The organism is Rhodococcus sp. NPDC058532 (assembly GCF_042719255.1).
In the GTDB taxonomy this organism is placed as follows: Bacteria; Actinomycetota; Actinomycetes; order Mycobacteriales; family Mycobacteriaceae; genus Rhodococcus_G.
On record NZ_JBHXNU010000001.1, the window covers coordinates 410,635 to 468,305 of the forward strand.

Below are 57,671 nucleotides of genomic sequence, written 5' to 3' on the forward strand. Positions count from 1 at the left end.
GTGTCCTGGGGGGGGGGGGGGGGGGGGGGGCGGGGGGGGGGGGGGGGGGGGGGTGTTTTGGGGGGGGGGGGGGGGGGGGGGTTGGGGGGGGGGGGGGGGGGGGGGGGGGGGGGAACCCCCCGACGGCGGTCGCCGCGGTCACCGGTAGCCCCGCCGCCGCGGCATCGGACCCGGTGTACGTGCCCGCGGACAACGCGACCTGCCCCGGCGAGGGCCGCGATGCGGGCCGGTAGGCGCGAATCCGATCCGTGGCTCGTCGGGTCGGCGCTCGTCCTCGTCGTTCTCGGCCTACTCAACCTGCTGTCGATGGGGATGACCTCCGCTGCGGTGCGGCACGCGGTGCTCGCCGTGCTCGGGCTCGGTGCAATGTGGGTGACCTCGCGGATGCGGGTGGAACGGATCCATCGACTCGGCTGGCTGCTGTACGCCGCCACCGTCGTCCTGCTGTTGGCGGTCCCGCTCGTCGGGGTCGCGACCAAGGGCGCGCAGCGGTGGCTGAACCTGGGCGTGTTCACGCTGCAGCCGTCCGAACTGGCGAAGGCGGCGCTGGTGCTGGTGCCCGCCGCGATCCTGGCCGGGGGCTACACCCTCGGCAGGTTCGCCGGGGTGCTCCTCGCGGCGGCGGTGCCGATCGGCCTTGTCGCGCTGCAACCGGACCTGTCGACCGCCATCGTGCTCGTCGCGATCGTCCTGTTGATGCTGATCCTCGCCAGGGTGCCGCTGCTGCCGATGGCCCCGCTGTTCGCGCTCGGGGTCGCGTCGCTGCCCCTTGCCGTGCTGTTTCTGCGTCCCTACCAGCTCGAGCGGATCCACGTGTTCCTGTCGGACAGCGCCGACCCGCAGGGGTCCGGGTGGGCGGCGTGGCAGGCGGACATCGCGATCGGCAGTGGTGGACTGTGGGGCCTGTGGCGGCAGCCGCAGTACACCCTGCGCTCGGAGTTTCTTCCCGAGGCGGAGCACGACCTGGCCTTCGCGAGCCTCGTGTACGGCTGGGGGCTGGTGGCGGGCCTGGTGGTCGCGGTCGCGTCGTCGGTCATCGTCTGGCGCGCCACGGTCGCGGCGCGGGCGGCGCGGACGCGGGAGGGTGCGCTCGTCGCGGCCGGGGTCGGCGGGTTGTTCGGCGTGCACGCCGTCGTCTCGATCGCGCAGAGCCTGTCGCTGCTGCCCCACACCGGCATGCCCATTCCCCTGTTCAGCTACGGCGGCACCGCCGCGATTGTTGGTTTCGTGGAGATCGGCTTGGTGCTCGCGGTCCGCCGCGACGGTGTCGCACGGCCGCTGTGGGCCACCGAACCGCGACGGCGCAGGCTGCCCCGCGGCGTCTCGGCGGGGGCGGTTGCGGTGACGGTGTCACTGGTCGCGATGACGGGGATCGCGTGGAACATGCAGACCGACCGGGGCGCGGAGTTCCGTGCGGTGAGTGACGGACAGCTGATGCGGTGCATCCGGCTGCCCGCCGAGCGCGGCCGGATCCTTGACCGGGCCGGTGTCCCGTTGGCCGAGAACGTCCCCGAGTACACCGTCTCGGTCGTCGCCCGCATGTTCGCCGACAACCGGGCCGACATTCGGGACGAGCTCGCCGCCCTGCTCGCGATCACGCCGGATCGGCTCGCGGCGACGCTGCACGACGCCGGCACCGAGGTGGAGGCGGTGCTGGCGCGAGTCGGGCCGGACCAGGCCGCCGCGATCGTGAACGCCGACCTGCCGTGGGTGCTGGTTTACCCGACCGGCCGCAGGCATTACCCGCAGGGGGCGACGCTGGCGACCGTGCTCGGCTATGTCGGCGTTGCGGACGCCGCCGACATGCAGACCTGGCCGCAGCTCGCGCTCGGGTCCCGGGTCGGGAAGGCCGGTGTCGAGCGGCGATACGATGCGGCGCTCCGCGGCATCGACGGCAGCCAGTGTGTGTATGTCGACCCGTCCGGTAACCCGGTGGCCACCGCGGACCGGGTCGACCCGGTCCGCGGGCACGACCTGCGCCTGCACCTGGACGCCGGGCTGCAGCGGGTCGCGACGGATGCGCTGACCGCAGCGGTGCAGTCCAGCGGGGGCGACCTCGGTGCCGCGATCGTGATGGATGCGCGTACCGGCGCGGTGCTGACGATGGCCAGCGTGCCCGGCTACGACAACAACGTCTACGGTCCCCCGGTGGACGCGGCCGCGTTGGCGGCCAGTACCGGGGCCCCCGGCCCGGGGCGCATGCTCAACCACGTCTTCCAGTCGGCGGCGCCGCCGGGGTCGACGTTCAAGATCGTCGTCGCGTCCGCGAACGCCAAGTACGGCGTGGTGCCGCCGGACCAGAAGCTGGCGGGTGGTGCGTCGTACACGTACGGCGGGCACACCTTCGCCAACTGGCAGCCGATGGGCGCGAACAGTCTGGTCGGCGCGATCCAGTGGTCGGACAACGTGTACTTCTATCAGCTGGGTGAACGTCTCGGTCCGGAGCGGATGGCCGCGGCCGCCGACGAGTTGGGGGTGGGCAGGCCGTCGGGGATCGACCTCCCCGGCGAGATCGACGGGTTCCTCGGCACCCCGGAATCGGTCGCGGCCATCGGCGGGACCTGGTACCCGGGGTCGACGCTGCTGATGGGGATCGGGCAGGGCACCGTCACGGCGACCCCGGTGCAGGTGGCGCGCTGGACCTCGGGGATCGCCACCGGCTCGACCGTGACGCCGCAGCTGGCCGCGTCGTACGGCCCCGGCGAGGGATGGGTCGTTCCGACCGCGCCGCCGCACCCGCTGTCGTTCGCGGATCGGCTCGGGCCGGTGCGGGCGGGGATGCGGGCCTCCGCCGCGGCAGGCACGGCGGGGCAGTTGGCGAGCCTGCCGGTGACGGCGGGCGCGAAGACCGGGACCGCCGAGGACCCGTCGGCGCCCGGTGAGGGCCTCAACGCCTGGTTCTCCGCGGTCGTCCCCTTCGAGACACCGGAGGTGGTGGTGACGGTGCTGGTGCGTGGCGGCGGATTCGGTTCGGCGACAGCGGGTCCGGTGGTCAAGCGCCTTCTCGAGGAGTATCTCGCGCAGACCAGGGGCGCGGCGCCGGGCCGCTGACGACGCGGCGCCGGTTGCCGTTCACGAGCTGTATGCGGCGACCACTTCGGGATGGTCGAGGCAGGCGGTGGCGCCCTCGGCGACGCAGGTGAGCGGGTTCTCGGCCACCTTGACCCCGACCCCGAAATGCTCCTCGAGCAGCTGCGGCAGGCCACGCAGCATCGCCCCGCCGCCGGTCGCCAGCAGCCCCTCGGCCATCACATCGCCGACCGCCTGGGCGGGAAGATCCTCCAGGCAGGTGGCCAGGGTCTGCACGATCTCGGTGATCGCGGGCCGCAACACGTCCGCGATCTCCTCGCCGTCGAGGGTGACCAGCCGTGCGTGGCCCGTCACCGGGTCGATGCCCTCGACGACGAGCGAGTCGCCGTCGTCGGGGCCGCCAATCTTCGCGTGCTCGGCGGTGAGGTCGCCGACGACGATCTTGTGCTCGGTCCGCAGGTACTGCCGCAGCACGTCGGTCAGGTGGTCGCCTGCGAGTCGGCAGCTGCGGTTCGTCAGGATGCCGCCGAAGCAGAATGCGGTGACTTCCGAAGTGCCGCCACCGATATCGACGACGAGGTGGGCGCGCGGCTCCATCGGGTTGACGCCGCATCCGAGCGCCCCGGCGATCGGTTCCGGCACCAGCCCCACCTTCCGCAGCCCCGCCTCGTGGCCGACCTCCAGCAGCGCCCGGCGTTCGAGCGGGGTCGCGCCTGCGGGCACCGCCATCACGGCGTTGGCCCGGGGGCTGAACCTCCGGTGCGGGGCGGCCTGGTCGAGGACCGCGGCGACGAAGGTTCGCGCCGACTCGAGGTCCACGATCACCCCGTCGTGCACCGGGCGGACGGAGGAGACACCGACCGGCGTGCGGCCGAGCAGGTTCCGTGCGTCCGCGCCGATCGCCAGGGCATGGCGGGCATCCTTCGTCTTCACCAGCATGAAGGACGGCTCATTCAGGACGACACCGCTGTCGGGTGTGCCGACAACGGTGTTCGCGGTTCCGAGATCGATCCCTAGTCCGCGCACGTCGACCTCCGAGGGGGAGTGGAGTGAGACGCATCACATCGTACGCATCCGGTCGGGGTTCGGTCGACCGGGCGGCGCCCCGATCGGTCGCCTCGGGGTCATCTCAGGTCCCGCCGCCGGAATGCGATTACCCCCGCGACGGTCAGGGCGATGTCGATCAGCAGCAACCAGGCGGCCGGTGCCGCCGGGAAGGCGGTCCCCGGCACCTGCTGCGCATGGGTGAACGGCTGCAGGTCCAGCACCCACTGCGGGACACCGGAGACCGAGCCGAGCAGGAACAGCGCGACGAACCCGACCAGCACCCCCCACGCGGCGGGCGTGTAACGCGGCAGCAACCCGAACAGCGCGATCGTCGCCGCGGCGAGCATCCAGACCGCGGGTAGCTGGGCGACCGCCGCCGCAAGCACGCCGGGCAGTCGCCCCCCGACGTCGCCCGCGGCCGCGCCGTAGGCGAGGCCGGCCACCAGCCCCGCCGCGAGCATCGCGACCGCGGGTCCGGTGACCGCGAGGGCGAGATGGCTGGCGATCCAGCGGCCGCGGCCGACCGACCCGGCGAGAACGGCCTCGGCGCGACCAGAGCCCTCCTCGCCGTGCAGGCGCAGCGTCGACGAGACCGCGAGGGCGGCGGCACCGACCGCGAGCATCGTGAAGGCGATCGCGATGAACGAGCCCTCCAGGGCGTCGGTTCCGCCGAGCCGGGTGACGATCTCACGCACGCCGTCGTTGTCGCCGATCTCGTCACCGATTCCGTGCGCCACGCTGCCGATCAGCAACGCGTACAGGCAGATTCCGAGTGTCCACGCGGTGAGGCTGCCGCGCTGCAGCCGCCAGGCGAGGCCGAACGGTCCGGCCAGCGTCGGTGCGGCCGCCCGCCGGCCGGGGCGCTCCGCGATCAGTCCCGCGCCGACGTCGCGGCGCCGCAGCAGGGCATATGCCGCCGCGGTGAGCAGGGCCGCCGCCGTCAGGTGCAGCAGCAGCACCCACCACCGGTCGCCCGCGTACGGGCGCACCAGCAGCGACCATCCCAGCGGCGAGAACCACGACAGTGCTGCCGCGCCCGCGTCACCGACCGCGCGCAGGGCGAACGCGGCGCCGAGCACGCCGAACGCGATCCCGCGTGCCGTGCGGGCGCTGGCGCTGAGTTGGGCGGCCACGGCGGCCACCGCGGTGAACACGACGCCCGACGCCGCGAGCGCGGCACCGAACGCCAGCGACCCGGACCGCGGAACGTCGGCGCCGAACAGTCCCGCCGCGCCGATCGCGCCGGTCAGGACGGAGGCGCCGAACCCGACGATCAGCGCAGCCGTGAGCCCCGCGTACCGGCCGACCATCGTGGAGTCGAGGAGTTCGGTGCGACCCGTCTCCTCCTCGCCCCGGGTGTGCCGGATGACGGTGAGGATCACCGCGATCGCGATCAGCGCGTGAAAGACCCCGGCCTTCCAGATGCCGACGGCCCCGACCCCGTCGTCGAGGAGGGTGCCGTACATCGCGCGCTGCGCTGGGCTGCCCATGACCGAGGCCACGAACTCGGCGCGCTGCGCCTGGTCGGGGTAGATGCTCGCGATGGATCCGACATAGACCGTTGACAGGGGGAGCGAGAGCAGCAGCACCCACAGGGGCAGCACGATCCGGTCCCGCCGCAGGTACAGCCGGAGCAGCCCGACCGTTCCGGTGAGGTCCGTCGACGCGCGGGCGGCGCCTGCCTCGCGTCGCCGACCGGTCAGCGTTGCGGTGGTCATGCCCGCACCTTCTCCTGCTGCGGTCCGTCCGCCTCGTAGTGGCGGAGGAAGAGGTCCTCGAGGGTCGGGGGAGTGCTGACCAGGCTGCGCACCCCGGTGTCGCCGAGCAGTCGGACCAGGTCGCCGAGATGGTCGTTGTCGACCTGACAGTGCAGCACCCGATCGTCGATCGAGACATCCGCGAGACCGGCGATGCGACCCAGATCGCCGGGGTCGCCGAGGAGTTCGGCGCGGATCGTGGTCCGGCTCAGGTGCCGCATGCCGGCCACCGAACCGCACTCGACGGTGCGGCCTGCCCGGATGATGGTGACCTTCTCGCACAGGGCCTCGACCTCGGACAGGATGTGGCTCGACAGCAGGACGGTGACACCGCGGGCGGCCGCCTCGGCGACGCACTCGCGGAACACCTGCTCCATCAACGGGTCCAGGCCCGAGGTCGGCTCGTCGAGCAGCAGCAGTCGGGCGTTCGACGACAGCGCCGACACCAGTGACACCTTCTGCCGGTTGCCCTTCGAGTAGGTGCGGGCCTTCTTCCGCGGGTCGAGGTCGAAGCGGTCGATCAACTCGGTTCGCCGCGCCGCGTCGATGCCGCCGCGCATGCGGGCGAGCAGGTCGATGGTCTCGCCCCCGGACAGGGACGGCCACAGCGTCACGTCGCCGGGGACGTAGGCGATGTCACGGTGCAGGTCCACCGCGTCCGCGAGGGGGTCTCGTCCGAGGACCCGGGCCCGCCCGGACGTCGCACGCAGCAGGCCGAGCAGGATCCGGATAGTGGTGGACTTCCCGGCACCGTTCGGTCCGAGGAACCCGTGCACCTCGCCCTCCCCGACGCTGAGGTCGAGTCCGTCGAGCGCGTTGGTTCGTCCGAAGCTTTTGTGCAGGTTGGTGACGTCGATGATCTCGGTCATGGGTGCTCCTGGTCTGGGTGCGCAGGGTCTGGGTGTTCCGGGGTTGGGCTTCCCGGGTCGGTGCGCTGGCCAGCGACGGCGTCAAGAAAGGTGGAGTCGGTCAACAGGCCCTCGGTGTAGATCTCGAGGGCGGGGAACATGACCACGTCGGTGAGTTCGCGGATCGCGCGCGGCCAGTCGGCGGGCCCACCCTCCTCGGTCCGGATCTGCAGGAACAGGAGGGTGCTGCCCAGCGATTGCAGGGCGAGATAGGTGGCGCGGGCCGCCGGGTCGCGGCTCGGTCGAATGGTGCCTGCGGCAACGCCGTCCGCGAGGTACTGCTCGACATCGGCGACCAGGTGGGCGAACAGCGATCGTGCCATCGCCCCGCCGGTCTGCCAGCTGCGGACGAGGTAGGCGATCAGCGGCGCATACTCCTCGACGTCCGCCAGTTGATGGAGCAGGGTCGCGGCACTGGGGCGGGTCAGCGATTCGGTCTTGGCGGCCCGGATGGTGGCGAGGACCTGCTCGTCACAGGCCTCCCGCAGTCCGTCCTTTGAGCCGAAGTGGTGAATGACCAGTCCGGGGGAGACGCCTGCCGCGGCGGCGATGGTGCGCACCCCGGTCCGGAAGCCGTGCTCGCCGAACACCACGATCGCGGCATCCCGGATCCGGGCCCGGGTGGTCAGGTCAGGGGCGTTGGCGGGGTCGGGCGAGCTGGCGCCGGTGGGGGTTGAACGCATGTTCACTACGTTAAACGCGCGTTCAACCGGGTGGCAATGGGTGGGCGCGTCAAGACTCCGTCAAAAGCGTGCGCCGCGGGCGAGCCGGGATCAGGCGCGGGACGCGCAGAGCAGTCCGTCGCCCACCGGCAGCAGGACCTTCGTCAGCCGGTCGTCCTCCGCGATGGCCCGGGCCGCGGCCCGGACGGCGAGGGTCGGCGCATCCCGCGCTGCCGGGTCGGCGACGCGGCCGCCGAGCAGTGCGTTGTGGAACACGATCACCCCGCCCGGCCGCAGCAGCCGCACCCCCTGCTCGACGTAGTGCGGGTGGTCGGCGGGTTCGGTGTCGACGAACACCAGGTCGTAGGAGCTGTCCGCGAGCCGCGGAAGGACGTCCAGCCCCCAGCCGTTGATCAGCCGGGTGCGCCCCGGGGCGATGGTCGCGGCCCGGAAGGCCTCCTTCGCCGCCCGCTGATGTTCGGGCTCGGGATCGATCGTGGTGAGCACGCCGTCCGGTCGCATGCCGTCGAGCAGCCACAGTCCGCTGATCCCCGCGCCGGTGCCGATCTCGACGACGGTCCGGGCGCCGAGCATCTGAGCGAACAGGCTGAGCAGCGCGCCGACGGACGGCGGCACCGGGTCGGCCCCGAGGTCCTCGGCCCGCTCACGTGCGAAAACAAGGACATCGTCTTCCATGACGGAGTCCTCGGTGTGGGCCAGCATCTGGTCGCCGTTGGTGTGCACGCCCACGAGGCTATCGTTGTCGCGTCCCGGGCGTGTCGAGGCGCGCATGCCTGCCCGGGTCGGTCCGCTTCGCGGTGCCGACATTCTCAGGCGCCGCTCAGGTTGCTCACACGTCGCACACACGCGGATCCGCGACAGTGAGCTGGTCAGAGATCAGCAGACGATCCAACGGTCGTCCGACTGCACGGAATCGGACCGCCGGGAACAATCCGGACACCCCGGAAGTTGTTCCCTGTGACACCGCGCGGACCCGCGCACCGCTTCCAGCTGTCCCGAGCAGGAGGTTCCATCATCTCGATGGTCAACACCCCGTCCGATCACGACACCGAGGTCGCAGGCCAGGGCGTCGCCGCCAGCGGCACGGCGGCATTCGACGCCAGCGGCGACCAGTCAACGATGCCGTCCTGGGACGAACTTGTTCGCGAGCACGGCGACCGCGTCTATCGGCTGGCCTACCGGCTGTCCGGCAACGCGCAGGACGCCGAGGACCTCACCCAGGACACCTTCATCCGGGTGTTCCGTTCGCTGTCGAGCTACCAGGCGGGCACGTTCGAGGGCTGGCTGCACCGGATCACCACCAACCTGTTCCTGGACCTGGTGCGGCGCCGCAATCGGATCCGGATGGAGGCCCTGCCGGAGGACTACGAGCGGGTGCCGTCGTCGACCCCGAATCCCGAGCAGATCTATCACGATGCCCGGCTGGACCCCGACCTGCAGGCCGCGTTGGACTCCCTCGCGCCCGAGTTCCGCGCCGCGGTCGTACTGTGTGATGTCGAGGGCCTGTCCTACGAGGAGATCGGTGCCACACTGGGCGTCAAGCTCGGGACCGTGCGCAGCCGAATCCACCGTGGGCGGCAGGCGCTGCGCGACCACCTGTCCGCGGCGCAGGCCGCGCGGGACCTTGAGATCGGGAAGCTGACAGTCGCGTGAGCGTGCAGGAGGAGCGGATGACGCAGGGCCACCCTCGCTCTGGAGGACCCGGACCTCGCCGGTTCGGTTCGACGGAACATCTCGCCAGCGAGGCGGTGGCCGCGTTCGTCGACGGGGAGCTGCAGATGAACGCGTATCTGCGGGCGGCGGACCACGTCTCGCAGTGCCTGGAGTGCGCGGCAGCGGTGGACGCGCAGCAGCATGCCCGGATCGCATTGCGGCAGTCCGGGGAGATCAGCATGCCGAGTTCGCTGCTCGGTGCGCTCAGCCAGATCCCGACCTGTCAGCCCGCCGACGAGCCGGGCCAGGAGCATCCGTTGGGTCGACGGCGCACGCTGTTCTCGTCGAGGACCGCCTCCTACTCGCTGACCACGTGGCGTCGTCGTCGCTGACCGTCGCGCGGGAGCCGTCGGTGATACTGGTGCCGTGACTGACGCCAACGAGGGGGCCGGGTCCCCGCCGCGCCTGACCCCGCGACCGCTGTACCGGCCGGATGTCGACCCGGCGGCGGCCGCAGCGTTCGCCCGGCCCGACGGCGTCGACGACTCGGGCGACCCGGCCGGGACCGCGGCCCGGCCCGCGCTGGCCGTGCGCCCGCCGGACCCGGTGCTCGCCGAGGCCTTCGGGCGGCCGGAGGGCGAAACACAGACCATCCAGCGCGGACCCGACCGCCCCTCGGACGGGTCGACCGACACCGCCGTCCCGGCCGACCCGTGGCGGGACCCCGATGCGGCGGCGCGGCTCGGCGGCGCGGCCGTCGACACGCCGCAGGCGGCGGCGCTGCCACCGGGGGACCGGCTCGGGATCCGTGACGTCCTGCTCGGGGACCGGGTCGCGCCCCGCGCGCTCGCGGCGCTCGCCGGGGTCGCCCTGGCGATCGGGCTCGTCGGCGGCGTGGTCGGCCGGATGACCGCGGAGAGCGTCGGCGCGCTGACCAGTCAGAAGGTCGAGCTGACCCAGGACGGCCGCGGCGACCGGGAGGTCGGTCAGGCCGCGCAGGTCGCGGAGGCCGTGCTGCCGTCGGTGGTGTCGATCCAGGTGGCGCTCGGCGAACAGTCCGGCACCGGGTCCGGTGTCGTGATCGACGGCGCCGGGTACATCGTGACGAACAATCACGTGATCTCGATGGCCGCGACCGACCCCGACAACGCGACGCTGCGCGTGGTGTTCTCCGACGGCACCCGCGCCCCGGCCCGGATCGTCGGCCGCGACACGAAGACCGACCTCGCGGTGCTCAAGGTGGACGTCGGCAACCTGACCGTCGCGAGGCTGGGGAAGTCCGACGACGTGCAGGTCGGGGACGAGGTCGTGGCGGTGGGGTCGCCGCTCGGGTTGAGCAGGACCGTCACCAGCGGGATCGTCAGCGCGCTGCACCGGCCGGTGCGCCTCGGCGGTGAGGGCACCGACACCGACGCCGTGATCGACGCCGTCCAGACCGACGCGGCGATCAACCCGGGCAATTCGGGGGGGCCGCTCGTCGACGACGAGGGCCGGGTCATCGGCATCAACTCGGCGATCCGCAGCGAGAGCGGCGGGTCGGTGGGGCTCGGGTTCGCGATCGGGGTCGACGACGTGACCCGCGTCGCGCAGGAGCTGATCCGGACCGGGTCGATGCGGCACGCCGAGATCGGTGTCAACGCCCGGTCGGTCACCAACGAGCAGACGACCGGCGCGCAGGTCGCGAACGTGCAGGCGGGCAGCCCCGCGGAGGCGGCGGGGATCGTCGAGGGGGACGTGATCGTCAAGGTCGGGGACCGGGATGTCGGGAACGCCGACGAACTGGTGGTCGCCGTGCACGACACCGAACCGGGGCAGCAGGTGCCGGTGAAGCTGATCCGGTCCGGCCGCGAGGTCGAGGTCCAGGTCGTGCCGGTGTCCGACTGATGCCGGTCCGGCCGGAGTCCGCCGCGTGATGTTCCGATGAATTTCGCACCGCACGCCCCGCGACGCGAGGTCGGCACGTAGTCTGGTCGGGTGTTTGGCAACATCGGCTGGGGCGAGTTCATGATCCTGCTCGTCGCGGCGCTCGTGATCCTGGGACCCGAGCGCCTACCCAGTGCCGTCTCCTGGGTCGCGAAGAGCCTGCGGCAGGTCAAGGACTACGCGGGCGGCGCTACGCAGCAACTCAAGGATGACCTCGGGCCCGAGTTCGAGGATCTGCGCAAACCGCTGGCCGACCTGAACAGTCTGCGGGGGATGACCCCGCGCGCCGCGATCACCAAGCACCTCCTCGACGGCGACGACTCGATCCTCACCGGCAACTTCGACGAGAAGCGGCCGTCCGGGCCAGCGGCAGGCACCGCACCGAGATCGGCGCCGCTCGCCGACGGCGAGAAGCCGCCCATCGACGTCGACGCCACCTGACGGCTGCCCCACCATGTGATCGAGCCCCGCCCCGGAATCACCGGGGCGGGGCTCGATCCGTTGGTACGCGGTGGTGCGGGGCTACGAACCGAATAGGTTCTCGATCAGCCCGGGCTCGCCGACCCAGCCGCTGCCGGTGCCGAGCGAACCGAAGATGGGACGGATCGGGTTCGGGGCGACGAGGTCGCTGTGGGTGACCGTGTAGACGACCGCGTCGTCCACCGTGCACACGTGGCGCACCTGGTAGACGCCGTCGGCGACGCCGCCCCACGAGTAGCCCTGCCAGCCGTCCTCACCCGGCGAGGCGGGGGCGACGTCCTCGACCACGGTTCCGGTGGCCTGATCGATCAGCGTCGCCCCACACAGCGTGCCGACCGGGACGCCGTCCACCGAGGCGGTGACATCGCTTTCGGTGACGTCCGCGGTGGACACGATCGACGCGGCGGAGGCCGCCGTCGCGGAGAGCAGGAGCAGCGGCGCCGTCGCCGCTGCCGCGATCGCCGAGCGGAGGAGCATTGTCGTCATACCCGATTCCCGTCGTCGGATGCCGCGGTCGCCGCGGCATCGTGGGTGGTTCGGCTGCGAAGGTAACAACGCCGTGCCCACCCCGACGGTGAATCGGGCGAAATGTCGGGTGCCGCGGGCTACAGGTGGCGGGTGGTGTCGATGCCGAGGGACATGCCGGCGAGGCCGCGGGCCCGCACCGACAGCTTGTCGGCGATCTCCCGCAGCGCGACACCGGCGGGGGAGTCGGGGGCGCCGAGGACGATCGGGACGCCCGCGTCGCCGCCCTCACGGACCGCCTGCTCGAGCGGAATCTGGCCAAGGAGGGGGACCTTCGCGCCGACGGCTCGGGTCAGCCGGTCGGCAACGACCTGCCCGCCGCCGGAGCCGAACACGTCCATGCGGGTGCCGTCCGGCAGTTCCATCCACGACATGTTCTCCACGACGCCGACGATCCGCTGCCGGGTCTGCAGTGCGATCGACCCGGCCCGCTCGGCGACCTCGGCCGCCGCCTGCTGCGGCGTGGTCACAACGAGGATCTCCGCGCCGGGGATCAGCTGGGCAACGGAGATCGCGACGTCCCCGGTGCCGGGCGGCAGGTCGAGCAGCAGCACGTCGAGGTCGCCCCAGAACACGTCGGCCAGGAACTGCTGCAGCGCGCGGTGCAGCATCGGCCCGCGCCACACCACCGGGGTGTTCCCCTGGGTGAACTGGGCGATGGAGATCATCCGCACGTCGTGCGCGATCGGCGGCATGATCATCCGCTCGACCTGGGTCGGCTTGGCGTCGGTGCCGAGCATGCGCGGAATGGAGTGCCCGTAGATGTCGGCGTCGAGGACACCGACCGATAGGCCCTTCGCCGCCATCGCCGCAGCGAGGTTCACCGTGACGGACGACTTGCCGACCCCGCCCTTGCCGGAGGCGACCGCGTAGACCCGGGTCAGGGACCCCGGCTGGGCAAACGGGATCACCGGCTCGGCGGAGTCGCCGCGCAGCGACTTGCGCAGTTCGGTGCGCTGCTCGTCGCTCATCACATCCAGTTCGACGCGGATCGCGCCGATTCCGGGGACGTCGGCGACGGCCTTGGTGACCCGGTCGGTGATCTCGGTCCGCATCGGGCAGCCCGCGGTGGTCAGGAGGACCACGATGTCGACGCCGCCGTCGTCGGTGAGGGTGACGCTGTCGACCATCCCCAGATCGGTGATGGGTTTGCGGATCTCCGGATCGAGCACCTTGGAGAGGGCGCCGCGAACGTCGGACTCGGTCACTGCTGACATGCGACCCATGGTAGGACGCGCGTCCTTAGTGGATGCGCGGCAGGTCGGCGGCGCTCGGGTTGATGCCCGTCGAGTAGGCCAGCGACCAGGCCGTGACGTTCGCGACGTAGGCCATCGAGTTGTTGTAGCGCAGGATCGCCTTGGTTGCGGACCCGAGGTCGCGCATGTTCGTGCCGTCACACAGGTAGTTGGCGGTGGAGGCGGCGGCGTCGTAGAGGTTCTGCGGGTCGGCGATGCCGTCCCCGTTGCCGTCGATGCCGTACTGCGCCCAGGTGGTGGGGATGAACTGGGTGGGGCCGACCGCGCGGTCGTACACGGCGTCGCCGTCGAGGGCGCCGCCGTCGGTGTCCATGATCACGGCCTGGCCGGGGAGGCTGCCGTCGAGCGGCAGCCCGATGATCGGTTCGACGAGATTCCCCCGGTCGTCGGCCCTGCCGCCGTTGGCGTGGCTGGATTCGACGCGCCCGACGCCTGCGATCTGCATCCAGTTGATCCCGCAGCCGGGATTGCGTTCGGCGAGGGTCCGCTCGGCCGACCGGTAGGCGTCGAAGTTGATGGCCGGGATGCCGAGCGGGCCGTCGGGCAGCGGCGCGGGTGCGGCCACCGGTTCGGGTGCGGGTGCGGGTGCCGCCGCGAACGCCGGGGTGGCGTCGACCGGTTCCGGGGCGGTCACCACCGCGGGATCGGTGGTCGCGTCGGCCGGGGTCGGGTCGCCGGTGATGGGGGAGGCGTCGGCGGCGGTCAGCAGGGGGATCGAGGCGGGGGTCCCGGTCGCAGTTGCCGCGGTGACCAGCCCGGTCGGGACGAGGCCCGTCAGGGCGATGAGCGAGTTCCGTTTCGCCTTCGATTCGGACGGCTTGCTGTGGCGACCCACCTGGTACCTCCTGCGGCCCCCGGCGGGGCGTTGTCAGTGCTGTGAACCGCAGTCGACGCTACCCGATTCGAGATGTCTTCGTTATCTCTCCGTGATCAAACGGGGCGCCATCGGGCGCAAAGTCCCAGGTGAAGGCCGATGGTCGAGAGGTCTCGAAAGGATATCGACTCGGGCGTGTCCGGTATCGGCGACGCTACGGCGCGGGCGCGGGCGGACAGAACGGCGGACACGGCAGGGGCGGCAGGGCGGGCAGCGGGGGCAGGCCGGGAAGCGCGGGGAGGACGCCGGGCGCGGCGGCGTCGCGTGCCAGCTCCGGATTCGGGGGGATGGTCGGCGGGGTGGGTGTCGGGGTCGGCTCGGCGGGGCGGGTGGGTTCCGCGGGGCGGCCGGGTTCGGCGAGCAGGTCCGGGATCCGGCCCGGTTCCGGGGTGCCGCCCGCGGCGTACGCCTCCGACCACCCGAGCACATTCGACGTGTACGCCAGTGAATTGTTGTAGCGGAGCACGGCCCGGGTCCGCTGGTCGTCCTCGCGCAGGTTCAGCCCGCCCGAGCACAGGTACCGTGCCGCCGCGAGTGCCGCATCGAACACATTGTTCGGGTCGGCGCGCGCGTCGCCGTTGCCGTCGGCGGCGTACCGGGACCAGGTGCTCGGGATGAACTGCATCGGCCCGACCGCGCGGTCGTGGCGGGGATCGCCGTCGAGCGTGCCACCGTCGGTGTCCGTGATGACCTGGTTTCCGGCGAGGGAGCCATCCAGCGCCGGGCCGAGGATTGGGGTGACGGTGGTGCCCGCTGCATCCGTCCGTCCACCGCCTGCGTGGCCGGACTCGATGCGGCCGATACCGGCCAGCAGGTGCCAGCTGACACCGCATCCCGGGGTGTCGGCCGCGAGGGTGGCCTCCGCCGACCGGTAGGCACCGAGGACGAGTTCCGGGATGCCGAGGGCGCCGATCGTGACCGGGATCGGGGTCAGTGATTCCGCGAACGGCGACGCCAGCCGCTCGGCGATCGCCGGCGGCAGGTCGAAGGACACCGGCGGCGGCGGGGTGTACGCGCGGGGTGCGCGGGACAGGCGGGGAGCCGGTTCGAGGATCCCAACAACGCCTGTCTGTGCCGGGTCCGCGGCGTCGGGCGCCGGGGCGGCGACGGCGGGTGCGCCCGCGATGGCCTGCCCGCCCCCGACGGTCAGGCCGACCGTCACCCCGCCGATCAACGCGGCAACGGTGACGCCTGCCAGCCCCCTCAGTCGCATCCGCAGCCCCTCGTCGTCTCACACCGTCTCACCGTCACGCAGTCACGCAGTCACGCCGTCGCGTCGTCCCGACCCCCGTCCAGAATGTGACCCAGGTTACAGAACGGACTCGTTGCGCGTCGGGGTTCCGTTGAGCGCTACCGGTGCGGCTGCTGCTCCTCGGCGTCGCGTTCGGCGAGCAGTGACTTGATCTCCTCGAGCTCCCGGCGCAGATAGTCGCGGGTGGCGACCTCGCCGATCGCCAACCGCAGCGAGGCCAGCTCCCTGGCAAGGAACTCGGTGTCCGCCTTCGTCTGCTCGGCGCGGGCCCGGTCCTCCTCCAGCGAGACGCGATCCCGGTTTTCCTGCCGGTTCTGGGCCAGCAGGATCAACGGGGCGGCGTACGCGGCCTGGGTGGAGAACGCGAGGTTCAGCAGGATGAACGGGTACGGATCCCACTGCAGCCCGATGGCGGCAACATTGAGGATGATCCACACGATGACCACGACCGTCTGGATCAGCAGGTACTTGCCGGTGCCGAGGAACCGGGCGATCGACTCACTGACCCGGCCGACCGCCTCGACGTCGATCTGGAACCCGCGCCACCGACGGCCCGGCGTCTCGAGCCGGGCCCGTGCGCTTGGGGAGGCGGGTGGGCGCTTGTCACTCATCGGCCGTTTCCTCTTCCCGCCAGTCCTCCGGCAGCAGGTGATCGAGCACGTCATCGACGGCGACCGCACCGAGCAGGTGGCCCTCGTCGTCCACCACCGGGCCGCACACCAGGTTGTAGCGGGCGAAGTAGCGGGTCACCATCGCCAGCGGATCCTCCGGCGACAGCTGGATCATGTCGGTGTCCAACAGCCCGCCGACCAGCGATGCGGGTGGCTCCCGCAGCAGCCGCTGGAGGTGGACGCAACCGAGATAGCGGCCGGTCGGGGTGGAGATCGGCGGACGCACCACGAACGCCATGCTCGCCAACGCCGGGGTCAGATCGGGATTGCGGGCACGGGCCAGCGCCTCCGCGACCGTGGTTGCCGGCGTGAGGATCACCGGTTCCGGGGTCATCAGCCCGCCCGCCGTGTCGGGGGAGTGCTCGAGCAGCCTGCGCACCGGCTCGGAATCCTCGGGGTCCATCAGCTGCAGCAGCGACTCCGCCTCGGTCTCGGGCAGTTCGCCGAGCAGGTCGGCCGCGTCGTCCGGGTCCATGGCCTCGAGCACGTCCGCGGCCCGCTCCACCTCCAGGTGGGTGAGCAGGTCGGTCTGGTCGTCGGTCGGCAACTCCTGCAGCACGTCGGCGAGCCGCTCGTCGTCCAGCGCGACCGCGACCTCGTGGCGACGCTTGTCGGGCAGGTCCCGCATCGCGTTCGCCACGTCCGCCGGCCGCATGCCGTCGAACTGGGCGAGCAGTTGGGTCACGCCCTGGCCGGGAAGGGCGAGCTGAGAATGCGTGAGCCCCTGCACGTGTTGCCATTCCACGATGTGGATCGGCGCGCGGCGGGACAGTCCGGACCGGGGCTTGCGGACCGCGACGCGGGAGACGACCCAGTCCCTGGTCCGGGTGAGCTCGATGCCGAGGTCGACGACGAGAACCTCGACCCCGGCGAGCTCGTCGAGTTCGGGGTCGTCCACCCGGACCCGGGTGTCGACGACCTGAGCGAGGGCCAGCACCTCACCGGGCTTCTGGGTGAACTTGCGGAGGCTGACGCTTCCGGTCAGCGTCACCGAGCCCGGTTCGATCGCCGTCACCCGCAGCATCGGGACGAAGATTCGGCGCCGGGTCACCAGTTCCACGACCAGGCCGAGCACCCGTGGTCGCTGCCGTCCGATCCGGATCGTGATCACGACGTCCCGCACCCGGCCGATCGATTCGCCGTCCGGTCCGAGGACCACCAGGCCCGCGAGCCTGGCTGCGAAGACCTTGCTCACTGCTGCCATGATGGCAAGGCTAATTGGCTCGGTGTCCCGACGTCGCTCCGCGCGCCGGTGCGGCTCTCGGTGGGAGGTTCACAATGGTCCAGGCACGACCGCGGCGTTCGGTGCTCGCAGTTCCCGGGAGCAACCGGAAGATGATCGAGAAGGCCAAGGGGCTGCCCGCCGACGAGGTGTTCCTCGACCTCGAGGACGCTGTCGCGCCGATCGCGAAAGCACGGGCGCGCAACGACATCGCGGACGCATTGGCCTCGGACGGCTGGGGTTCGCAGATCAAGGTCGTTCGGGTGAACGACTGGACCACCGAGTGGACGTATGCCGACGTGGTCGACGTGGTGTCCGCGTCGGGCGCCCACCTCGACGCGATCCTGCTGCCGAAGGTCACCGACGCGGGGCACGTGCGGGCGCTCGACCTGCTGCTGACCCAGGTCGAGAGGGCCAACGGCCTCGAGGTCGGGCGGATCGGCATCGAGGCCCAGATCGAGAACGCGATCGGCCTGACCAACATCAACTCGATCGCCACCGCCAGCCCCCGGATGCAGACGCTGGTGTTCGGTCCCGCCGACTTCATGGCGAGCATCACCATGCGCACCCTGGTCGTCGGCGAGCAACCGGACGGGTACGACACCGGCGACGCCTACCACCACATCCTGATGACGATCCTGATGGCGGCCCGCGCGCACGGGTTGGAGGCGATCGACGGGCCGTACCTGCAGATCCGGGACGTGGACGCGTTCCGCCGGGCGGCGGCGCGGACGGCCGCACTCGGGTTCGACGGCAAGTGGGTGCTGCACCCGACGCAGATCGACGCCGCCAACGAGGTGTTCAGCCCGAGGCAGGACGACTACGACCGGGCCGAGTTGATCCTCGAGGCATACGAATACCACACGTCGGCGGTGGGCGGCGGCCGCGGCGCGGCGATGCTGGGCGACGAGATGATCGACGAGGCAAGCGCGAAGATGGCACAGGTCGTCGCGGCGAAGGGTCGGGCGGCGGGGATGACCCGCACGACGCGGTTCGACCCCGAAACTCCGTAAACTGGACATCGGATTCACACAGGACGACACCAGGGAGCTCCGATGCCCAACCCACTCGCACCGCCGAATCAGCCGGGACGGGGCGGCCTTCCGACACCACCCAGTGGCTGGCCGATCGGCTCCTACCCCACCTACGCGGAGGCGCAGCGCGCCGTCGACTACCTGTCCGACCAGCAGTTCTCGGTGGAGGACGTCACCATCGTCGGTGTCGACCTGATGCAGGTCGAGCGGGTGCTCGGGCGACTGAGCTGGGCGAAAGTCATTGGCGGCGGCATTGTTTCGGGCGCCTGGCTCGGAGTGTTCCTCGGCCTGCTGCTCGGGCTGTTCACCGACAACCTGCTCGGCCCGCTGATCGCGGGCATTCTTGGCGGCATCGTGTTCGGGGTGATCTCGACGACCATCCCGTACGCGGCCACCCGCGGGACCCGCGACTTCGCGTCGACAATGCAGTTGGTCGCCGGCCGGTACGACGTGCTGTGCGAGCCGAAGACGGCCGAGCGGGCGCGCGACATGCTCGCCAAGCTGGCGCTGTAGCAGGCAGCGCAGGGGGGAGAGTGCGGACCACACTCGGCATCCGCGCGCTCGGGAGGGCGACGCTGGCCCGCCAGCACCTGCTCGAGCGGGCGACCGACTCGACGGAGACCGCGATCCGGCACCTGTACGGGCTTCAGGCGCAGTCGCCCGCCGCGCCGTACTTCGCGCTGTGGTCGCGGATCGACGGCTTCCGGACCGACGACCTGGCGCGGCTGATCGAGGACCGGTCGGTGGTCCGGATCACGGTGATGCGCGGCACCGTCCACGCGGTCACCGCAGCGGACGCGGGCGAGCTGCGACCGTGGGTGCAGCCGATCATGGACGGCGACCTGAGGACCAACGCCCAGCATGCGAAGGCCCTCGTCGGATGCGACACGGCGGCAGTGGCCGCGCACGCCCGCGAACTCCTCGACGCAACGCCGATGACGTTGGCTGCGTTGCGTCCACACCTGGCATCGCGGTGGCCGGATCGCGATCCCGCTGCGCTCGCCCACGCGGTGCGGGACCTTCTCCCGCTGGTGCAGGTGCCTCCGCGCGGCCTGTGGGGGCGGTCCGGGCAGCCGGTGTGCACGACGCTCCAGCACTGGGCAGGTGAACCGCTCGCGGAACCCGATCCGGAGCGAATCCTGCAGCGCTACCTCGCCGCCTATGGGCCCGCATCAGTCGCCGATGCGCAGGCGTGGTCCGGCCTGACCCGGCTCGGTGAGGTGTTCGAGCGAATGCGTCCGCGACTGCGGGTCTTCGCCGACGTCGACGGTGCCGAGCTGTTCGATCTGCCGGACGCGCCGCGTCCCGGGGCGGACGCCCCCGCGCCGGTGCGGATCCTCGCTCCCTACGACAGCATGCTGCTCTCGCACGCCGATCGCACCCGGGTCGTCGACGACGGCTTCCGCCGGGTGCTGTTCACCGTCAACGGCATCGTCAAGCCGGCGGTCCTCGTGGACGGACGGGTCGCCGGATACCTCGCTCCGAGTGTGAGCAAGGGTGCCGCGGTCGTGGATGTCACTCTGCTGCAGACACTTTCCAGGACACTGCTGCGTGATGTCGAGGCCGAGGCGCTACGACTGCTGCGCTTCACGCATCCGAGCGCCTGCTCGCACGAGGTCAGGGTGACTGCGGCGCGGTGATCGCCTCGGGGGCCGGGGTGTGCGCGACCGGGGCCACCGCGTCCGCCGGAGTGTCCGCAGGCGCCACCCGGAAGGTCGCCGCGTGCACCGCCCCGACCGCGAGGCCTGCCGCCGCGCCCCACAGCACGGCAACGAGTGCGCCGCCGAGGACCATGAGCGCGTAGGTGCCCGGTCCGGCGTGGACCACGAAGCTCGTGTACACCACGCGGATCAGGTTGGCGGCCAGCATGCCGACGACGGTGGCGCCCACCCCCGCGCCGAACGCGCGCGCCCGGCTGCGCGCAGGGCGGGCCAGCCGCACCGCGACCACCGCGATCAGCACCAGCGCGGCGAGCACGTCCACCAGCCAGGAACCGGGGGTGGTCCGCCCGAGCGGCCAGGCGCGCAGCGCGGGCACCGCGAACGGCAGTCCGAGGGCGCTGGGGACGAGCAGGGTGGGGACGTACGTCACGACGGTGCCGGTGATCGTCCAGATGCCAGCGACCACGGTCAGCACGGCGGCGGTCAGCGTGGCGGGGACGGCCCGGCGGGGGGACGCCTCGACCGGCGGGTTCGGCGATTCCGGTGCGCTGGTGTCGGGCATGGCGCAACATTAGTGGACAACTGTCCAATTGGGTGGCGAAACTCGGAGGTCGGCGTGCGGCGGAGCAAGATCGTGATTCTGGGCCTGGCGGCGGCGCTCGCCCTCGGCGGCGGGGCCGCCGCCGCGCTGCGCAGCGATCCCGCCCCCGCCGATACCTATCTCCGCGACGATCAGGGCCGGGCGCTGATCCTGCGCGGCTTCAACACGGCCTCGAGCAGCAAGAGTGCCCCGGACGGGATGCCGGAGTTCACCGAGGACCAACTCGACCGCGAACGGTCCGACATGGGAACCAATTTCGTCCGGTTCCTGATCTCCTGGCGGTCGGTGGAGCCGGAACCCGGTGTCTACGATCAGGCCTACCTCGACCGGGTCGCCGAACGGGTCGGCTGGTACGGCGAACGCGGATACCACGTGATGCTCGACATGCATCAGGACCTGTGGTCGGGTGCGATCACCCCGGACGGCACGACCGGGAACGGTGCACCGGCGTGGGCGACCCACATGGACGGCCTTCCGGTCGGGGAGCATGACATGTGGGAGCAGTACTACCTCGACGCGGGCGTCATCCGCGCCTTCGACAACTTCTGGGACACCACCGGTGCACACCCCGAACTGGCCGAGCACTACGCGGGCGCCTGGCGGGCCGTCGCCGAGCGCTTCGCGGACGACCCCGCCGTGATCGCCTACGACCTGATGAACGAGCCGTACGGGGGAACGCTCCAGGGCCCCGTGTTCGAGGCCGGACCGCTCACCGCGCTGTACCAGCGCAGCACCGATGCGATCCGCGAGGCGGACCCCGACAGCTGGGTGTGCGTCGCGCCGCAGGCGATGGGCACCAACTGGGGCACCGCGAGCGGGCTCGGCGCGATCACCGACGCTCGCGACGGCGAGCCGCGAATCGCCTACTGCCCGCACATCTATCCGCTGCCGATGGACCTCGGGGGCGGCTACGAGGGCGGCACCCGCACCCTCGTTGACGCGACGATCGACGCCTGGCGCGGTCACACGCTCCGCACCGCGAAGGCGCTCGGTGACGTGCCGGTCATCCTCGGCGAGTTCGGCCTCGACACCACCCTGCCCGGAGCGCTCGACTACGTCGACCGCGTGTACGCCACCGCGACCGACATGGGCGCCGGGGTCAGCTACTGGTCCAGCGACCCCGGATCGTGGGGCCCGTACGAGGTGGACGGCACCGCGCGCAACCTGGTCGGCGCGCTGGACGAGGCGTACCCGCGGGCCGTCGCAGGCACACCCGTCTCCTGGACGGGCGCGGTGGATCGACTGGAACTGACCTACCGCACCGACCCCGCGGTCGCCGCGCCGACCGAGATCTACCTGCCCAGGCGCGGATTCCCGGCCGGGGTGCGGGTCGAGGGCGGCGAGGTCGTCGACTGGAACGAGCAGACCAGGCTGCTGACCGTGCGCGCCCCCGCCGGTGCCGACGAGGCACGACTGGTCGTCACGCCGGGAACCTGATCCGGCGGGATCGCGCACCGGGTGTTAGATGGACGCGTGATCGACGACGTGCTGCCCACCGTCCGCGCCCGCCTGGTCGAGAGCATCGGCGGGCCGCGGCCGTCGGCGGCGTCGGTGACCTTCCTCGGTCTCGAACCCCTCGAGGTGCTCCGGTTCGAGGCCGACGCCGACGGGCTGGTCCGGTACGCGAGCCTCGGCTGTTCGCGGCACCCGATGGGTGACCCCAGCGACCTCGTTGCCGACCCGGTGCGCGGGCCGCGGGCGGAGTTGGTGCTCACCGTGCGCGGGGGCCTCGGCGCCGCGTCCGGGGTGCACCGGTCGCTCGCGATTCTCGCGGCGGCCCCCGCGGTGGAGGGTGTCGTGCTCGCGGTCGATGGACTGCTCGATCTCGGCGAGCCGCTCTGGGTTGGCGCCCCGTTCACCGCGGTCCTGTTGGGGGACAGCGGCATCGACGAGGTCACGCTCCCGGATCCCGCCGACCCGGTCCGGTTCCTCGACGCGGTTCCGATCACCGGGACCGAAGCGGCCTGGGTCCGGCTGCGCGGGGCGGCGGCGCTGCGGGAGGCGTGGACCGAGGCGGGCATCGACGTGCGCGACCCCCACCGCGGGCAGGCCGCGATGTAGTCGGCGCCGTTCGGGCGGGTGCGGTGCCGCCGTCCCCACACTCGGGCAGGCAGCCTGGAACAATGGCGGGGTGCGCATCGACCTCCACACCCACTCGACCGCCTCGGACGGCACCGACAGCCCGGGGGAGGTGATGCGGGCCGCGTCGGCCGCCGGGCTGCAGGTCGTCGCGCTGACCGACCACGACACCACCTCGGGATGGGCGGAGGCGGTCGACGCGCTGCCCGCCGGGTTGAGTCTGGTTCGGGGCATGGAGATGTCCTGTGCGGGGCGGGGCGCGGACGGCCGTCCCGTCGCGGTGCACCTGTTGGCCTACCTGTTCGACCCGGGCAACGAGGCGTTCGCGCGGGAACGGGAACGCCTCCGCGCCGAGCGGACCGCCCGGCTGCGGGGAATGGCCGAGAAGATGGCCGCCGACGGGCTGCCGATCGACCCCGATGCCGTGCTGGCCGCGGCAGGCCCGGCGGCGGGGCGCCCGCACCTGGCCCGCGCCCTCGTCGCCGCGGGGGTCGTCGGGTCGGTGAACGAGGCATTCGCCGACCTGCTGCGGACCGGGGGTCGGTACTTCGTCACCAAGGCCGACACCCCGCTGCCCGATGCGGTGCGGATGGTCGCGGCCGCCGGCGGTGTCAGCGTCCTCGCCCATCCGCGCGCGTCGGTTCGGGGCCACCTGATGGACATGAACCAGATTGGTGAGCTGGTTGCGGAGGGTCTCGGCGGTGTCGAGGTCGCTCACCACGATCACGGCGCGGCCGACGAGAGGTACCTCCGCGGACTCGCCGCGGACCTGAACCTGGTGGTCACCGGGTCCTCCGACTATCACGGCGGCAACAAGTCGGTGGTACTCGGTGAGTTCATCACCGCGCCCGACCAGTACGAGCGCCTCATCGCGGCCGCGACCGGCGTCGAGGTGGTGACCGGATGAGCGAACCGTGGGTGGACGAGTACGACAGCGACTACGACGCCCGCCCGGACGGCCCGGCGCCGCGGTGGGAGCGGCCCCGACGACGCGGGCGCAGCGCCCCGGCGCGGGCGCTGCAGGCGCTGAGCGGGGCCGTGACGGCGGGTGTCGTGCTGCTGACCGTGGTCGTGATCGTTGCGGCGTACCTCGGGTCGCGGCGCGGTTTCCCCGGGCCGGGCGCGGAGTCGGTGACGGTGCACGCGGTCGCCGCGGTCGCGGTGGTGCTCGCGCAGCGCGTCGCCGATCACCGGCGGGGTGCGGCCGCGGCAGCCGGGTCGGTAGCCGTGTTCTTGATCACAGCCGGGTTGTTCTGGACCCAGTGGTGGGGGTAGCTCACCGGAATCGTGGTTCACCGGTGAGATTTGCCAGGTGTGAGCCGACGGTGGCACACTTGCTGCACTCCAATGCCGGTGCCACCGCCCGGCGGGGGAGCGAAGTCGGATTCAACCAGCGGCAGATTTCATGCCCGGGCCCACCCCGCCCGGTGCTTCTCGCGTCCCGAGCCGGGTGCATTCCCCGTAGACCAATCGGGCACTCATCGTGCACCCTCGGAGCGCTGTAGTTCTCTATCGAAAACCTGCGGCTGCGTCGAAAAACAACCTTCGCCGCTGCTACTTACCAGTAACCCGCCCCCGCTGTGGAGCGGCATGAGTAGGAGTGTCATCGTGTCTCCCGTGACTGAAGCAACCACCCCTCCCAAGGTTGAGCTGACTGACGAAGAGATCTTCGCGGGCCACATCGGTGGCAAGCTGTCGGTCGAGACCACCGCACCCCTCGATTCGCAGCGTGCGCTGTCGATCGCGTACACCCCCGGCGTCGCCCAGGTGAGTCGGGCGATCCACGCCGACGAGACGCTCGCCGACCGCTACACCTGGACGAACCGACTCGTGGTCGTCGTGTCGGACGGGTCCGCGGTGCTCGGTCTCGGCGACATCGGCCCGCGGGCGTCGCTGCCGGTGATGGAGGGCAAGTCGGCGTTGTTCAAGAACTTCGCCGGATTGAACTCGATCCCGCTGGTCCTCGACACCAAGGACCCCGACGAGATCGTCGAGACGCTGATCCGACTGCGCCCGAGCTTCGGGGCCGTCAACCTCGAGGACATCTCCGCGCCGCGCTGCTTCGAGATCGAGAAGCGCGTCATTGAGGCACTCGACTGCCCGGTCATGCACGACGACCAGCACGGAACCGCGATCGTCGCGCTGGCCGCCCTCAAGGGTGCGGTGAAGGTCCAGAGCCGCGACATCACCACCCTCCGCGTGGTCATCTCGGGAGCCGGTGCCGCCGGTGTCGCCTGCGCGAACATCCTGCTCGCCGCCGGGATCGCGGACGTCACGGTGCTGGACTCGAAGGGCATCGTGTCCGCCGACCGGAGTGATCTCAACGAGATCAAGGCGGACCTGGCGGCCCGAACCAACCCGGCCGGGCGCACCGGCGGCATTGTGGAGGCCCTCGACGGCGCGGACGTGTTCCTCGGCGTCTCGGCGGGCACGGTGCCCGAGGAGATCATCGCGACGATGGCCGACGAGGCGATCATCTTCGCGATGTCGAACCCGGATCCGGAGATCCACCCGGACATCGCGCACAAGCACGCCGCGATCGTGGCGACCGGGCGCAGCGACTTCCCGAACCAGATCAACAACGTGCTCGCGTTCCCCGGGGTGTTTAAGGGCGCCCTCGACGCGGGTGCCCGCCGGATCACCGAGGGCATGAAGCTCGCCGCCGCCGAGGCGATCCTGTCGGTCGTCGCGGACGAACTGGCCGTCGACAAGATCGTGCCGAGCCCGCTCGACCCGCGGGTCGCCCCCGCCGTCGCCGCGGCCGTCGCCAAGGCAGCGCAGGACGAGGGCGTCGCGTAGCGCCCCGTCCACCCGCACACGCGAACGCCCCGGAACCCCTTGCGGGTCCGGGGCGTTCGGCGTCGAGAGGGGTCCCGGTCAGTGCTCGATCCGGGCCCTGGCTGCGGCCGCCTCGGCGTGCCTGCCGAGGGCCTCGAACGTGTCACCCTCGAGCAGCGCAACCCGCACCGCCAACTGCGGAACGTCCGCAACCCGGTCCCGTGCGTCGGCGAGCACGGCCAGCATCTCCTCGTGCCGGTCGGCGGTGGCCAACGCCTGCGCAACGACGAGCAGGGCGCTCCCGCAGCCGATCTCGTCTCCCGCGGCGGCGAACGCGTCGGAGGCGCCGAGTCCGGTCGCCGCCGCCTCGTCGATTCGGCCCAGCTGCGCAAGAGCCCGCGCCGTCGAATCCTCGATGTCGGCGCGGGTCCACCCCTCGGCCAGCCCCGCCGCCTCACGCAGATCCGCGAGACCGCCGTCGTCGTCGAACCCGCACCGCGCCCGGCCGCGCAGGTGCAGCGATTCGGTGAGCAGATCGGCCCGGCCCTCGGCAAGGCGGGCGTCCGCGACGGCCTCGTCGAGAACCTCGAGGGCGCCCTCGTCCTCGAACTGCGCCAGCATCGCCCCGAGGTCCGTGCCCGCCGTCGCCGCAACGACGTGGTCCCCGCAGGACCTCGCCAGCTCACGGCACCGGTGCCACGCCGCGAGGGCGCCCTGCGGGTCACCCGCGTCCCTGCGCGCCCGGCCCAGCCACAGCAGGGTGTGCCCGAGCGACCCGGGCGCGGTCCCCTGCTCTTCCTCGAGTTCGGCCAGCCGGCTCAGTTCGTCGGCCGCCTCGTCCGGGTGCCCGGCCCGCACCAGCAGCACCCCGAGGTGGTAGGCGGGACCGAGCGATCCCAGGCCCGCGAGTTCCGACTCCCGCTTCGCCAGCCGCATCCGGGCGACCGCGTCCTCCGCGGCGCCGAGATCGGCGGCGATGTGCGAACCCAGTGCGGCCAGGGTCGCGGTGGTGGCCCTCGCGCGGTGCGCCACCGACAGTTCGAGCGCACCGTCGACGGCCGTCAATGCCTCCTCGAAACGGCCGCGACTGGCCAGTACCTGGCCGCGCAGGCGCGCGAGCACCGTGCGTCGGCCCGGTGTCAGGGCGGCGGCCGACTCGGTGTCCAGCCAGGCAAGGGCGTCCTCGGTGCCCTCCTCCGAGTTCTGCAGCGCTTCGACCCGCGCGATCGCGTCGCCCGCCGCCGCGACGTCGTCGACGAACGCCGCCGCCGTGACGTCGTCGACGAACCCCGCCGGGTCGACCACCGCCGGGGCCGCGACGACGTGCGCGCGGCCGATCGGCAGGTCCCAGCCCCGGTCCACCAGCGCGACGGTGGCGGCAAGGGTCTCGCTGCGGTGGCTGGTGCCGTTGCGCTCGTCGAAGCGGGCCGCCAACTCGTCCGCGGCCCGCAGGCACGCCGCCCCCAGCTCGTCGACCGTCCACCGTCCGTCGTGGGGTCCGAGGAACGGGACCAGCGGAGCGGCATCGGATCCGCGCACCCGCTCGTCGCCGAGCCCGGCCCGCCCCGCTGCCGAACAGGTCACCGCGAAGGCGGTGAGCGCCTCGAGATGCCCGGCCGCGTTGAGCCGGTCGTGCGCCAGCCAGCCGAGGTGCCGCTCGAGCATCTCGATGGCGCGGTGCGCGTTGCCGGTGACCGACAGGAAGACCAGGTGCCGCGCGATCATCGCAATGTTGTCGGCGTTGCCGCGCGCGAGCCGGTACCCGCGCAGGTGCATCCGCTCGGCCTCGTCGAACCGGCCCGCCTCCAGCAGCGGCACCAGCGTGTGCGAGATGGCCCGTTCCGGTTCCTCGCCGCACTCGTACCCCTGCTCGAGCATCTCCTCGATCAGGTCCAGCCCGGTCGCGGGCTCACCGGTGAGGATCCGGAAGGTGGCCTCCTCCGAGCGGACACAGGCGTCGCAGTGGCTGTAGTCGTCGCGGGGGGTCCGCGCCAACTCGTCGAGGTACCGCCGCGCCTCCCCGAACCGTCCGGCGAGGAACGCCTCCGAGAAGCGGGTCTGCACCACCCCGGACAGGCCGACGCCCGCCTGCCGGTACGCGGTCTCCATCCGTTCGATGGACTCGGCGATCGTGGCCTGGGGGAACATCGGATTCGAGCCGAGCGAGTCGGCGATCCACTTGTGGAACCACAACAGGTCGTAGTCGTCGACCTCGTTCGGGAACCGGGCCGGGTCCGCGGCGTTGCGGCCAACGCACCAGGCGAAGGCCGCGAGCAGTGCCTCGGTGTCCCCGGTCATCGACGAGGACTGCACCAGCCGCATCCGCACCCGGTACGCGGTCTCCTCCTCGCCAGCCTCGTCGGCGACGGTGATCGCACGCTCGATCAGCTCCCGTTCGGCCGGTCCGTATGGGGTGCAGTCGATCTCGGAGATCAACTCGTTCAGATCGACGGGGGTCTCACTCGGCATGGTCGTCCTTCTCGGTCATCTCGGGAGCGTCGATGGTCGGCAGGCTCGGCAGCCCAACCGACAGGTGCACGATGTCGGTCATCGCGTCGGTCAGCGCCGCGCGATCGGCCGCACTCAGCGGCCGGTGCCCGGCGAGCAGGGATTGCACGTACAGGATCCGGACGGTCCGGGACAGCACGGCGTCATCGTCGACGCTGGCAAGGGTGCGGACCAACCGGTTGTGCCAGTTCAGGACGAGTCGGCCCGCGGTGTCCACGCCGGCCGCTGCCTCGGCGGCGTCCACCCGGCCGAGGACATCGGCCCAGAACCCGCCCGCCTCGCTCGACTGCTCGCGCCGCAGCCTGCGCAACACGGCCTCGTCCGCCACGTACAGCGCCGGCACCGTGTCGGGGGCGAACGCCCGGACCGCCGCGGCCGCACCGAGATCGGTCAGCGCGCGGTCCGCCCGCTCGGTCAGCGCACGGGTGCGCGCCCGGTCGGCCGCCTGCGGCAGGTCCAACTGGTCGATCTCGTCGGCGACGGTGACCACCTCGACCTCGGCTCCGGGCACGAACTCCGGCAACCGGGCGGCGATGTCCGCGTCGTAGACATAGCCGCCGTTGACGATCGGGGCGCCGGGGCGGGCGATCCCGGCGAGCTGTCGGAACTCGTCGACCGTCCTGGTGTAGCGCACCACCCCGCGGGTGGCCGCCTCCCCGAAGGTGGTTGGGCCGTCGGTCGTCTCGACGGGCAGGTGCGGGACGATGAACCGGGCCAGCTCGTCGTCGTGCAGGACCAGGGCCCGCAGCGCCAGATGGTGCACCGCGAGGAACCCGGCCAGCCGGTGCGGTGCCCGCGCCGCCAGCCCGATCACCCAGCGGCGCACCGCCGCTCCGAGTTCGGTTCGGGTCTGCTCGAGCGCACCGTCCTCGATCAGGGATTCTCGGGACGCGGTCGGGGTCAGGCCGGTGGTGTTCACCACGGTGCGGACGAAGAACGCCCACTCGGGCAGCAGATCGTCCATCCGATCGGAGAGCAGCATGCCGCCCAGGTATACCCGGCTGGACTGGCGTTGACCGGGGGAGAGCGGGAACGGCAGCACGAACGCGGTGCCGCGGGTTCCGGTGGCGGGCACGTGCAATGCGATCGTGTCGAACGGTTCGGCGCCAACGACCTCGCGGCCGAGCGCGCGCAGCTCGGGTGACGCGGGCACGCCGGTCTCGAGGAACGGGGCTGGCCGGGTGACGGTCTGCCCGGCGACCGTGACCCGCACCGGCAGGTGCCGTCCGAACCGGTCGGCCAGGTCGTGGGCGCCGCCGGCGGAGACCAACTCGGCGGCGTCCTGGCGCGGCACCAACTCCACCCGGGTCCCGACCGGCAGGTCCTCGGCGAGCGTGGTGACGGTGAACGTGCCGTCGGCGCGGCCGACCCACTCGACGGCGCCGCCGCCGACCGCGGAGCGGGACCGGACCCGGATCTGGTCGCTGACCATGAAGCAGCTGAGCAGCCCGATCCCGAACTGCCCCAGACGGTCCGTCCGCGGCAGGTCGAGGACGTCCCGCTTGGAGCTGCGGCCGACGGTGGCGAGTAGTTCGCCGACCTCGTCGGCGGTCAACCCGATCCCGTCGTCCTCGACCGCGAACACCGGGTCGGTGTCGGTGCCGGGCAGGACCCGGATCGTGCCCTGGTGACCGGGTTCGCGTTCGCGGCGGGCGGCGATCGCGTCGCATCCGTTCTGCAGCAACTCACGCAGAAAGACCTGCGGGCCGGTGTAGATACTCGCGCTGAGCAACTCGATGATCCCACCGAGATGTACCTGGAAGAGACGGCTGCCGCCGTCGGCTGTCGTTGTCATCGGTCCCGGAGCCTATCGGGGGAGTCGGACACCCGATTCGCGGAGCGGGGTTCGGGTCCGGGCCCGCCGCCGGGCCGGCGAGCGCCCGCTGGGGTGAGAAGATGTGGCGGCACGGGTGTGGTGACTTCTCAGGAGTGTGGGCGGACGATGACCTTGCGGACGGTGGCGGCCGTTGCTGCGGCGGCGACGGCGATGCTGACCGGGTGCGCGCCGAGCACCCTCACCGCCGATCCGGCCCCCGCCGCGCTCACCGTCGGTTCCGGTGGATCCGCGGATCGCGCGGTGCTCGCCGAGATCTACGCGGGGGTGCTGCGGGGCACCGGGTCGCCCGTCGACACCAGGACCGGGCTCGTCGAGGGGCAGGACCTGACGTTGCTGGATTCCGGGGAGGTGACCCTGGTGCCCGAGTACACCGGTGCACTGCTGCTCCGCCTGCACCCCGGCGCCACCGAGATCGAGCCGGACGAGGTGTTCGAGGAACTGAATCGTTCACTACCGCAGGGTCTTTCGGTGTCCGATCCGGGGATGGCTGAGCGGCCGGGTGCGGGTGACGCGGGCGAGGAGGGCAGCAACCTCCCCGCGATGGCCGTCGTCCCACTGATGCGATCCGGCGTACTGACGGGCGCGCAGGTCAAGGCGCTCAACGTCGTTGCCGGTGAGTTGACGACGGCCGACCTGGCGGAGATGAGCGAGACGGTCGGTCGGGGAGACCTGACCGCGGACCAGGCGGCAGCGAACTGGCTTGCCGCACGGTGACGCTGGCGATTAGCCAGCTTCCGGCCGTCGAATTCGGGCGTGCCGGGTCTGTAGGGTCGACCCCCTAACGGCCAACGCGGACGGACGGGTGGGGGAACGATGCCGGGGGCAACCCAGCGACTGAGGACACTGGCGGTGGGGTTGGCGGTCGGGCTGATCGGGGCCACGATCGTCGCGACGCCCGCCGCGGCGCAGGGGGCGGGGGACGCCGCCAGCTACGCGCCGACGATGCTGATTCTGGACGCGTCCGGGTCCATGCAGCGTCCCGACCAGGCGGGCACGATGATGGATGCCGCGAAGAACGCCGTGCACGCCTTCGTCGACACGGCGCCAGCGGCGTCGCGGGTCGGGCTCGCCGTGTACGGCACCGGCACCGGCAACGGGGAGTCGGAGAAGGTCGCGGGCTGCCGCGACGTTCGGGTGGTGCAGCGGCCGGACCCGCTGGACCGAGCGGCCCTCAACGACGCGGTCGACGGCATCACCGCCAGCGGCTGGACGCCAATGGGCACGGCGTTGCGTGCTGCCGCGCAGGCGCTGCCGGACTCGGGACCGCGGTCGATCGTGTTGGTCTCCGACGGCGACGACACCTGCGCGCCACCGGAACCGTGTGAGGTGGCCCGGGAACTGAAGTCTCAGGGCGTCGACCTGGTGATGCACGCGATCGGGTTCGCGGTGGACGAGACGGCACGGGCGCAGCTGACCTGCATGGCGCAGGCGACCGGGGGGACCTACACCGATGCGGCGGATGGTGCGGCGCTGGCGCGGACCCTGCCGCGGGTCACCGCGGCGGCGCTGCGCAACTACGAGGCGGCGGGGACGCCGGTCACCGGCACACCCGGGCACCAGGCGGCCCCGGTGCTGACGCCGGGCCAGCACCTGGACACGATCGGCCAGAAACAGGAACGCTACTACGCGGTGGACGTCCCGGACGGCGCCACCGCGTACTTCTCCGCAACGGTGTCGTTCCCGGCGGCACCGCAGCGGCGGGTGCAGTCGAACCGGGACAACAACGTCCTGCAACTGCGGGTGTATGGCAGGGACGGCCAGGACTGCAACGAGTTCGAGTTCGAACAGGTGACGGACACGAGTGGCGGCGCCGCGCTGACGGTGGCCGCCGCGTTCGACGGCGCGAGCGAGAAGCCGACCGGCGACAACGCCGGTGCGGACCGGTGCCGCGGCGGCGGGCGCTACTACGTCGCGACCACCTGGAGCACGGTGTCCGACGGGGTGCCGGACCGGATCCCGGTCGAGTTGCTGGTCGGGATCGAGCCCGCGGCCACCGACCCGGGCCCGGCGGGGGCGACGACCCCGACCGCCTTCGTCGAGCCGAGCGGCTCGGGCACCCCCACGGTCGGCGGCGGGTCCTTCAACGTCGCGACCGAACTCGCGGGCAGCGGCCGGTACACCGACACCGTTCGGCGCGGTGAGATCGTCTACTACCGCGTTGCGCTGGACTGGGGGCAGGGCCTGGCCTACCGCGTGCACCTCGCGGGCAACGGCAGCACCGCGGTCGAGGACGTCTCGCTCGCGCGCAGCACCCTCTACTCGCCGAGCCGCGAGGAGATGGTGTCGGACTTCGGGTCCTACACCGGTTCGGACCAGGTGCTGCCGTCCGGCGACACGGCGCTGGCCAGCACCGCGGTCCGATACCAGAACCGGGGTTCCGACGACCTCGCCGTCCGCACGACCGCGGTGCCGGGCTCGTACTACATCGCGGTCAAGGTGGGGGCGACATCGGTGGCGGGCGCCGGGGTGCCGGTGCCGATCCGGCTGGACCTGACGGTCACCGGTGAACCGGAGGATGGCCCCGGCTACGCGACGGGCGTGCCCGCCGGGATCTTCGGCGAGCGGCCGGTGCCGGACACCGCCGCGGTGCCGGTCACCGCAGCGGCGGAGCAGGGTGCCGCCCCCGCCGCCGAGCACGCCCCGGCGTCGGGTTCGTCGACCGTGGCGATCGGGATTGCGGCCGCGGCCGCGGCGGTGGCGCTGGGCGGCCTCGCGCTCGGCTGGGTTGTGCTGCGCAGGCGGCGGCGGTAGGGGCCGCGCCCCGGCCCGTTCAGGCGGGGGTGCGGGCCAGCGCCGCGCGCAGGAACGCGCCGAGGTCGCGGACCGCGTCGTCGGCGTCCCGGACCAGCGACGCCTGCAGGTGCGCGACGTGCCAGAGGGTCGGGTACTCGCGGTACTCGACGCTGACGCCCGCGGCCCGCAGCCGGTCGGTCAACTCGACCGCCTGCGGGTACAGCACCTCGCTGGTGCCGATGTGCACGACCGTCGGCGGCAGCCCGGTCAGGTCGCCGCGGAGCGGCGCGAAGCCGGGGTCGGCGGGGTCGCCGCCGCCGAGGTAGGCGTCGGCCGCACGGAAGGACCAATCGGTGTTGACCACCAGGTCGCGGTCGAACGGGGCGTCCCTTGCGCCCGGATCGACCCACGGTGCGATCAGGGCGAGGGCGGCCGGCCGGACGCTGTACCGGTCGATCAGCCGGCGGGCGGTGCCAACGGCGAGCCCGCCGCCCGCCGAATCACCCGCGACCGCAAGCTGATCCGGAGTGAATCCGTACTCGCCGATCAGCTCGATGTATGCGGCGACCGCATCGTCCAACGCCGCCGGATACCGGTGTTCGGGTGCCAGCCGGTAGTCCAGGACGTACACCGCTGCCCCGGTCTCCCGTGCCAGGTGCGCCGCGACCGAGCGGTGGGTGGTGAGTGACCCGAGCGTGTACCCGCCGCCGTGCAGGTACAGGACCGCGGTGCGGCGCTCGGTGGCCCCGACCGTGACGCACTCGGCGGGTCGACCCGCCAGGGTGACCCGGCGGACGACGGTGTCCCGCGGGAGGCGCTGCACGACGGCGCCCGCGTCGAGCACCCGGCGGGCCACCGGCGCGGGCAACGACCGGTGCAGCGCGACCCGATAGAACAGCCCCAGGTTGGCGGCAACCAGCGGCCGCGGCAGGTACGGCACCGGGCTACTTCGCCTTCGGCTTCGGCATGACGCGGCCCGCGACCTCCGCGACGATCCGTTGGTAGCTCGAGCCGACCAGGCGGACCCAGGCGTCGAGGAGCTTCGCATCGGCACCGATCAGGACCCGGGCCCTGCCCTTGCGGACCCCGTTGACGATGGTTGCCGCGGCGGACTCCGGCGTCGTGCGGGCCAGCTTCTTGTCGAAGAACTCGGAGAACGAGGCGAGGTCCTCGTCGGGGCCCGCGGTGGCGTTGCGCGCGATCGCGGTCTTGATGCCACCCGGATGGACGCAGGTGACCTTGACCGGATGCTTGGCGATCAGCATCTCCTGGCGCAGCGACTCGGTGAACCCGCGGACCGCGAACTTCGCCGCGTTGTATGCACTCTGGCCGGGCATCGACAGCAGGCCGAACAGGCTCGAGACGTTGACCACGTGCCCGTCCCCGGACGCGATCAGGTGCGGCAGGAACGCCTTGGTTCCGTTGACGACCCCCCAGAAGTCGACGTCCATGATCCGCTCGATGTCCTTGAACTCGGACCGCTCGAACGTCCCGTGATACGCGATGCCCGCGTTGTTGTACACCTGGTTGACGGTGCCGAAGTGGGCCGCGACGGCGTCCGCGTACTCGGCGACCGCTTCCCGCTGCGTGACATCGAGGTGGTCCGCCTTGACCTCGGCTCCCAGTCCCCGTGCCAGGTCGGCGGTCTCCGCCAACCCGACGCTGTTCTGGTCGGAGAGCGCCAGTTTCGCGCCCTGTCGTGCCAGGTTCAGCGCGAGTGCCCTGCCGATCCCGGATCCGGCACCGGTGATGACAACGACCTTGCCTGCGAATTCGCTCACTGAACCGTCACCTTCTCGTCGTTGCTGTCGGGGGTGGTCGCCTGCGCCGTCGGCAGGTCGGCGATGTTGACGCTGTCGTAGGCGTCGAGATCGAAATGCTTGGTCTGGTTGCGGAACTCGAAGGTGAAGCCGGGCCACAGGGTGGTGTTGTTGCCGTGCTTGTCGAGGTACCAGCTGGCGCACCCGCCGTTGTTCCACACGCTGTGGCTCAGCTTGCGCTGGACGTCGCGGTTGTAGTCGTCCTGCGCGTCCTTGCGTACCTCGACGGTGCCGATCTCGTTGCGCTCGATCACGTTGATCGCGTCGACGACGTAGTTCAGCTGCGACTCGATCATGTAGACCATCGAGGTGTGCCCGAGGCCGGTGTTGGGACCGACCAGGAAGAACATGTTGGGGTAGTTCGCGATGGCGGACCCCTTGTAGCCCTGCTGACCCTGCTCCTCGAACACCTCGGCAAGACTGCGGCCGTCGCGGCCGAAGATGCCGGCGAAGGTCGGCGAGTCGGTGACATGGAATCCGGTGGCGACCACGATCGCGTCCACGTCGCGGCGGCGTCCGGTGCTGTCGACGACGCCGGTCGCGGTGACCTCGGCGATGCCGTCGGTGACCAGCTCGGTGGTCGGCCGCGCCAGCGCGGGGTAGTAGTTGTTGGAGATCAGCATGCGCTTGCACCCGATCCGGAAGTTCGGGGTGACCTTCTTGCGCAGCACCGGATCCGCGATCTGCCTGCGCAGGTGGAGCTGCGCGGCGATCTGCAGCGGCCGCATGAAGGCTGGAGCCTTCGCGAGCCCGACCACCTGGGACTCGCGCATCAGGTAGATGCCGAGCCGGGACAGCTTCTGGAAACCGGGCAGGTACTTGAACGCGAGCTTCTCCACGCGGGTGTACTGACGGTCGGCGCGCGGCAGGATCCACGGAGCGGTGCGCTGATAGACGTCGAGTTGGGCGGTCCGCGCGGCCAGTTGGGGCACGATCTGGATCGCCGAGGCGCCGGTGCCGATCACGGCGACGCGCTTGCCGGTGAGGTCGACGTCGTGGTTCCACTGCGCGGAGTGGAAGATCTCGCCCTCGAAGCCCTCGATGCCCTTGATGTTCGGCAGGGACGGCTCGCAGAGCGCGCCGACCGCGGACACGACGATCTTCGCGACGAACGTCCCCTGCGAGGTCTCGACCACCCAGCGCGCGCGGTCGGCGTTCCAGTGCGCGGTCCGCACGTCGCAGTTGAAGACGTGCCGGTCGAGGACCCGGTACTTGCGGGACACGGCCTCGATGTAGCGCTGGATCTCGGGTTGGGTGGAGAACGAGCGCGTCCAGTCCGGGTTCAGCGCGAACGAGTAGGAGTACAGGTGGGAGGGCACGTCGCAGGCGGCGCCGGGGTAGGTGTTGTCCCGCCAGGTGCCGCCGACGTCGGAGCCTCGTTCGAGGACGAGGAAGTTGGTCTTTCCCTCCTGGCTCAGCTTCACGGCGGCGCCGAGCCCGGCGAATCCGCTGCCGATGATCAGCGTGTCGATCTCGCGCGCGGTGGCCCCGGACGGCACCGCAGTACCTGTAACTGGAAGACTCATGTAATGCAGGATATGGGGCTACTAACTCTCGGTCAATAGGTTGTTGACTTCGATTCAGTAAGGTGTGGGGTCATGGAGCCGGTCAAACGCACCCGGATGAGTCCGGACGAGCGGCGCGCGCAACTGATCGATCTCGGCGCCCGGATGCTCGCCGAACGGCCCCTCGAGCAGGTGTCCGTCGAGGACATCGCGGACCGGGCCGGGGTGTCGCGCGGGCTGCTGTTCCACTATTTCGCGTCCAAGCACGACTTTCATTTGGCGATCGTCCGGCACGCGGGCGCCGACATGCTCGCGCACACCGAGCCCGATCCGGCGCTCGACCCGATGGCGATGCTGCACGGCTCCGTCGCCGCGTATGTCGACTACGTGTCCGAGAACCGCAACACCTATGTGTCGCTGCTGCGCGGCAGCGCAAGCGGCGACCCGCAGATGCGCGACGAATTCGAACGCACCCGCGCGGCGATGGCCGACCGGATCGTGACGCAGCTGCCTCGGCTCGGCATCGAGCCGGACGCCCGCATCGCCCTCGCCGTTCGTGGGTGGATCGCCTTCGTGGAGGAGGCGGCCATCAGTTGGCTTCGCGAGCAACAGATCTCCCGCGACGAGCTGATCGCGCTGCTCGTCACCGCCCTGCCCGCCGTCGCCCTCGGCGCAGGCGCGGCCGCCCTCCTCGGAGGCTCCGCTCCGCGGCCGTGAGTGATCCGTACCCCAGTTGGGGTGAGAATCGCGCACGGGCGCGGAGCGCACGAAGCCGGGCCGAGCCCATCCCGGTGGATGAACTCGACCCGGCTTCGTGTCAGGACCGTCAGGCGATCACCGGCTCAGCGGAACGCCTCGTCGATGATCTCCTGCTGCTCGACGGCGTGCACCTTGCTCGAACCCGACGACGGGGCCGACATGGCGCGCCGCGAGATGCGCTTGATGCCCGCCAGCTTCTCCGGCAGCAGCTCCGGCAGCGCAAGGCCGAACAGCGGCCACGCGCCCTGGTTCGCCGGCTCCTCCTGGACCCAGCGGAACTCGGTGGCGTTCGGGTAGCGGTCCAGCGTTTCGCGCAGGCGGCGGCTCGGCAGCGGGTAGAGCTGCTCGATCCGGACGATCGCGACGTCCTCGCGGCCCTCCTTCTGCTTGCGCGCCAGCAGCTCCCAGTACAGCTTGCCGCTGACCAGCAGCACCCGGGTCACCTTGTCGCGGTTGCCGTCGCCGGTCTCGTAGCCGGGCTCCTCGAACACCGAGCGGAACTTGCCGGTGGTGAAGTCCTCGAGCTCGGAGACCGCGGCCTTGTTGCGGAGCATCGACTTCGGGGTGAACACCACCAGCGGGCGGCGGATGCCGTCGAGGTGGTGCCGCCGCAGCAGGTGGAAGTACGACGCGGGGGTGGACGGCACCGCGACCGTCATCGACCCCTCCGCGCACAGCTGCAGGAAGCGCTCGATCCGGCCGGAGGTGTGGTCCGGGCCCTGACCCTCGTGGCCGTGCGGCAGCAGCAGCACGACATCGGACAGCTGACCCCACTTGGCCTCACCGGACGAGATGAACTCGTCGATGATGGTCTGCGCGCCGTTGACGAAGTCGCCGAACTGCGCCTCCCACAGCACGAGGGCGTCGGGGTTGCCGACCGAGTAGCCGTACTCGAAGCCGAGGCCCGCGAACTCGGTCAACGCCGAGTCGTAGACCATGTACTTGCCGCCGTTGTCGGCGTCCGCGGCGATCCTGGCGATCGGGTTGTACTCGTCGCCGCTCTTCCGGTCGATCAGCACCGAATGCCGCTGCGTGAATGTGCCGCGGCGGGAGTCCTGTCCGGCCAACCGCACCAGGGCGCCCTGCTCGACCAGTGAACCGAACGCGAGCAGCTCCGCGAATGCCCAGTCGATCTTGCCCTCGCGGGACATCTCGTGCCGCTTCTCGATGACCGGCTTGACGCGCGGGTGCACGGTGAAGCCGTCGGGGACGTTGAGGAACGCGTCACCGATCCGGGCGAGGGTCGCCGCGTCGACCGAGGTCTGCAGGCGGGCGGGCGGGGTCTGGTCCAGCTCGACCGACTCCGACGGTTCCGGCTTGAACTTCTCCAGCTCGCGGACCTCGTTGAACACCCGCTCCAGCTGACCCTGGTAGTCGCGGAGGGCGTCCTCGGCCTCCTTCAGCGAGATGTCGCCGCGACCGATCAGGGCCTCGGTGTAGCTCTTGCGGACGGAGCGCTTGGTGTCGATCAGGTCGTACATCGCCGGCTGCGTCATCGACGGGTCGTCGCCCTCGTTGTGGCCGCGGCGGCGGTAGCAGATCATGTCGATGACGACGTCCTTCTGGAACTTCTCGCGGAAGTCCACGGCGAGCTGCGCCACCCAGACGCAGGCCTCCGGGTCGTCACCGTTCACGTGGAACACCGGGGCGGCGATCATCTTCGCCACATCCGTGCAGTACTCGGACGAACGCGAGTGCTCGGGCGCGGTGGTGAAGCCGACCTGGTTGTTGACGACGATGTGCACGGTGCCGCCGGTGCGGTAGCCGCGCAGCAGCGACAGGTTCAGCGTCTCCGCGACGACACCCTGACCGGCGAACGCGGCGTCGCCGTGCAGCATCAGCGGCAGGACGGTGAAGCCCTCCTGGCCCTTGTCGAGGATGTCCTGCTTGGCGCGGACCAGGCCCTCGAGCACCGGGTCGACGGCCTCGAGGTGCGACGGGTTCGCGGTGAGGGAGACCTTGATGTCGTTGTCGCCGAACATCTGGATGTACTGGCCCTCGGCGCCGAGGTGGTACTTCACGTCACCGGAGCCGTGCGCGGCCGCCGGGTTCATGTTGCCCTCGAACTCGGTGAAGATCTTCGAGTAGGGCTTGCCGACGATGTTCGCGAGCACGTTCAGGCGGCCGCGGTGCGGCATGCCGATGACAACCTCGTCGAGGCCGTGCTCGGCGGACTGGTCGATGACGGCGTCCATCATCGGGATGACCGACTCGGCACCCTCGAGGGAGAACCGCTTCTGCCCGACGTACTTGGTCTGCAGGAACGTCTCGAACGCCTCGGCGGCGTTGAGCTTGCTCAGGATGTACTTCTGCTGGGCGACGGTCGGCTTGTGGTGCGGGCCCTCGACCCGCTCCTGCAGCCACCGGGTCTGCTCGGGGTCGAGCATGTGGGTGTACTCGACGCCGATGTGCCTGCAGTACGCGTCCCGCAGGATGGACAGGACGTCGCGCAGCTTCATCCGGTCCTTGCCGTTGAAGCCGCCGACGGTGAACTCGCGGTCGAGGTCCCACAGCGTCAGGTCGTGGGTGGTGACGTCGAGGTCGGGGTGGCTGCGGAACTTGTCCTTCACGAACTGCAGCGGGTCGGTGTCGGCCATCAGGTGGCCGCGGTGCCGGTAGGCGGCGATCAGTTCAAGCACCCGGGTGCTCTTGTCGACGGCGCCCGCCGACACATCCTGACGCCAGCGGACCGGCTCGTACGGGATGTGCAGCGAGTGGAAGATCTCGTCGTAGAACTCGTCGCTGATCAGCAGGTTGTGGATCGTGCGCAGGAAGTCGCCGGACTCGGCGCCCTGGATGATCCGGTGATCGTAGGTGGAGGTCAGGGTCATCAGCTTGCCGACGCCCATCTCGGCGATCTTCTCGGCGCTCGAGCCCTGAAACTCGGCCGGGTACTCCATCGCGCCAGCACCGATGATCGCGCCCTGGCCCTGCATCAGGCGCGGCACCGAGTGCACGGTGCCGATGCCGCCCGGGTTGGTCAGCGAGATCGTCACGCCGGAGAAGTCCTCGGCGGTGAGCTTGCCGTCGCGGGCGCGGCGGACGATGTCCTCGTACGCGCTGTAGAACTGCACGAAGTTCATCGTGTCGGTGCCCTTGATGGCGGCGACGACGAGCGAACGGCTGCCGTCCTTGCCGGGCAGGTCGATCGCGAGGCCGAGGTTCGTGCTTGTCGGGGTGACGACGTTCGGCTTGCCGTCGACCTCGGCGAAGTGCCGGTTCATGTTCGGGAACGAGTTGACCGCCTGCACGATCGCGTAGCCGAGCAGGTGGGTGAACGACACCTTCCCGCCGCGGGTGCGGGCGAGATGGTTGTTGATCACGATCCGGTTGTCGAACATCAGCTTCGCGGGGATGGCGCGCACGCTGGTGGCGGTCGGGATCTGCAGCGAGGCGGACATGTTCCTGGCGACGGTGGCGGCGGCGCCGCGCAGGACCTTCGACTCGGGCGCGGCGGCCGGAGTCGCTGCGGCCGCCGGCTTCGGGGCGGGGGCGGGCTTCGGCTTCGGCGCGGGAGCAGCAGCGCTCGGGGCACTCGGTGCGGCCGGCTTCGGAGCGGCCGGCGCCGGAGCGGGCGGTGCCGGAGCGGGCGGGGGCGGGAGAGTGGCGGCGCCGTTGGTGGCGGTGCCGTTGGAGGAGGAGGGAGGAGTCGCGGCGGGAGTGGTCGCGGGGATCTGCCCGTTCGCACCCGGCGCGTCCGGCTTGTAGTCGGTGAGGAACTCGTGCCAGCTCGCGTCCACGGATGAGGGATCATCCTGGAAGCGCTGGTACATCTCGTCGACAAGCCACTGGTTCTGTCCGAATTGTGACGTAGAACTGCTGCTCACGGCAGGTGTTCGCCTCGTTTCTCTCTTGGTCCCCGAAATCGGCGCGTGTACATGGGAGGCTAGTCCCCTCTGGCGGCGAACGCGCACCGGGCGCGTGCCGAGTGAGCTGGGTCACGCGGCGGCGATCAGCTCTCTCAATCGAGGACAGTCTCGGCGGCCAGATTATTCCCCACCTGATGTCGGGCCGCATTCCACAGGTCCTCGTACGGTCCGCCCGCGTGCCGCAGCGTGGCGTGCTCACCGACCTCGACGACGCGGCCGCCGTCGATCACCACCACCAGATCGGCGCGCGCCGCGGTCGCAAGGCGGTGCGCGACGACGATCGAGGTGCGCTCCCGGGTCAGGCGTCCACTTGCCTCGAGAACGACGCGCTCGGTGGCGGGATCCAGTGTCGCGGTCGCCTCGTCCAGCAGCAGCAGGTCCGGGTCGACGAGTTCGGCCCGCGCCAGCGCGACGAGTTGACGCTGACCCGCGGACAGTCCCTGCCCCCGTTCCCCGATCGGGGTGTGCATGCCGTCGGGCAGTGCGGCGATCGTGTCGAGCGCGCCGACCGCGCGGGCGGCCGCGGTGATCTGCTCGCGGGTGGCCTCGGGCTTGCCGTACGCGATGTTCGAGGCGACGTCCCCGGAGAACAGGTGCGCCTCCTGGGGGACGACGCCGAGGCGGCCGCGGTACTCGTGCAGCGGGTAGCGGCGCAGGTCGACGCCGTCGACGCGGACCGTGCCGTCGGTCGGGTCGTAGAACCGGGCGAGCAGCTTGACCACCGTCGACTTGCCTGCGCCGGTGCGGCCGACGAGCGCGACGGTCGTGCCCGGCGCGAACCGCAACCTCACACCGTGCAGCGCGTCGGTGTCCGCACCTCGATACCGGAACGTCACAGTGTCGAAATCAACCGAACCCCCGAGGTGCCCCATGATCGGGGTCGATTCGGCCGCCGCCGCGGTTTCGATGGAGCTGGGGGTGCGCATCAGGTCACCGATCCGGCGCAGTCCGACCTGCGCCTGCTGGTACCCGTCGAAGACCTGGGACAGCTGCTGGATCGGGCCGAACAGCAGACCCAGGTACAGCACGAACGCGACGAGCACGCCGGACGTCGTCGCGCCGTCCGCGATCCGCATCGCCCCGATCAGCACGACCGCCGCCAGCGCCAGGTCGGCCAGCAGGGTGATCAGGGGGAAGTACACGGAGAGCGCCGTCTGCGACCGCATCCGCGCCCGCCGGTAGCTGTCCGCGCGTTCGGCGAAGCGGCGCGCCGCGACGTCCTCCCGCCGGTACGCCTGCGCGGCGCGCAGCCCGGTCACGTTCTCCTGGAAGTCCGCGTTGACCAGTGAGATCCGCTCCCGGGACACCGTGTACGCCGCCGACGACACCCTCCGGAAGACCAGCGTGGCGACCAGGAGCGGTGGGACGGCGGCGAGCGCGACCAGCGCCAGCGTCGGGTCCGTGACCAGGAGCGCCACCGAGATGCCGACCACGGTGAGCACGCTGACCACCGCGGTGGACAGGCCGGTCTGGAGGAACGACGAGAGCGCGTCGACGTCGGTGGTCATCCGCGTCATGATCCGGCCGGACAGTTCCCGCTCGTAGTAGTCGAGCCCGAGCCGCTGCAGGTGGGCGTAGCTGCGGACCCGAAGGCCGTAGAGCACCTTCTCGCCCGCCCGCGCGGTGATCACGGTCATCACGGCGACGACCGCCCAGTCGGCGGCGACCAGCGCGACCCCGGCCGCGGTCGCCCACCACAGTGCGGACGGGCTGTCGGGGGTGACGCCGTGGTCGATCGCGAACCGCACCACCGACGGGAGCAGGACACCGACCAGCGAGTCGGCGGCCAGGCACAGCACCACCGCGGCGAGGATCCAGCGCACCGGCCGCAGGAGGGTCGCCAGCCGGAAGCCGGGATCGGGTCGGCGCAGGTCCTCGTCGTCGGCGCCGGGGGAGTCGGTGGCTGGCGGCAGCGCGGCGACCGCCGCCAGCAGTGCCGGGGTGGCCGCCATCTCGCCCATCGCCCCGGCCATCGGGCCCCCGCCGGGTCCGCCTGCCGTCGCCCGGGCGGCGTCGGGGGCCGCGGCATCGGACGCCGACCCGGAAACCGCCTCGGGCCACAGCCGATCGTCCGCCGGCTCCGCAGCCGGGCCGGGGGTGTCGATGTCGGCCGGGTCGGGCTCGCCGTCGGGGTCGGCGAGCAGGTCCCGGAACAGCGGGCAGCGGGCGTCGAGGTCGGCGACGGTGCCGTGGTCGATGATCCGGCCGCCGTCGAGGACGGCCACCCGGTCGGCGAGGGACAGCGTCGACCGCCGGTGCGCGAGGATCAGGGTGGTGCGGTCCGTGCGTTCCCGGAGGGCGTCGAAGATCGTCGCCTCCGTCGCCGCGTCGACCGCGGACGTGGCGTCGTCGAGAATCAGCAGGCGCGGATCCACCAGCAACGCCCTGGCCAGCGCGACCCGCTGACGTTGCCCACCGGACAGCGTCAACCCGCGTTCACCGACGACGGTGTCGTAGCCGTCGGTGAGTGCCTCGATGAACTCGTCGGCCCTGGCCATCGTCGCCGCGGCACGGATCTCCTCGGCGCTCGCCTCGGGGCGCCCGAGCGCGATGTTCGCGGAGATGGTGTCCGAGAACAGGAACGGCTCGTCGAACACCAACCCGACGGCCTCGCGGAGCTGGTCTGCCCGCAGCGCCGACAGGTCGTAGCGGTGACCGTCGACGGTCAGCGCGACGGAGCCTGCCTCGGGGGCGTAGAACCGGGGCAGCAGCAGCGACAGTGCCGTCTTCCCGGATCCGGCGCGGCCGACGACGGCGACCGTCTCGCCGGGCGCGATGTCGAGGTCGAGCCCGGCGAGCACCGGCCGATCCCGGTCGAACCCGAAGTCGACACCGCGCAGCCGGACCCCGAGCGGACCGGCGGGCAGCTGGATCGGGTGGGGCGGGTCCGCGACGTCGGGTTCGGTGTCGATCACCTCGTAGACGCGTTCGACGGCGGCCCGGGTCATCTGCGCCATGATCACCACCGACGACAGCAGCCGGGTCACATTGGACATGGTCGCGACGTAGGTCGCGAACGCGAGGAAGGTGCCGATCGTGATCGTGCCGTTCATCGCGAGGACGCCGCCGAGGGCGATCACCCCGACCAGGCCCAGCTGGGGCAGCGCCGCCATCGTCGGGGTGAACCGGGCGTTGACGCGGGCGGCGCGCAGCCGTTCGGCGAACAGGGTGCGCCCCAACTCCTCAAGCCTGCCGACCGCCCGGGCTTCCTGACCGAAGCCCTTCACGACGCGGACCCCGGTGACGGTTTCCTCGACGTGCTGCGCCAGGTCCGCCGCCCGCTGCTGCGCCGACCAGGTGGCCGCGAACAGCGTCGGCCGGACGCGGCGCACCACCACCGTCACCGCGGGGACGACCAGCAGCGCGACGACGGTGAGCAGCGGCGACAGCCAGGCCATCACGACGATCGCGAGCAGGAACTGCAGCAGCGCACCCGCGGACAGCGGCACCATCGCCAGCAGGCCCTGCACCAGCTGCAGGTCGGTGATGGACCGGGACACGACCTGCCCGGTGCGCAGCTGGTCCTGTCCGACCCCGTCGAGTCGCTGCAGCGAGCCGAGCAGCCCGAGGCGCAGGTCGTGCTGGACGTCGAGGGACAGCCTGCCCGCCAGCATCCGGCGGGCGAACTGGCAGCCGAAGCGGACCACGCCGAGCGCCGCGATCGCGGCCGCGACCACGACGATCACGTCGGTGGCGCCGGTCGCCGCATCGTCGACCGCGATGCGGGTCAGCAGTGGGAAGGTGATGTCGATGACCGCGGCGATCATCGTGACCGCCAGCGCACCGACGGTCAGGCCGCGATGCCGCCAGCATTCGGCGGTCAGTCGTCGAATCCAGCCGGTGCGGGTCACGTGATGTCCCGGCTGCGGGTGGACCACCAGCCGAGGGCAACGGCGACGGCCGTCCACACGAGCAGCATGCTCGCGGCACCGGGCCACGGCGCGAACCCGGCGAGGACCGTGCCCTCCGCCGCCGGGGTGACGACCGTCGACCAGGTGACCGCGCCGGGCAGCCACCTGCCGATGCCGCCGGCTCCGACACCCGACAGGACCGCGGCGGTGACCAGTTCGCCGACCGGATACCAGGCGAGGAGGGTGATTGCGGCGGCCGTGGGGGAGGCGAACAGCAGCCCAAGGCCCGCGCCGATCAGCGACCATGCCACGGTCGCCACCGCGCCCGCGGCGACCATCGCGAGGATCGCCGGGGTCACCGCGAACCGATCTCCCCCGAAAACCGCCATGCACGCGACGGCAACCAGTTCCACCGCGACCGCGTAGCCGAGCCCGACGAGCGCGGTCACCGCCAGCTTCGCGGCGAGCACCCGGTCCCGGCCGCGGGTGGTGACGAACGTCGGGGTCAGGGTCCGGTGCCGGAACTCGGTGCCGGCATTGACCGCCCCGAAGATCCCGGCGAACAGCACCGCCCACGCGATCGCGACGACCAGCCCGACGGAGACCGCGCCCGTGGACAGGTCGGAATCGAAGGAGGAGGCGAGGCCGTCCGCCATCGCCGCGTAGATGGACGCGGCGAAGAGGGCGACCACGACCGGGGCGATCGCGAGTGCCCACCAGAACCGCAGCGTCAGCACCTTGCGGAGTTCGGCGGTGACCAGCGCGCTCATCGTTGGCCCTCCCATGGCATCGGGTACGGGCCGGGTTGCGGTGCCGCGGCAGGTCCGGCGCCGGGCGCGGCGAACCGCCCGGACGTCATCGACAGGAACACCTGCTCGAGGTCGACCCGCTCGGTCGCGATGCCGAAGATCCGGACCCCGGCAGCCGCCGCTGCCGCCGCGATCGCCGGTTCGTCGGCGCCGCGGACCGCGAGCCTGCCGTCCGGCATCACCTGCGCATCGGTGACGCCCCGGGCCCCGAGCGCGAGGGCGAGCGTCGCTGGATCGGAGGCGGCGACGAGCACGCGGGCGCTGTGCGCGGCCCGCAACTCGTCCACCCCGCCCTGGTACACGAGGCTGCCGCGGTCAACGATCACCAGCCGGTCCACGGTCTGTTCCAGCTCCCCGAGCAGGTGACTCGACATCAGCACCGTCCGCCCGGTCGCGGCGAACGCGCGGAGGAACTGCCGCAGCCAGGCGATGCCCTCGGGGTCGAGCCCGTTCGCCGGTTCGTCGAGGACGAGGATCTGCGGGTCCCCGAGCAGGGCGGTTGCCAGCGCGAGCCGCTGACGCATGCCGAGCGAATAGGCGTCCACCTTCTGCCGGGCGGCAGGCCCGAGTCCGACGGTGGTCAGCACCTCGCCGGCGCGATCGTCGGGAACCCCGATCGCGGCCGCGTAGACGAGTAGGTGCGCGAGGCCGGAGCGCGCGGGATGCATGCTCTGCGAGTCGAGCAGCACCCCGACGGTGCGAGCCGGGTGCGGCAGCTCAGTGAACGGGAGCCCGGCCACCGTCGCGTACCCGGACGTCGGGGCGACGAGCCCGAGCAGCATCCGCAGGGTGGTCGTCTTCCCGGCACCGTTCGGGCCGACGAAGCCGGTGATCGAGCCGACGGGCACCGTGAAGCTCAGGTTCGACACGGCAACGGAGGCCCCGAACGTCTTCGTCAGCCCGACGACGTCGACGGCAGGGACACCAGGACTCATGACGTGAACCCTAGGCGACGTCCGGGGGCGCTGCGCCGCGTCGTAGCGTGTTCCGGGTGAGTTGCTCGGGTACCGATGATCGGTTCGTGGTGGTCCGGGCGTTCCTCGCCCTCTCGGTGGCGATGGGGCTCGGTCGGTTCGCGTTCACCCCGATCCTCCCGCTGATGCTGGACGGGACCGGTCTCGGGCCGGAGGCGGCCGCGACGCTCGCGACCGCGAACTACCTCGGGTACCTGGCCGGCGCGGTCGCCGCGATCGCGGTGCACCGGATCGCGCAGAGCCAGCTGTCGCTGCGGGTGTCGCTGGTGTCGCTGATCGTCACGATCGCGGCGATGGCGGTGACCGAGTCCGAGCTCGCGTGGCTGGTGCTGCGCTTCGTCGCCGGCGCGGCGAGCGCGGCGGTGTTCGTGTTCACCGCCCGGGTCGCGCACCAACGGGTCCGGGCGGGCGGTGACGGTGTCGGCTGGGTGTTCGGTGGGGTCGGCGGCGGGATCGTGCTGTCGGCGGTCGCGATCCTCGCACTGGGGCGGGAGGCGGACTGGCGGGTGGCGTGGCTGGTGTGCGCGGGGTTGGCCGCGGTGCTCGCGGTCGCGGCGTGGTCGCTGCCCGGCGAACCGCGGGTGGCCGCCCGCGATGCGGCGCCCGCCGTTCCCGCTGCCCGGCCCGGCCGCGGCTTCGGGTGGCTGACGGCGGCCTACTTCTGTGAGGGACTGGGCTACATCATCTCCGCGACGTTCCTCGTCGCCGCGGTGGCGTCGACCGGGCAGGCGCACTGGCTGGGGTCGGCGGTATGGATCGCGGTCGGTGCGGCGGTGATCCCGTCCTGCGTGGTGTGGAACCGGCTCGCGCGCAGACGGTCGCCCGCGGTGACGACGACGGCCGCGCTGGTCGTGCAGGCCGTCGCGGTTGCGGTGTCCGCCGCGACCGGGTCGCCCGCGGTGCAACTCGTCGCTGCCCTGTGTTTCGGCGGCACGATGATCGCGATCGTGATGCTCGCGTTGGGGGAGGGGGCGCGGCTGGCCGGGCCGCGGGCGGCGGCGATCCTGACGTCGGTGTACGGGCTCGGGCAGGTGATCGGGCCGGTGGCCGTCGCACCCCTGCTTGGCGGCGGCTACTCCGCTGCCCTCGCGGTGGCGGCGGCGGTTCTCGCGGTGGGAGCGCTGTGCATGGTGCCGGTGCTGCGCGCGGAACGGGCGCGGTGACGCCCCGGCCGGACAAGTTTCGCCCAACCCCTGGCTTTTGACTGCAACTACCGGTTACAGTTACCCGTGTGTTGCGGGCCACCCGGCCTGTCAACGCTGACTCGCCACAGCTGCTGTTCACCACACACGGGAGACGTGATGACACTGTCGACGACACGGGACGACCAGGCCGCCGCGGCCGCCGACGACTACGACGACGTCCTGCGGCAGCTGTCCGAGGCGTCGGTGCACAAGCACTTTGACCCGTACGTCGACATCGATTGGGACTCCCCGGAGTTCGCCGTCGTCCCCGACGACGACCGCTGGATCCTCAACCCGGAGGATGACCCGCTCGGCGCGCACCCCTGGTACCAGGCGCAGTCGCGGGAGAAGCAGATCGAGATCGGGATGTGGCGCCAGGCCAACGTCGCGAAGGTCGGCCTGCAGTTCGAGAACATCCTGATCCGCGGCATGATGCAGTACGTCTTCTACCTGCCCAACGGGTCCGCCGAGTACCGGTACTGCACCCACGAGTGCATCGAGGAGGGCCACCACACCCTGATGTTTCAGGAGATGGTGAACCGGATCGGTGCCGACGCCCCGGGCATGGGCCCGGTGCTGCGCACCCTCTCCGCCTTCATCCCGCTCGCCGCGACCCCGCTGCCGGAACTCTTCTTCGTCGGCGTGCTCGCGGGTGAGGAGCCGATCGACCACCTGCAGAAGTCGTTCCTGCGCGGCGACAGCCCGATGCACCCGATCATGAAGTCCGTGATGGCAATCCACGTCGCCGAGGAGGCGCGGCACATCTCGTTCGCGCACCGGTTCCTGCGCCGCCGGGTGCCGATGATGTCCCGGGCGGGCCGGTTCGCGCTCTCGATCGCCACGCCGATCACAATGCGCATCCTGTGCGACGCGATCGTGATCCCGCCGAAGTCGTTCTGGCGGCGGTTCGACATCCCCAAGTCGGTGCGCAAGGAGCTGTTCTGGGACAGCCCGCAGTCGCAGCAGGCGCTGCGGAACTACTTCGGCGACGTGCGGATGCTCGCCAGCGACGCTGGCCTGATGAACCGGGTGTCGAAGCGGGTGTGGAAGGCCTGCAAGATGGACGGCGACGCATCCCGGTACCGCAGCGAACCGCACCGCCGCGCCGCCTGAGGCCCGCCGCACCACAGCAGATCGGATCGCCGCAATGCCCCATGTCGTCACCCAGTCCTGCTGCAGCGACGCCTCGTGCGTCTATGCCTGCCCGGTCAACTGCATCCACCCGACCCCGGACGAGCCCGACTTCCTTACCGCGGAGATGCTGCACATCGACCCGGCAGCCTGCGTCGACTGCGGCGCCTGCGTGTCGGCGTGCCCGGTCGACGCGATCGTTCCGCAGAAGAAGCTGACGCCTCCGCAGGTGCAGTACCTGCAGATCAACGCCGACTACTACAAGGAACCGCACGAAGAGCGGGCCAAGATCGGCGGCACCGAGACCCGGCCCGCGCTCGCCAAGGTCACCGCCGCCGCGCAGGTGCGCACGGACCGCGGGCCGCTGCGGGTCGCGATCGTCGGATCCGGGCCGGCCGCGATGTACGCGGCCGACGAACTGCTCACCCAGCCCGGCGTGACCGTCAATGTCTTCGACCGGCTCCCGGTGCCGCACGGGCTCGTTCGGGCCGGGGTGGCCCCGGACCATCAGAAGACCAAACAGGTCGGCAGGCTGTACGACGTGATCGCGCAGCAGTCGGGTTTTGAGTACCACCTGAATGTCGAGGTGGGGCAGCATATTTCGCACGACGAGCTGCTTGCCCATCACCATGCGGTCATCTACGCATCGGGTGCCTCCAGGGACCGCAGGCTCGGGATCGCGGGGGAGGACCTGCCGGGCAGCACCTCCGCGACCGACTTCGTCGCCTGGTACAACGGGCACCCCGATCACGCCGACGACGCGGTCGACCTGTCGCACCGCAGGGCGGTCGTGATCGGGAACGGCAACGTCGCGCTCGACGTCGCGCGGATCCTCACCGCGGACCCGGACACCCTCGCCGCGACCGACATCGCCCCGTACGCACTGGAGGCATTGCGCCGCAGCGCGATCGAGGAGGTCGTGATCCTTGCGCGCCGCGGGTTCGCGCAGTCGGCGTTCACCGTCCCCGAGTTCGCCGGACTGCTCGATCTGCCCGACATCGACGTGCTGGTGCAGCATCCCGGCATCGATCCGGAACTCGAGAGTTCCGCGGCCCGAGGCGAACTCGATCACGCCGTCGCGCAGAAGCTGCGCCTCCTCGACCGGATCACCGAGCCGACGCCGGGACGCAGGCGGATCGTCTTCCGCTACCTCCTCGGCCCGACCGGCATCGTCGGGGACGAGCGGGTCGCTGGCGTCGACGTCGCGCACAACACGTTCGACGACGGCGCGCTGGTGGCGACCGGTGAGACCGAACGGATCGACGCCGGACTGGTGCTCACCTCGATCGGATACCGGGGGACTCAGATCGCGGGCGTGCCGTTCGACGCCGGTCGGGGCGTCATCCCCAACGAGGCGGGACGGGTGCTCGACGCGCCCGGCGGGGACGTGCTGCCCGGGGTGTACGCGACCGGATGGATCAAGCGCGGACCGAGCGGCTTCATCGGCACCAACAAGTCCTGCGCGCAGGACACCGTCCGCGGTCTCGTCGACGACTTCAACGCCGGTCGACTCGGATCGCCGAGCCGCGGCAACGCCGAGCTGCGACACCTCGTCCGGGACAGGCAGCCCGCGGTGATCGACGCGGCGGGGTGGCGCGCGATCGACGCGGAGGAACTGCGCCGCGGCGCGGCGGCGGGCCGGGTCCGGGAAAAGATCAGCGACGAGTCCGAACTGCTCGCGATCGCCAGGGCGGCCGCCGCGCCGAGCGCAGCGTCGGGTGGGGGCATGCGGGCGGTGCTGCGGCGCAGGCAGGCACCCGCGCAGGCGGCGATCCTTCGCCCCTGACCCTGACCCTGCGACCACGGGCACCCGCCGCCGCCTCGGGCGACGGCGGGTGCCGCGCGCTAGCGCCCGAGCATCGCGGTCATCTGGTCGATCTCGGTCTGCTGCCCGGCAATGATCGCGGCGGCCAGCTCGCGGACCTCCGGGTTCTGCCCGTCGGCCTCGATCTGCTTCGACGACTCGACCGCGCCCTGATGGTGGGCGATCATCATCTCCAGCCACGCCCGGTCGAACTCGGCGCCGGTGGAATTCTCCAGCTGTGTCATCTGCTCGTCGGACATCATGCCGCCCATGTCGTCGCCGTGCATGGAGTGATCCATCTCCGCGCCCGTCATGGTCGGCGCGCCCCACGCGGCGAGCCACCCGGTCATCTGCTTGATCTCCGGGTCCTGCGCGGCCTCGATCTGTTCCGCCAGCGCCAGCAGCTGTGGGTTCTCGGTGCGGCCCTCCGCGAGCGCCGCCATCTCCACCGCCTGCTGGTGGTGCGGGATCATCATCTGCGTCCACGCCACGTCGGCGGCATTGTGCTCGGACGACATCTCGCCGGATTCCTGCGCCGACGTCGTCATCGAGCTCATCGAGTCCATCGAATGCCCGTCGGTGCCGTCGTCGGTCGAGCAGCCGGCGAGGACGAGGGCGGCGGCGGCCAGGGCGGCGACGAATCCTGCGGTGGTGGTGCGAGTAGTCATTTCGTGCCTTTGCTCTTTCGTGAAGTGGTGAAGTCGGCCGGACTGCGCACGCGGCGCAGTGGCCCCGTCACACCCGAAGCAGGCAGAGGGACGCGAGTCGAACGGAGGTCGGTGCGGCGAACGGGGGGCCGCGGTCGAACCGGGCCGGGACGATGCGCCGTCGGTCACGGCCGCCGCCGGGGTCGGTGACGACACCGAACAGCGTCAGGGCGACGAGGAGGGCGATGCCCGCCGTCAGCACGGCAAGGCAGGTCGCGAGCATGTGCTGCCCACCGGAATGGCCGCCCCCACCGTCGCGATCGGGCGACCGGTCGCCGTCGTGCTCGACGGCGGCGGCCGGGGCGGCGTGCGCAGGCGCCGAGGCTGCGACGTGATGCATGGCAAGGAGGCCGAGGACAACGGCGAGCAGCAGGACCGCGCGACGCGGTCCGGTGCCGAGCATTGAGGTCCGGGCCATGCGCCCGACTATACCTCCTGGGGGTAGTGCTCCGCGGTGATCGACCACTGCGCGGGGGCCGGACCGAACGCGTCCCTGGCGTTCGCGATCACGCCCTTGCCGATCGTGCGGTTGCCCGCGCTGCCGATCACCGCTCCGACGCCCGCGGGCACCAGCTTGCCAAGGATGAGTGCGCTGCGCTTGGCGGCGTACTTCGTGACGAACGTGCGGAGCAGGGTCTGGTTCATCCCCGTCACGGTCCCGGTCGGCAGCTTCCCGGACAGCAGCAGGCCCCAGTTCTTGGTGGTCGCCCCGACCGCCTTCTCGACGATCTCCATGCCCGCCGCCCCCAGCGCGACGGACAGCACCAGCGCGCGGCGCCGTTCGTGGTCGACGACCGGGATGCCGTGCACCGACGCCACCGCCAGCGTGAACAGCGCGCTGGCCTCGAGGAAGAAGGCGGTTTCCGCGCCGACCGCCGCGATCGACCCCGCGGTGCCGATCCCGGGGACCGCGGCGGCGGCCCCGACCGCGCCGCCGCTGCCGGTGACCGCGGTCAGGAACATGCGCTCGAGTCGCGCGACGATCTGCTCGGGGGTCTCGTCCGGGTGGGCGCGCCGGACCCGGGACACATAGGTCTCGACGGCCGGTCCCTGCAGGCGGGTGCCGTTGTCGAGCAGCGAGGCGATGGCCCGCTCCACCCGTCCGGTGATGTTCATCGGTGCATCCTCCTGCCCGGACCGCGCGTTCGGCGGCCGAACACCCTCCCAACGTTCCGCCCGCCCCGATTGTTCCGATGACGCGTGCCTCACGGGGCGACCGGTGCCCGGCCCTGGCTGACCTAGGGAACCAGCTCGGCGGGCTTCGGCGGGGGTGGGGGAGTGCCGTCCCCGAACGGCCTGCCGCCCAGCGCGTCCCGTCCGTGTGGCGTGGTCCAACCGGACAGGTCCGGTCCCTTCGGGACGATCCGGGTCGGGTTGATGTCGGTGTGCACCAGGTAGTAGTGCTCCTTGATTTGCGTGAAGTCGACGGTGTCGCCGAATCCGGGCGTCTGGAACAGGTCCCGTGCGTACGCCCAGAGCACGTCCATCTCGGCGAGTGTGGTGCGGTTGCATTTGAAATGCCCGTGGTAGACGGCGTCGAACCGGACCAGCGTCGTGAACAGGCGCACATCCGCCTCGGTGATCGTGTCGCCGACCAGGAAGCGCTGCGTGGCCAGGCGCTCGCTCAACCAGTCCAGCCGCGCGAACAGTCGGTCGTACGCGGCCTCGTAGGCGTCCTGGGAACCGGCGAATCCACACCGGTAGACGCCATTGTTGACGTCCCGGAAGACCAGGTCCGCGACCTCGTCGATCTCGGGGCGCAGCGGCTCCGGGTACAGGTCGGGGGCGCCGTCGCGGTGGTACGCCGTCCATTCGGTGGACAGGTCGAGCGTGATCTGCGGGTAGTTGTTGGTGACGACCTGCCCGGTCGGCACGTCCACGATCGCCGGGACGGTGATGCCGCGCGGATAGTGCGGGTCGCGCGCGAGGTAGGCGTCGCGCAGTCGGGGGATCCCCAGCACCGGGTCGACGCCACCCGGGTCGAGGTCGAAGGTCCAGCTGCGCTCGTCGTGGGTGGGGCCGCACAGGCCCATCGACAGGGCGTCCTCGAGGCCGAGCAGGCGCCGGACGATGATCGCCCGGTTCGCCCACGGGCAGGCCCGCGCGACGACCAGCCGGTACCGTCCCGGCTCGACCGGAAAGCCGTCCCTGCCGTCGGCGGTGATCCGGGTCTCGATGTACCGGGTGTCGCGGACGAATTCGCGTCCCGGTTCGACATAGCTAGCGGCCGTGCCGTTCTCGTCGCTCACCTCTTCACGGTAGCGCCACCTCGGTGACCGAGCCGAGTTCCTCGTAGCCGAGTCGTGCGGCCAGCCCGCGGGAGGCGAGGTCCTCCGGGTGGCTGCGCCACTCCGGGATCATGCCCTCGTCCATCGCGTCGTTGGTGCACAGCCTGCCGACCGTCGTTCCGTTGCCCCGGCGGCGGGCCTCCGGAACGGTCAGCACCCCGAGCCGGGCGATGATCCCCTGCCATTCGGAGTAGCCGGCGCAGGAGAGCGGCCGCTCGTCCTCGTCGAGGAGCGTGAACCAGTTGCGTCGGGCGGTGAGGTCGGCCTCGGCGACGTCGTCCGGCGGGCACAGCGCCTGCAAGGCGAGCACGTGGGGGAGGACGTGGGAGATGAGGGGGCTCGCCACGTCGATGTCGCCCACCTCGGACGCGTAGGCCAGCAGGCGGGGGCCGGTGCACCGCCCGCCGTGGTCCCTGGTCAGGTCGCCGAGGGTCGACCGGGACGCCAGAGCGTCGTCGTCGAGCGCCGCCGCGCGGTCGAGGAACCAGGGCGGCCCGACGAGCGCGCTCGCGCCGGCGAACCGCAGAAACCGGACCGTGTCGGTGGCCGGTCGTATCGTTCGGGAACCGGCAACGCGCAGCGCGTCGTCCGGCAGGCCGAGCTCTCGCGACCAGGCGAGGGCGACAATGTCGAGTTGGTGCGAGTCCACCCCGTGACGCTATCGGGTCGCGGGATCGGTGGCCTTGCCCCGCTCACACCCGCTCCGTATATTTCAGGCTCGAGGCAAGGGGCTCACCCGTGACCGTCACCAACCAACCCGTCGAGATCCGGCAGTGGCCCGCGCTCTGGGCGCTGTGCCTGGGTTTCTTCATGATCCTGGTCGACTCCACGATCGTGGCGGTCGCGAACCCGGCGATCATGGAGCACCTCGGCGCGGACATCAACAGCGTGGTGTGGGTGACCAGCGCCTACCTGCTCGCGTACGCGGTTCCGCTGCTGATCACCGGCAGGCTCGGCGACCGATTCGGTCCGAAACGCCTGTACCTGCTCGGTTTGACCCTGTTCACCGCGGCCTCGCTGTGGTGCGGCCTGTCCGGCAGCATCGAGATGCTGATCGTGGCGCGCGTCGTTCAGGGCTTCGGTGCCGCGTTGATGACGCCGCAGACGATGGCGGTGATCACCCGGATCTTCCCGCCGGACAAGCGGGGCACCGCGATGGGACTGTGGGGTGCCGTCGCCGGCGTCGCGACGCTGGTCGGGCCGCTGGCGGGCGGCGTGCTCGTCGACGGGCTCGGATGGCAGTGGATCTTCATCGTCAACGTTCCGGTCGGCGTGATCGCCTTCCTCGCCGCGATGCGGTACGTCCCGACCCTCGAGACCCACGAGCACCGGTTCGACCTGCCCGGCGTGGTCCTCAGCGCCGCAGGCATGTTCTTGCTGGTGTTCGGGTTGCAGGAGGGCAACACCTACGACTGGTCCGTGCGGATCTGGTTGATGATCGCGGCCGGTGTGCTGCTGCTCGGCGTGTTCGTCTGGAACCAGTCCCGCAACCGGGACGAGCCGCTGCTGCCCCTCGAGCTGTTCCGCGACCGCAACTTCTCCCTCGCCAACATCGCGATCACCTCGATGGGCTTCGCGATCACCGCGATGGTGTTGCCGCTGATGTTCTACGCGCAGGGGGTGCGGGGGCTGTCGCCGACCGGGTCGGCCCTGCTCATGGTGCCGATGGCGGTGCTGACCGGTGTCCTCGCCCCGAACGTCGGCAAGCTCGTCGACCGGGCGCACCCGCGGTACATCGCCGCCCCCGGCTTCCTGATGCTGGCGGTCTCGTTCGGCTGGCTGGCGCTGGTGATGACGCCCGAGGTCGCGATCTGGGAACTGTTGCTGCCGATCGCGCTGATGGGTGTGGCGAACGCGTTCATCTGGTCACCGCTTGCCGCGACCGCGACCCGCAACCTGCCGCCGCAGCAGGCAGGCGCCGGTTCGGGGGTGTACAACACCACCCGGCAGGTCGGCGCGGTGCTCGGCAGCGCAGGCATCGGCGCCCTGATCACGGCCCGGCTGTCCGCCAATGGGGTGCCCTCCGCCGGTGCCGCCCACGAGGGCATGGCCAGCGCGATGCCCGACGTCGTCCGGGACGGGTTCAGCTCCGCGATGGGGCAGTCGATGCTGCTGCCCGCCGTGGTGCTGCTGGTCGGATTCGTTGCGTCGCTGTGCTTCTCGCGGCCACGCCGAGTCGAGGATGGCGCGGACGCGCCGCGCAGGGACGAGAGCAGCACTGTGGCAGGCTGACGGCATGACCGATCCCGCAACCGACACCCGGGCGACACCGCTGGCCGAGCTGCACATGCACATCGAGGGCGCGCTCGAGCCGGAGCTGATCTTCGAACTCGCGCAGCGCAATCGGATTGACCTGCCGTACGCCGACCTCGACGACCTGCGATCCCGGTACGAGTTCACCGACCTGCAGTCGTTCCTCGACCTGTACTTCGCGAACATGACGGTGCTGCGCACCGCGCAGGACTTCGCCGACCTCGCCAGGTCGTACCTGGCGCGAGCGGCCGTGGCGGGGGTGCGGCACGCCGAGATCTTCTTCAATCCGCAGGCGCACACCGCCCGGGGCGTCCCGCTGCGGGAGGTCCTCGAAGGGTTGGGGGATGCGCTGGCGGGCAGCGAGGCCGAGCACGGCGTGAGCACCGGGTTGATTGCGGGCATCCTCCGGGACCGCCCCGTCCCGGAGGCGGACGCGCTGCTGACCGACCTGGTCGGGTCGGGGGCCCCGCTGCTCGGGATCGGCCTCGACTCCGCGGAGGTCGGGTATCCGCCGTCGCTGTTCGTTGACGTGTTCGGGCGGGCCCGCGCCGCCGGGCTGCACGTCGTCGCACACGCGGGCGAGGAGGGCCCTCCCGACTACATCCGGCAGGCCCTCGACCTGCTCGGCGTCGAACGGATCGACCACGGTATCCGCTGCGTCGAGGACGACGACCTGGTCGACCGGTTGGTGCGTGACCGGGTTCCGCTGACCCTGTGTCCGCTGTCGAACGTCCGGCTGCGGGTGGTCGACCGGCTCGCCGACCACCCGATCCGCCGGATGCTCGCGCGGGGGCTGCATGTCACCGTCAACTCCGACGATCCCGCGTACTTCGGTGGCTACGTCGACGACAACCTGGCCCGGCTCCGCGCCGACGTCGGACTCACCGACGCGGAGCGGGAGCGGCTGGCGCGCAACTCGATCGAGGCGTCCTTTGCGAGCCCCGCCAGGAAGGCGGAGTTGCTCGGCGGCTGAGGCGGGCTATCCGAGCACCTGCCGGAGATAGTCGTTGTCGAAGCGTCGCTCCGGGTCGTACTTGTCGCGGGCCGAGCGGAACTCGTCGAAGTGCGGATAGCTGGGCCGCAGGTCGTCCGCGGTCCGCGAGTGCATCTTTCCCCAGTGCGGACGGCCGTCGACCGCCTTCGCGATGGCCTCGACGGCGTCGAAGTACTCGCGGTGGTCGCGGCGGTGGTACTGGTGCACTGCCACGTAGGCGGTGTCCCGGCCGGACGCGGTGGAGAGCCAGATGTCGTCGGCGGCGGCGAAGCGCACCTCGACGGGGAAGGCGACGGTGAACCCGGAGTCGTTGATCCAGCGGTCGATCTCGCGGAGGGTCTCGGGGAGCGCGGCGGCGGGCACCGCGTACTCCATCTCCCGGAACCGCACCCGCCGCGACGACGCGAAGACCTGGTAGCTGCGGTCGACGTACTCGCGGGCGCTCAGCGCCTGTGCGGAGAGGTTATTGATCCTGGGGATCGCGGCGGGGAACCGGGTGGCGACCCGGTTGACGCCCTCGAAGATCGTGTTCGAGATCAGTTCGTCGTCGATGTAGGCGCGCACCGCACCGACCGGCCGGGCCTGCGTGTCGGCGGGGAGTCGGGTGTTGTGCTTGGTCAGCACCCGGTCCGTGTGCGGGAACCAGTAGAACTCGAAATGGTCGACGCCGTGGACGTGGTCGTCGAGTCGAGCCATGGTGTCACCGAACCGGGCCGGCGCCTCGACGGCCCGCATCATGAATGCGTTCGCGCACTGCAGCGTCAGCTTCGCGATGACACCGACCGCGCCGAGACCGAGGCGGGCGGCGTGGAACAGTTCGGGGTTCTCCTCGGCGGAGCAGTCGACGACCGCACCGTCCGCGAGCACGAGCTGAATGGCGCGGATCTGGGTGGCGAGACCGCCGAATTGGGCGCCGGTGCCGTGGGTGCCGGTGGAGATCGCCCCGGCGATGGACTGCGCGTCGATGTCCCCGAGGTTGATCATCGCCAGGCCGAGATCCCACAGCCTGGGATTGAGGTCGTGCAGCCGCGTGCCGGCGAGGACGGTCACCAGGGCGCCGGACTCCCCGGCCGGCACCACGGATTCGATCCCGCTCAGATTGTCCAGGCTGATCATCACGCCGTCGGTCACCGCGATCGGGGTGAACGAATGCCCGGCGCCGACGCACTTGACGTGCAGTCCTTCGTCCGCCGCCCGGGTGATCTCGGCGC

The 57,671-nt window shown here is 71.3% G+C and carries 48 protein-coding genes (1 of these 48 running past the window's edge); 21 read left to right on the forward strand and 27 right to left on the reverse strand.

All coding sequences use genetic code 11. The features are described from left to right. Positions 1–219 precede the first annotated feature (219 nt). The gene (locus ACFWQG_RS01830; protein ID WP_378505849.1) at positions 220–3,051 is read left to right on the forward strand and encodes an FtsW/RodA/SpoVE family cell cycle protein; all 2,832 of its coding nucleotides are present in this window, start codon (positions 220–222) and stop codon (positions 3,049–3,051) included. A 21-nt stretch (positions 3,052–3,072) separates the two neighbouring features. Here the strand turns inward: ACFWQG_RS01830 and ACFWQG_RS01835 are convergent, their stop codons facing one another. The 5 genes from ACFWQG_RS01835 to ACFWQG_RS01855 all read right to left on the reverse strand — a co-directional run bounded on the left by ACFWQG_RS01835 (position 3,073) and on the right by ACFWQG_RS01855 (position 8,127). After that, a complete protein-coding gene (locus ACFWQG_RS01835) occupies positions 3,073–4,056 on the reverse strand; it encodes a rod shape-determining protein (RefSeq protein WP_378505850.1) in 984 nt (327 codons plus the stop codon). A 98-nt stretch (positions 4,057–4,154) separates the two neighbouring features. Then, positions 4,155–5,795 (reverse strand): ABC transporter permease, encoded by a 1,641-nt coding sequence (locus ACFWQG_RS01840; RefSeq protein WP_378505851.1) that lies wholly within the window; start codon positions 5,793–5,795, stop codon positions 4,155–4,157. Then, positions 5,792–6,703: an ATP-binding cassette domain-containing protein gene (locus tag ACFWQG_RS01845; RefSeq protein ID WP_378505852.1), complete on the reverse strand. Its 912-nt coding sequence runs from the start codon at positions 6,701–6,703 to the stop codon at positions 5,792–5,794. The genes ACFWQG_RS01840 and ACFWQG_RS01845 overlap by 4 nt, the downstream gene beginning before the upstream one ends. Next, entirely contained in the window at positions 6,700–7,425 is a 726-nt protein-coding gene (locus ACFWQG_RS01850) for a TetR family transcriptional regulator (RefSeq protein WP_378505853.1), read from the reverse strand. Before ACFWQG_RS01850 ends, ACFWQG_RS01845 begins: the two co-directional genes overlap by 4 nt. Before the next feature lie 90 nt (positions 7,426–7,515). Beyond that, positions 7,516–8,127 carry an O-methyltransferase gene (locus tag ACFWQG_RS01855; RefSeq protein ID WP_378506047.1) on the reverse strand — a complete coding sequence of 204 codons (612 nt, stop codon included), beginning with the start codon at positions 8,125–8,127 and terminating at the stop codon, positions 7,516–7,518. Positions 8,128–8,445: 318 nt separating this feature from the next. Here ACFWQG_RS01855 and sigE point away from each other — a divergent pair, with 318 nt between their 5' ends. From sigE to tatB, 4 genes are all read left to right on the forward strand, one after another. Beyond that, on the forward strand, positions 8,446–9,078 hold the full coding sequence (gene sigE / locus ACFWQG_RS01860) for an RNA polymerase sigma factor SigE (RefSeq protein ID WP_378505854.1): 633 nt from the start codon (positions 8,446–8,448) through the stop codon (positions 9,076–9,078). A 17-nt stretch (positions 9,079–9,095) separates the two neighbouring features. Continuing rightward, on the forward strand, positions 9,096–9,470 hold the full coding sequence (locus ACFWQG_RS01865) for an RNA polymerase subunit sigma-70 (RefSeq protein ID WP_378506048.1): 375 nt from the start codon (positions 9,096–9,098) through the stop codon (positions 9,468–9,470). A 34-nt stretch (positions 9,471–9,504) separates the two neighbouring features. After that, entirely contained in the window at positions 9,505–10,962 is a 1,458-nt protein-coding gene (locus ACFWQG_RS01870) for a S1C family serine protease (protein WP_378505855.1), read from the forward strand. 90 nt (positions 10,963–11,052) lie between these two features. Continuing rightward, positions 11,053–11,442, forward strand: coding sequence for a Sec-independent protein translocase protein TatB (gene tatB / locus ACFWQG_RS01875; protein ID WP_378505856.1), 390 nt, complete (start codon positions 11,053–11,055; stop codon positions 11,440–11,442). 81 nt (positions 11,443–11,523) lie between these two features. On the opposite strand, the gene ACFWQG_RS01880 is transcribed toward tatB, so the two are convergent. The 6 genes from ACFWQG_RS01880 to ACFWQG_RS01905 form a co-directional block, all read right to left on the reverse strand. Next, a complete protein-coding gene (locus tag ACFWQG_RS01880) occupies positions 11,524–11,967 on the reverse strand; it encodes a hypothetical protein (RefSeq protein WP_378505857.1) in 444 nt (147 codons plus the stop codon). 119 nt (positions 11,968–12,086) lie between these two features. Then, positions 12,087–13,223: an Mrp/NBP35 family ATP-binding protein gene (locus tag ACFWQG_RS01885; protein WP_378505858.1), complete on the reverse strand. Its 1,137-nt coding sequence runs from the start codon at positions 13,221–13,223 to the stop codon at positions 12,087–12,089. Positions 13,224–13,248: 25 nt separating this feature from the next. Continuing rightward, positions 13,249–14,097 carry a lytic transglycosylase domain-containing protein gene (locus ACFWQG_RS01890; protein ID WP_378505859.1) on the reverse strand — a complete coding sequence of 283 codons (849 nt, stop codon included), beginning with the start codon at positions 14,095–14,097 and terminating at the stop codon, positions 13,249–13,251. A gap of 193 nt (positions 14,098–14,290) precedes the next feature. Next, positions 14,291–15,349, reverse strand: a complete 1,059-nt coding sequence (locus ACFWQG_RS01895; protein ID WP_378505860.1) for a lytic transglycosylase domain-containing protein — start codon at positions 15,347–15,349, stop codon at positions 14,291–14,293. 137 nt (positions 15,350–15,486) lie between these two features. After that, positions 15,487–15,999 carry a DUF1003 domain-containing protein gene (locus ACFWQG_RS01900; protein ID WP_378505861.1) on the reverse strand — a complete coding sequence of 171 codons (513 nt, stop codon included), beginning with the start codon at positions 15,997–15,999 and terminating at the stop codon, positions 15,487–15,489. Next, positions 15,992–17,263 (reverse strand): magnesium transporter MgtE N-terminal domain-containing protein, encoded by a 1,272-nt coding sequence (locus ACFWQG_RS01905; protein WP_378505862.1) that lies wholly within the window; start codon positions 17,261–17,263, stop codon positions 15,992–15,994. The genes ACFWQG_RS01900 and ACFWQG_RS01905 overlap by 8 nt, the downstream gene beginning before the upstream one ends. A gap of 74 nt (positions 17,264–17,337) precedes the next feature. Between ACFWQG_RS01905 and ACFWQG_RS01910 the strand changes: the two genes are divergently transcribed. Genes ACFWQG_RS01910 through ACFWQG_RS01920 form a run of 3 tightly spaced genes read left to right on the forward strand, consistent with a single transcriptional unit; the run spans position 17,338 to position 19,955 of the window. Beyond that, a complete protein-coding gene (locus tag ACFWQG_RS01910) occupies positions 17,338–18,294 on the forward strand; it encodes an HpcH/HpaI aldolase/citrate lyase family protein (protein ID WP_378505863.1) in 957 nt (318 codons plus the stop codon). A gap of 42 nt (positions 18,295–18,336) precedes the next feature. After that, entirely contained in the window at positions 18,337–18,828 is a 492-nt protein-coding gene (locus ACFWQG_RS01915; protein WP_378505864.1) for a general stress protein, read from the forward strand. A gap of 20 nt (positions 18,829–18,848) precedes the next feature. Continuing rightward, positions 18,849–19,955, forward strand: coding sequence for a winged helix DNA-binding domain-containing protein (locus ACFWQG_RS01920; protein ID WP_378505865.1), 1,107 nt, complete (start codon positions 18,849–18,851; stop codon positions 19,953–19,955). On the opposite strand, the gene ACFWQG_RS01925 is transcribed toward ACFWQG_RS01920, so the two are convergent. Continuing rightward, a complete protein-coding gene (locus tag ACFWQG_RS01925) occupies positions 19,933–20,538 on the reverse strand; it encodes a hypothetical protein (protein ID WP_378505866.1) in 606 nt (201 codons plus the stop codon). The two genes, ACFWQG_RS01920 and ACFWQG_RS01925, sit on opposite strands and share 23 nt — an antisense overlap. Positions 20,539–20,592: 54 nt before the next feature. Between ACFWQG_RS01925 and ACFWQG_RS01930 the strand changes: the two genes are divergently transcribed. The 5 genes from ACFWQG_RS01930 (at position 20,593) to ACFWQG_RS01950 (ending at position 25,455) form a co-directional block, all read left to right on the forward strand. Beyond that, positions 20,593–22,014, forward strand: coding sequence for a cellulase family glycosylhydrolase (locus ACFWQG_RS01930; protein WP_378505867.1), 1,422 nt, complete (start codon positions 20,593–20,595; stop codon positions 22,012–22,014). 51 nt (positions 22,015–22,065) lie between these two features. Next, positions 22,066–22,638 carry a suppressor of fused domain protein gene (locus ACFWQG_RS01935; protein ID WP_378506049.1) on the forward strand — a complete coding sequence of 191 codons (573 nt, stop codon included), beginning with the start codon at positions 22,066–22,068 and terminating at the stop codon, positions 22,636–22,638. 70 nt (positions 22,639–22,708) lie between these two features. After that, positions 22,709–23,563: a PHP domain-containing protein gene (locus ACFWQG_RS01940; protein ID WP_378505868.1), complete on the forward strand. Its 855-nt coding sequence runs from the start codon at positions 22,709–22,711 to the stop codon at positions 23,561–23,563. Further along, on the forward strand, positions 23,560–23,931 hold the full coding sequence (locus tag ACFWQG_RS01945; protein WP_378505869.1) for a hypothetical protein: 372 nt from the start codon (positions 23,560–23,562) through the stop codon (positions 23,929–23,931). The genes ACFWQG_RS01940 and ACFWQG_RS01945 overlap by 4 nt, the downstream gene beginning before the upstream one ends. Positions 23,932–24,264: 333 nt before the next feature. Next, a complete protein-coding gene (locus ACFWQG_RS01950) occupies positions 24,265–25,455 on the forward strand; it encodes an NADP-dependent malic enzyme (RefSeq protein WP_378505870.1) in 1,191 nt (396 codons plus the stop codon). Between the two features lie 78 nt (positions 25,456–25,533). Here the strand turns inward: ACFWQG_RS01950 and ACFWQG_RS01955 are convergent, their stop codons facing one another. Beyond that, a complete protein-coding gene (locus ACFWQG_RS01955) occupies positions 25,534–27,903 on the reverse strand; it encodes a hypothetical protein (protein WP_378505871.1) in 2,370 nt (789 codons plus the stop codon). Next, positions 27,893–29,737, reverse strand: coding sequence for an HSP90 family protein (locus ACFWQG_RS01960; RefSeq protein WP_378505872.1), 1,845 nt, complete (start codon positions 29,735–29,737; stop codon positions 27,893–27,895). Before ACFWQG_RS01960 ends, ACFWQG_RS01955 begins: the two co-directional genes overlap by 11 nt. Positions 29,738–29,884: 147 nt before the next feature. Here ACFWQG_RS01960 and ACFWQG_RS01965 point away from each other — a divergent pair, with 147 nt between their 5' ends. Both ACFWQG_RS01965 and ACFWQG_RS01970 read left to right on the forward strand, forming a co-directional pair. After that, positions 29,885–30,493, forward strand: coding sequence for a hypothetical protein (locus ACFWQG_RS01965; protein WP_378505873.1), 609 nt, complete (start codon positions 29,885–29,887; stop codon positions 30,491–30,493). Positions 30,494–30,628: 135 nt separating this feature from the next. Then, positions 30,629–32,530, forward strand: a complete 1,902-nt coding sequence (locus tag ACFWQG_RS01970) for a VWA domain-containing protein (protein WP_378505874.1) — start codon at positions 30,629–30,631, stop codon at positions 32,528–32,530. 19 nt (positions 32,531–32,549) lie between these two features. On the opposite strand, the gene ACFWQG_RS01975 is transcribed toward ACFWQG_RS01970, so the two are convergent. Genes ACFWQG_RS01975 through ACFWQG_RS01985 form a run of 3 tightly spaced genes read right to left on the reverse strand, consistent with a single transcriptional unit; the run spans position 32,550 to position 35,858 of the window. Beyond that, positions 32,550–33,452 (reverse strand): alpha/beta hydrolase, encoded by a 903-nt coding sequence (locus tag ACFWQG_RS01975; RefSeq protein WP_378505875.1) that lies wholly within the window; start codon positions 33,450–33,452, stop codon positions 32,550–32,552. Between the two features lie 4 nt (positions 33,453–33,456). Then, positions 33,457–34,293, reverse strand: a complete 837-nt coding sequence (locus ACFWQG_RS01980; protein WP_378505876.1) for an SDR family NAD(P)-dependent oxidoreductase — start codon at positions 34,291–34,293, stop codon at positions 33,457–33,459. Then, complete coding sequence (locus tag ACFWQG_RS01985; protein WP_378505877.1) at positions 34,290–35,858, reverse strand: flavin-containing monooxygenase; 1,569 nt, start codon at positions 35,856–35,858, stop codon at positions 34,290–34,292. The genes ACFWQG_RS01980 and ACFWQG_RS01985 overlap by 4 nt, the downstream gene beginning before the upstream one ends. A gap of 72 nt (positions 35,859–35,930) precedes the next feature. Between ACFWQG_RS01985 and ACFWQG_RS01990 the strand changes: the two genes are divergently transcribed. Continuing rightward, positions 35,931–36,554, forward strand: coding sequence for a TetR/AcrR family transcriptional regulator (locus tag ACFWQG_RS01990; RefSeq protein ID WP_378505878.1), 624 nt, complete (start codon positions 35,931–35,933; stop codon positions 36,552–36,554). 125 nt (positions 36,555–36,679) lie between these two features. Here ACFWQG_RS01990 and ACFWQG_RS01995 read toward each other — a convergent pair whose 3' ends face one another. The 4 genes from ACFWQG_RS01995 to ACFWQG_RS02010 form a co-directional block, all read right to left on the reverse strand. Beyond that, positions 36,680–40,423 carry a multifunctional oxoglutarate decarboxylase/oxoglutarate dehydrogenase thiamine pyrophosphate-binding subunit/dihydrolipoyllysine-residue succinyltransferase subunit gene (locus ACFWQG_RS01995; RefSeq protein ID WP_378505879.1) on the reverse strand — a complete coding sequence of 1,248 codons (3,744 nt, stop codon included), beginning with the start codon at positions 40,421–40,423 and terminating at the stop codon, positions 36,680–36,682. Between the two features lie 134 nt (positions 40,424–40,557). Further along, entirely contained in the window at positions 40,558–44,316 is a 3,759-nt protein-coding gene (locus tag ACFWQG_RS02000; RefSeq protein ID WP_378505880.1) for an ABC transporter ATP-binding protein, read from the reverse strand. Then, positions 44,313–45,086: a hypothetical protein gene (locus ACFWQG_RS02005; protein WP_378505881.1), complete on the reverse strand. Its 774-nt coding sequence runs from the start codon at positions 45,084–45,086 to the stop codon at positions 44,313–44,315. The genes ACFWQG_RS02000 and ACFWQG_RS02005 overlap by 4 nt, the downstream gene beginning before the upstream one ends. Further along, positions 45,083–46,060 (reverse strand): ABC transporter ATP-binding protein, encoded by a 978-nt coding sequence (locus tag ACFWQG_RS02010; RefSeq protein WP_378505882.1) that lies wholly within the window; start codon positions 46,058–46,060, stop codon positions 45,083–45,085. Before ACFWQG_RS02010 ends, ACFWQG_RS02005 begins: the two co-directional genes overlap by 4 nt. 56 nt (positions 46,061–46,116) lie before the next feature. Between ACFWQG_RS02010 and ACFWQG_RS02015 the strand changes: the two genes are divergently transcribed. From ACFWQG_RS02015 to ACFWQG_RS02025, 3 genes are all read left to right on the forward strand, one after another. Further along, the gene (locus ACFWQG_RS02015) at positions 46,117–47,262 is read left to right on the forward strand and encodes a YbfB/YjiJ family MFS transporter (RefSeq protein WP_378505883.1); all 1,146 of its coding nucleotides are present in this window, start codon (positions 46,117–46,119) and stop codon (positions 47,260–47,262) included. Between the two features lie 138 nt (positions 47,263–47,400). Continuing rightward, positions 47,401–48,396, forward strand: a complete 996-nt coding sequence (locus tag ACFWQG_RS02020; RefSeq protein WP_378505884.1) for a diiron oxygenase — start codon at positions 47,401–47,403, stop codon at positions 48,394–48,396. A 34-nt stretch (positions 48,397–48,430) separates the two neighbouring features. Then, entirely contained in the window at positions 48,431–50,200 is a 1,770-nt protein-coding gene (locus tag ACFWQG_RS02025) for an FAD-dependent oxidoreductase (RefSeq protein ID WP_378505885.1), read from the forward strand. Positions 50,201–50,259: 59 nt separating this feature from the next. Here the strand turns inward: ACFWQG_RS02025 and ACFWQG_RS02030 are convergent, their stop codons facing one another. The 5 genes from ACFWQG_RS02030 to ACFWQG_RS02050 form a co-directional block, all read right to left on the reverse strand. Continuing rightward, positions 50,260–50,886, reverse strand: coding sequence for a DUF305 domain-containing protein (locus ACFWQG_RS02030; RefSeq protein ID WP_378505886.1), 627 nt, complete (start codon positions 50,884–50,886; stop codon positions 50,260–50,262). A 67-nt stretch (positions 50,887–50,953) separates the two neighbouring features. Continuing rightward, positions 50,954–51,343, reverse strand: coding sequence for a DUF6153 family protein (locus tag ACFWQG_RS02035; RefSeq protein ID WP_378505887.1), 390 nt, complete (start codon positions 51,341–51,343; stop codon positions 50,954–50,956). An 8-nt stretch (positions 51,344–51,351) separates the two neighbouring features. Then, positions 51,352–52,041, reverse strand: a complete 690-nt coding sequence (locus ACFWQG_RS02040) for a hypothetical protein (RefSeq protein WP_378505888.1) — start codon at positions 52,039–52,041, stop codon at positions 51,352–51,354. Positions 52,042–52,163: 122 nt separating this feature from the next. Continuing rightward, complete coding sequence (locus ACFWQG_RS02045; RefSeq protein WP_378505889.1) at positions 52,164–53,174, reverse strand: glutathione S-transferase family protein; 1,011 nt, start codon at positions 53,172–53,174, stop codon at positions 52,164–52,166. Positions 53,175–53,178: 4 nt separating this feature from the next. Beyond that, the gene (locus ACFWQG_RS02050) at positions 53,179–53,862 is read right to left on the reverse strand and encodes a GNAT family N-acetyltransferase (protein ID WP_378505890.1); all 684 of its coding nucleotides are present in this window, start codon (positions 53,860–53,862) and stop codon (positions 53,179–53,181) included. A gap of 161 nt (positions 53,863–54,023) precedes the next feature. Between ACFWQG_RS02050 and ACFWQG_RS02055 the strand changes: the two genes are divergently transcribed. Together ACFWQG_RS02055 and ACFWQG_RS02060 are read left to right on the forward strand one after the other, a co-directional pair. Next, a complete protein-coding gene (locus ACFWQG_RS02055; RefSeq protein WP_378506050.1) occupies positions 54,024–55,445 on the forward strand; it encodes a DHA2 family efflux MFS transporter permease subunit in 1,422 nt (473 codons plus the stop codon). Between the two features lie 4 nt (positions 55,446–55,449). Continuing rightward, positions 55,450–56,439 carry an adenosine deaminase gene (locus ACFWQG_RS02060; protein ID WP_378505891.1) on the forward strand — a complete coding sequence of 330 codons (990 nt, stop codon included), beginning with the start codon at positions 55,450–55,452 and terminating at the stop codon, positions 56,437–56,439. 6 nt (positions 56,440–56,445) lie between these two features. On the opposite strand, the gene ACFWQG_RS02065 is transcribed toward ACFWQG_RS02060, so the two are convergent. Beyond that, positions 56,446–57,671, reverse strand: partial view of a D-arabinono-1,4-lactone oxidase gene (locus ACFWQG_RS02065; RefSeq protein ID WP_378505892.1) — the 3' portion only. 88 nt of this gene lie beyond the right edge of the window; the window shows 1,226 of its 1,314 coding nt (coding positions 89–1,314); its start codon lies off the right edge, out of view; its stop codon occupies positions 56,446–56,448.

Excerpts from the sequence above, each read along its gene's own strand:
- ACFWQG_RS01830 (WP_378505849.1), top strand. The coding sequence starts at position 220 with ATGCGGGCCGGTAGGCGCGAATCCGATCCGTGGCTCGTCGGGTCGGCG.
- ACFWQG_RS01840 (WP_378505851.1), bottom strand. The coding sequence starts at position 5,795 with ATGACCACCGCAACGCTGACCGGTCGGCGACGCGAGGCAGGCGCCGCC.
- ACFWQG_RS01845 (WP_378505852.1), bottom strand. The coding sequence starts at position 6,703 with ATGACCGAGATCATCGACGTCACCAACCTGCACAAAAGCTTCGGACGA.
- ACFWQG_RS01850 (WP_378505853.1), bottom strand. The coding sequence starts at position 7,425 with ATGCGTTCAACCCCCACCGGCGCCAGCTCGCCCGACCCCGCCAACGCC.
- ACFWQG_RS01855 (WP_378506047.1), bottom strand. The coding sequence starts at position 8,127 with ATGCTGGCCCACACCGAGGACTCCGTCATGGAAGACGATGTCCTTGTT.
- sigE (WP_378505854.1), top strand. The coding sequence starts at position 8,446 with ATGGTCAACACCCCGTCCGATCACGACACCGAGGTCGCAGGCCAGGGC.
- ACFWQG_RS01865 (WP_378506048.1), top strand. The coding sequence starts at position 9,096 with ATGACGCAGGGCCACCCTCGCTCTGGAGGACCCGGACCTCGCCGGTTC.
- ACFWQG_RS01880 (WP_378505857.1), bottom strand. The coding sequence starts at position 11,967 with ATGACGACAATGCTCCTCCGCTCGGCGATCGCGGCAGCGGCGACGGCG.
- ACFWQG_RS01885 (WP_378505858.1), bottom strand. The coding sequence starts at position 13,223 with ATGTCAGCAGTGACCGAGTCCGACGTTCGCGGCGCCCTCTCCAAGGTG.
- ACFWQG_RS01895 (WP_378505860.1), bottom strand. The coding sequence starts at position 15,349 with ATGCGACTGAGGGGGCTGGCAGGCGTCACCGTTGCCGCGTTGATCGGC.
- ACFWQG_RS01900 (WP_378505861.1), bottom strand. The coding sequence starts at position 15,999 with ATGAGTGACAAGCGCCCACCCGCCTCCCCAAGCGCACGGGCCCGGCTC.
- ACFWQG_RS01905 (WP_378505862.1), bottom strand. The coding sequence starts at position 17,263 with ATGGCAGCAGTGAGCAAGGTCTTCGCAGCCAGGCTCGCGGGCCTGGTG.
- ACFWQG_RS01910 (WP_378505863.1), top strand. The coding sequence starts at position 17,338 with ATGGTCCAGGCACGACCGCGGCGTTCGGTGCTCGCAGTTCCCGGGAGC.
- ACFWQG_RS01915 (WP_378505864.1), top strand. The coding sequence starts at position 18,337 with ATGCCCAACCCACTCGCACCGCCGAATCAGCCGGGACGGGGCGGCCTT.
- ACFWQG_RS01925 (WP_378505866.1), bottom strand. The coding sequence starts at position 20,538 with ATGCCCGACACCAGCGCACCGGAATCGCCGAACCCGCCGGTCGAGGCG.
- ACFWQG_RS01945 (WP_378505869.1), top strand. The coding sequence starts at position 23,560 with ATGAGCGAACCGTGGGTGGACGAGTACGACAGCGACTACGACGCCCGC.
- ACFWQG_RS01955 (WP_378505871.1), bottom strand. The coding sequence starts at position 27,903 with ATGCCGAGTGAGACCCCCGTCGATCTGAACGAGTTGATCTCCGAGATC.
- ACFWQG_RS01960 (WP_378505872.1), bottom strand. The coding sequence starts at position 29,737 with ATGACAACGACAGCCGACGGCGGCAGCCGTCTCTTCCAGGTACATCTC.
- ACFWQG_RS01965 (WP_378505873.1), top strand. The coding sequence starts at position 29,885 with ATGACCTTGCGGACGGTGGCGGCCGTTGCTGCGGCGGCGACGGCGATG.
- ACFWQG_RS01985 (WP_378505877.1), bottom strand. The coding sequence starts at position 35,858 with ATGAGTCTTCCAGTTACAGGTACTGCGGTGCCGTCCGGGGCCACCGCG.
- ACFWQG_RS01990 (WP_378505878.1), top strand. The coding sequence starts at position 35,931 with ATGGAGCCGGTCAAACGCACCCGGATGAGTCCGGACGAGCGGCGCGCG.
- ACFWQG_RS02005 (WP_378505881.1), bottom strand. The coding sequence starts at position 45,086 with ATGAGCGCGCTGGTCACCGCCGAACTCCGCAAGGTGCTGACGCTGCGG.
- ACFWQG_RS02010 (WP_378505882.1), bottom strand. The coding sequence starts at position 46,060 with ATGAGTCCTGGTGTCCCTGCCGTCGACGTCGTCGGGCTGACGAAGACG.
- ACFWQG_RS02020 (WP_378505884.1), top strand. The coding sequence starts at position 47,401 with ATGACACTGTCGACGACACGGGACGACCAGGCCGCCGCGGCCGCCGAC.
- ACFWQG_RS02025 (WP_378505885.1), top strand. The coding sequence starts at position 48,431 with ATGCCCCATGTCGTCACCCAGTCCTGCTGCAGCGACGCCTCGTGCGTC.
- ACFWQG_RS02030 (WP_378505886.1), bottom strand. The coding sequence starts at position 50,886 with ATGACTACTCGCACCACCACCGCAGGATTCGTCGCCGCCCTGGCCGCC.
- ACFWQG_RS02035 (WP_378505887.1), bottom strand. The coding sequence starts at position 51,343 with ATGGCCCGGACCTCAATGCTCGGCACCGGACCGCGTCGCGCGGTCCTG.
- ACFWQG_RS02040 (WP_378505888.1), bottom strand. The coding sequence starts at position 52,041 with ATGAACATCACCGGACGGGTGGAGCGGGCCATCGCCTCGCTGCTCGAC.
- ACFWQG_RS02055 (WP_378506050.1), top strand. The coding sequence starts at position 54,024 with ATGATCCTGGTCGACTCCACGATCGTGGCGGTCGCGAACCCGGCGATC.
- ACFWQG_RS02060 (WP_378505891.1), top strand. The coding sequence starts at position 55,450 with ATGACCGATCCCGCAACCGACACCCGGGCGACACCGCTGGCCGAGCTG.